Origin of the sequence: Thermococcus barophilus MP (genome assembly GCF_000151105.2) — an archaeon.
GTDB classification, from domain to species: domain Archaea; phylum Methanobacteriota_B; class Thermococci; order Thermococcales; family Thermococcaceae; genus Thermococcus_B; species Thermococcus_B barophilus.
Window position 1 is genome coordinate 889,698 of sequence record NC_014804.1, and the last position, 54,473, is coordinate 944,170.

Below are 54,473 nucleotides of genomic sequence, written 5' to 3' on the forward strand. Positions count from 1 at the left end.
GGAATGAGCCAGAAGAAACAGAAAGAAATTCTTGACCTCTTCTCTCAAGGGATATTCAACGTTCTGGTGGCCACAAGTGTTGGTGAAGAGGGTTTGGATGTTCCAGAAGTGGATTTGGTTGTGTTCTACGAACCAGTACCCTCAGCAATCAGGAGCATACAAAGAAGAGGAAGAACCGGAAGGCACAAGCCTGGCAGAGTTGTGATTTTAATGGCAAAAGGGACGAGGGACGAAGCATACTACTGGAGTTCAAGACACAAAGAAAAGCAAATGATTGCCGTCCTTAAGAAGGTGAGTGAGATGATTAAAAAAGAAAAACAAGCCTCCCTTTTGGGATTTGTCAAGCCTAAAAAGGAGGAAGAAAAAGAGGAGATTACTGCTGAAGAAGAGAAAGAACAGCGGAAAGCCGAAGTTTCAAAGGAGGAGGTTTATGGGAAACTTCCAGTTAGGCCAATTTTTGTGAAAAAGCCTAAAGGAATTGTTATCTATGTTGATTCCCGCGAGCTGAAGAGTCAAGTGCCTAAGTATCTTAAGGAACTTGGAGCTCACATTGAAGTCAAAACTCTGGATGTCGGTGATTACATAGTTAGTGAGGATGTAGCTGTTGAGAGAAAGTCAGCGAATGATTTCATTCAATCTATAATTGACGGTCGTCTCTTTGACCAAGTGAAAAGGTTAACAGAGGCATATGCGAGGCCTGTGATAATCATTGAGGGGCAGCTTTATGGGATTAGGAATGTTCATCCCAATGCAATTAGAGGGGCTTTAGCTGCCGTAACCATTGATTGGGGCGTGCCAATCCTATTTTCTACTGATGCTAAGGAGACAGCACAGTTCATCTACTTAATCGCAAAGAGAGAGCAAGAGGAGAGGAAAAAGGAAGTTGCTGTAAGGAGCGAGAAGAAGGCGTTGACTTTGGCAGATAGGCAGAGGCTAATAGTTGAAGGCTTGCCCTATGTCTCAGCAACTTTAGCAAAGCGTTTGCTTAGGCATTTTGGAAGCGTTGAAAGGGTTTTCACAGCAAAAGAAAACGAGCTCATGGAAGTCGAAGGCATTGGAGAGAAAATAGCAAGGGAGATTAGAAGAGTAATAACAGCCCCGTACTTGGAGGAGGAGTAGCGTTTGATCAAAATGTCTAAGTAGCTCCAAAAGAGATAGAACTTCAGTGCATTTCTCTTAGTGTAGCGGGCTTACGATGAATTTCACCCCAATTAGAAGTCCTTAATTGAGTCCACATTTTTAGATGCACAAAGGGCATCAGCTTTCAGAAACTCTACCTAAAAATGGTGCCAATAAGTAACTTCAAACAAAATAAATCCTACTGAAACTCGAATGCAATCTTAAAATATGTCACTTAGGCAGTTTGAATATTTCCGCCAGCGCTTCGTGGGAAGCGAAGCTTCCCGACGTGTTGGGACAAAGTCCCAACATGCGAAGCAAAGGGCTGAAAATGTGCCCCGGGGGAGCGGAGGGAACTCACAGCTCGCCTCCGTGCTCATTCCCCACGGTTGCCCGGGGCATTATAAGTTCCTCACATTCAAACTTAAGCTTTTTTCATAACCACTGGGAATATTCATAAGGGAGGGTAATAATCATGGCTTATGAAAAAGGTTATATATGGCTTTTTTCTTAAAATAAAGTGGTGATATGCATGAAAATCGTTGAATTAGACATCAGGTTACCATATGACAAAAGAGGGAAAGTTCTAAGCAGATTATGTGATCGGGTTAGGGGTAAGATTAAGGATATACATTTCTTCCCGCCCACGGCCTCTGGAATAAGTGAAATAAGGATGGAAGTTGAGACTGAAAACGTTCAAAAACTTCTTCAAGACTTAAAGAGGATCATAAAAGAAGGAAAAATAAGCTTCAAAGTCTTGGCTGAGGCTTAACGCTGAACTATTGCTCTAACCCCCGCCGCTGCAAACACTAAAAGCTCAAAGAGCTTGTATGTCTCTTCTACATTCTTTGCTTCAAACTCCACAGTTTTTCCATCAAGTCTCTTCACAGTGGGCAAAAGCTCAGCTGCATCTGCCATCTCACTTCCCAAGAAGCGAAGCTTAGCTTTCACTGGTTTTTCTGTTTTTAGCGGTTTAGCTTCTCCACGCTTAAACTTTTCAACAGCTCTATCAACTGCTTCCCTTATCTCCTTTTCAAGCCTCGCTAAGCTTGGGCTTTTGGCTGCGTATCTTGATAAAGCATTTTTAAACACAACGCCCTCAGCCCAGGGGGTAAATTCCTTAACGTCGCCCTCAATCAGCTTTGCATCTCCACCAACAAGAACAACTGGAATGTCCCATTCGCCCAAGAGGTAGCTGTTGAGCAAAAACTCACTCACTTTAACTCCGTTTATCTCGAAATAATCAACTGCCGCACCGCTGTAAGTGTGATCAAAGGTTGCATAAGGAGTTCCAGCTTTTGCATGATAACCTAAAAACATTGCAATGTCGCTTTCTTTAGCAAAAGCCACCATACTTAAGGGCCTTGGAAATCCTCTCACAAGTTCAACATATTCCGGCAGTTCTTCAACTAAGAGGTTGACCATAGGGCCGTGACTGTCCGCTATGATAATCTCATCAAAACCTTTTTCATGAAGTGCTTCTGCGGCAATCAACGTTGTTTTGGTTGCTATCTTTCTTGCTTCATTATATAATGCCCCTTTAACAAAGAGATGCTCTCTGCTGACGACAAAGGGCATACCCTCTAAATCTATGGAGATAAAGGCTTTCATTTTCATCACCAAGATAAATATCGAAACGGTAAAAGAAAAGTTTTGTGGTAAATAGACTCAGCCCTTAATCCCCTTGATTAAACTTTCAAGCCTCTTTCTTGCTTCTTCCAAAGAACCAGCCTTTTCAATAGCTGTCCCAGTAACAATAATATCCGCCCCGCTCTGAGCAACCTCTCTGGCGTCTTCATAAGTCCTTATCCCACCCCCAACGATGAGTGGAACATCAATAACGCTCTTGACAGCTCTGATCATGTCATTTGGAACATGCTCTGGTGCACCGCTCCCAGCCTCAAGATATACCAATCTCATCCCCAAATATTGACCAGCTAAAGCATAGGCTGCTGCTATCTTTGGCTTGTGTCTGGGAATTGGTTTTGCATCCCCAACCCAGCCAACAGTTTCACCAGGCTCTATGATGAGATATGCCATGGGAATCGGCTCAATTCTATATCTTTTTACGGTAAAGGCACCTAAAGCCTGAGCACCCGTAATAAAAAAGGGATTTCTTGAATTGAGAAGGCTCATAAAGAAAATTGCATCAGCATACTTTGTAATCCCACCATGTGAGCCAGGAAAGAGTATTACGGGCAGAGAAGAGCTTTCTTTTATTGCTTTGACCACTTCATCAAGAACCTCACCTTCAGCGCCAGTCGAGCCCCCTACCATCACTGCATCTACTCCAACTTCTTCACACATCTGAGCTATTTTTGAAGCTTCTTCTGGTGAGACATCATCCGGATCAAGCAAAACAAAATGCAGCTTTTCTTTTTCAAGCTTTTCGTGAATGTATGATTCAACCCTTCCAAACCTGAGCTTCATTTTTCTCCCTCCAATTCTCTAACTTCATTGGGGCTTTTAACACTTTTCCACTTCAGCCCCAATCTTTGGAGAATACTGGTTAAGATTTTATCCGGTTCATCTTTGAAATAATGGAGATTTGAATCTATTCTTAAATCACTTGCTCCAAATCCTTCAATGGGCTTTCCAAATTTAGAGACCTCCATTGAGAGTTCCTCTTCGATCTTTGCATCACTTGGAATTAAGTAAGCTCTCAGAAGCTTGGCTTCTTTAAGAAGAAAATCAACATGCCAGTGAAGCTTTTTATCTTTTCTAAAGTGTCGCTCAACTCTTTTCTCAAGGGAATTCATTGCAGAGCCTACATAAACATAATACCCTGCTTTAAGGGGGAACTCTTTTCTTTTGGTTCGTACAATCATGTCTCTTTCGACTTTAATGACTAAGAAATATGAACCTCTCATAATACCACCTTGCAAAGAAGGTTTTATAAACCAACCTCCAACCCATTATTAGGTGGAATTAATGGATAAGAAAAAGAAGAAACCTGTGGATGAATTTGCTTGGCAAGAATATGATAAGGAGGAGTTTAGAGAAAAATTCCCCGCCTTAGCTGAAGAGCTTGAAGAAAGGGAAGGTATTGTTATCGAAGGTTACCGCGTAGATGAATTTCAAGTTCTCGAAGAGGAGGAGCTTGAAGAGGAGAAGATAGACTTTTCAGGATATAATCCTACAGTAATTGATTTCTTAAGAAGGTGTGAAACCGATGAAGAAGCTTTAGAGATTATTAACTGGCTTGAGGAAAGAGGTGAGATAACTCATGAGATGGCCAAGGACTTGAGGATTACCCTTGTCAAGAAAGGTGTCAGAGCTTTCGGGCCAAAAAAAGAGTGGGGCTGGTACGAAAGACATGGGAAGCATTAAAAGAAAAGGAAAGTTAGATATTCCCTATTCGCTGTAGAACCATGCCTTCAATTCTTATTGGCTCTGTTCTTCTTGCATAGACAATTGCCTGCTCAAGTCTTGCTTCACTTTCTGCGTAAATCTTGAACAATGGATCACCTTCCCTTACTTTCTCTCCGACTTTAACATAAAGTTCAAGTCCAGCTCCCTTGTCCTCCGGTGCTCCAGCTGCCCTTGCAATTCCTGTTATAGCTTTGTTGTCGATAAATGTTATATATCCGCTTGTTGGTGCTGTGAATGTGTACGTTTTGTCCCCAATTGGGATTTCCTCTGGTTTAATATCTGGATTTCCTCCCTGTTCTTCAATGATTTCTCTCATCTTCTGATACGCTTTTCCACTCTCCAGAATCTCTCTTGCCATTTTCTTACCCATTCCAGCTGGTGCAACACCACCCATTTCTAAGAGAATTCCAGCCAGACCCGTTGCCTTCTCAACGAGGCTTCCAGGACCTTTTCCGGTCATAAGTGTCTGCAGTGCTTCCTTGGCTTCAAGGGCTGGGCCAACTGTGTGTCCAACTGGCTGTCCACCATAGGTTATTGCAACCTCAACATACTGTCCCAATCTCTTTCCAAGCTCAATGAAGTCTCTTGCTAATGACCTTGCTTCTTCCATTGTCTCAACTTTGACTCCCTTACCGGTTGGAATGTCAATTAAAATGTACTGAGAACCCATTGCATACTTCTTTGACATAATACTTGCAAGCATTAATCCTCTTGGATCAATGCTTAGGGCTCTCTCTGCTTTAATTGTTATGTCATCAGCTGGGGCTAAGTTCAATGCTCCTCCCCACACAAGGCAAGCTCCAATCTTTTCAACGATTCTCTTAATCTCATCCAAGCTGAGTGAGACGTTTGTAAGCACTTCAACAACATCAGCTGTTCCTGCCGCACTTGTGATAGCCCTTGATGATGTCTTTGGAATTGTTAATCCAGCGGCGGCAACAATTGGAACAACAAGAATGTTTGTCTTGTTTCCTGGGACTCCACCAATGCTGTGGACGTCCATAATCGGCTTTCTGTCTATGTCCAGCATATCACCTGTCTCCGCCATTGCAACGGTGAGCCATGCTATTTCATCCATATCAAGACCATTGACCTCAAGGGCAGTGACAAATGCGCTGATTTCAATTTCTCTGAGCTTTCTGTCAACAATATCTTTAATTATGCTCTCAATCTCAACTTTTCTCAGCTTTGCTCCATGCATCTTCTTCTTTATGTAGCGTATGCTTTCTGGAGTTCCCGCTGGGGCTATGTTGACAATTTCACCCTGAGAAAAGCTGTGCACTTGAAGAACATCCTTGCTCAGTCCAATTTCTCCTTCTTCAACCATGTTACTTATCACAACGTCTCCATACACTGTTTTCTTGCCGGTTTCTATTTTAACCAAATCTTCTGGATGCAATTTGACTCTCTTAGCGTCCTTCTCGTTGATAACAACCACAAACCTCCCAGTATACACATCGAGAATTTTTATCTTGGCTTTCATACTCCTCCCTCCAAAAGGCTGGCAATACTCCATATTGAAAAAAACACTACTTAAAGATTTTTAACTAACTTATGAAAAACTTTGAAGCTATTGAAAAGAATAGACACAAAAATCTGTAAAGGAACAAAGACATGCTCTAAGCAGTAATGCTCTTTGAAAAGTTTGGCAATGCAAATTTTGAGAGGTTTGATTCTGCTGAGAAGAGGGTAAATGCCCTTAGCACGTCATGTGCTACTTTTTTTAACTCTTCTGGAAGAACGGCATCCTTTCCATATGCATAATATATCACCTCATCGAGGGGGGCGCTTATAAGCCTGCCATTGAATAGATACACCTCTTTTTCTGTTATCTCTATCTGATATTCAGGATACACCAGTTTTACTTTCATAGCGCCCCACCTCCAATATGTAATAATATCAAAAGCATATTTTTAAAACTAACGCCGTAAAATTTTTAGTTACATAATTATAAAAATTTTAAAGGAAAAATAGAACTAAAATAGAAACATGGACTACAGATTTTTAATTTCCTCTTCAATTGACTCTTCGAGAGTCTTTTCCCATTCGGCAATATCAAAGTCCACAAGTTCGGATTCTAAGTCCTCTTTGAGATGGAGAACCCTTCTTTTCAGTGCATTCTTTGTTTCTTCATCATAAACCACATAGTAGGGGCTCCTTCTAACTGAGAGATAAAGAAGTGCCAGTACAATATTGAGCATCAAGAGAATAACAATGATCCCGTAAATTATTACGTTCATCTTCTCTTCCCCCCAAAGAGTGCTCTAAACACTCTCTTAATGGGGCTTTCGGGTTCAGGTGGCTGCCATCTGATTCCAGCGAGTTTTGCTGCCAACTGTTTAATGGCTATAGCTGCTGGTGAGGTGGGATTTTTAACAACTAATGGAACTCCATACGCCGATGCCCTCTTAACTTCTGGATCTTCCGGTATTATCGCCAGGACAGGTACTTCAAGAATTGCTTCTATTTCTTCCTTCGTGAGCTCAGTTTTTTCGTTGGTAACTCTATTGAGAACAGCTCCGAGTGGAAGTGTTCCAAGCTTCTCCGCAACAAGTTTTGTTTTGAGTGAATCGGTAATAGCAGAGATTTCCGGATTTGTAACGACTATCAATTCCTTACCAATAAGCAAAGCTGTAACTGACGTAATCTCCAATCCGGCTGGTGCATCAATGAGAATAAAATCTCCCATTTGAGATATCTCTCTAATTAATTCCCTCAGCCTTTCGGGCTTTGCTTTTTTAATTTTTTCCAGACTTAATCCTCCTGGGATGACCTTAACTCCTGCAGGTCCTTCATATATTGCATCTCTAAGATCGGCTTCTCTTGCCAGAACATCATGCAACGTTACTGGAATGTCTTCCATTCCAAGAATAAGACTCAGATTTGCCATTGTAATATCTGCATCTATCACTATAACCTCCTTTCCAAATTGTGCCAAAGCAACACCCAAGTTCGCAACCACTGTTGTTTTACCAGTTCCTCCTTTACCAGAAGCAAATACAATTGATCTTCCTTCCACGGTTACACCCCCAATCTTTGCCGTTGATACTAAATCCTTCCTACTTATATGTGCCATGTAATTAAATAGCTTTCCCTTTATTGTGGATGTTACAATGGAAACCCCTGGACTTCTTCTCAGAGAAATATGATTAGGTAGTGCACTGAAATCATTTATGCTGCTTCTAAGCTACATTATCCTTTCGCACCCCCCATATATTAAGATAACGGTTGAAAAACCTAATCCCAGAAAAGAGTTGTGAATTAATACAAAAAAATATCAAAAGAGAGACAAGAGAAAGACATTACATGATACAGTCATGCTTTTTCTTGCTCTTCAGCTTCTTTCTCAAGCTTCTTTCTGACAACTTCTGATGTATCGGCCAAACTCCTGAAGAGTTTGAGCATTTCCATAGGAAGTGTTAGAACTATGACATTGCTTTTATCGCTTGCGACATCGCTGATTGTCTGCAGTGTTCTCAATTGCAGTGCCATTGGATGTTCTGAAATTATCTCAGCGGCTTCTCTGAGCTTCTCTGCTGCCTGCCTCTCAGCTTCGGCAAGTGTTATCCTTGCTCTCCTTTCTCTCTCTGCTTCAGCCTGTCTTGCCATTGCCCTCTGCATTCCAGTCGGCAACTCAACATCTTTTATCTCAACTGTTGTCACTTTGATTCCCCACGGATCAGTTGCTTCGTCTATAATTCTCTGCAATTCTCTGTTCAGTTTTTCCCTCTCACTCAAAAGCTCGTCCAGATGTGCCTGACCGATTACACTCCTCAAGGTTGTCTGGGCAATTTGGGAGGTTGCCATGATGAAGTTCTTAACCTGTGTGACGGCTTTAATTGGATCAACTACCCTAAAGTAAACGACTGCATTAACCCTAACTGGAACGTTATCCTTAGTTATTGTCTCCTGCACTGGAACGTCTAAAACTTGAGTTCTTAAGTCCACTATGACTGCCTTTTCAAATATTGGGATTATGAAGAATAGACCAGGACCTCTTGCTCCAACGACCCGTCCCAAACGGAATATCACTGCTCTTTCGTATTCCTTGACTATCTTCAGTGCTGATCCCAAAAATACCAAAACAAACAACAAAACAATTGCTGTTACGATAAAGTTTCCACCAATAAAGCTTACCATTTTTCATTCACCACCTTTACTTTCTTCTTCAACATTTTTCTCTTTTTCTCTAACAACAATAAGCTTAAGCCCTTCCATTCCTACAACCCTGACTTTCTTGCCAATGTTTATTTCTTCCCCAGTTTTGCTGACCGCTTTCCAGAGTTCGCCCCTAATCTTTATCATTCCTTCAGGAACCAAGGGCTCAATGACCTCTCCCTCAAGGCCTATCATCTCCTCTTTTCCTGTCTGTGCTTTTCTTCTGTGTGCCCTTATCACTGCAGCCATTCCAAACGCGAAGAAGACTGCCAGCAGGATACCTATCGTTATTATCACCAGCCTGAGCTGACTGTAGACTTCTCTGCTTACTAAATAATCCACGCCACCACCTCCACTGAATAGGAATATGCTTCCGATAACAAACGATATAAAACCAGCAACCGTAAAGAGACCGAAGGTCGGAGTTAACGCCTCAGCTATGAAAAAGATGATTGCGAGGAATATTAGCAAAAGACCGGCGCTTCTATATCCAAAATATCCCAACCCGATTATGGCAAGAGCGATCATTATTGCCCCAGCAGTTTCTGGAACATGCCATCCTGGGCTTAAGAATCCCAGAATCAATGCCCATATCCCCAGGGTCAAGAGCACATATGCCACCACCGGATCAGTTATGTATGTAATTAGCTGATCCTTGAATGTTGGCCTTAGGTAAACTACCTGAGCATCTTTTAGACTAAGTGTCACGTATTTGCCGTTAACAGGTAGTTTGGTTTTCATCCCATCAGCTTTGTTAAGGAGGTCATTTAAGTCATATGCTATAACTTCAATCACATGATATTTCAGCGCTTCCTCAGGGGTCAGGCTTAAATCCTCAGTTATGAATTTTTCAGCGATTGTTGCATTTCTTCCGCTTGCCTCAGCGAGACTTTTAATGTACGCAACATAAAAGTTTGTTATCTTAGCTGGTGCCTCAATTATGCTCCCATTTTGAGAATAACCGAGAATTGGTCTGCATGCTCCGATACCTGTCCCCGGTGCCATTGCTATTAAATGGGATCCCAATGCTATGTAGGTTCCAGCAGAAGCAGCCATGGCTCCAGAGGGATAAACATATATTATTACCGGGACTTTTGCGGTTTGGATCCTCTGTATTATGTTCTGCATAGCATCTCCTCTGCCTCCGGGGGTATCAAGCTCGATGATTATGGCATTTGCATTAGCTCTTTCTGCCTCACTTATGTATCTATCAAATTGATCATACGTGTAAGAGGTTATTTGACCCTTAATTTGAGCCACATAAACAGTCTTAGCCTGGGCAAGTGCAGGTGTTAGGAGGATGAATAATGCCACGATCAGCAAGACTTTTCGCATTTATCACCACCTTGTATAAAATTTGTTTCTTCAACCTAATTAAAGTTTTCTCTCAGATTTTCGCACTAACGTTTAAATCTATATTGAAGACGATGGATCTCAAAAAACTAATAAGGAAGGAGCGAGATTTTTTACTGATGGATTATGAGAGAGGAAATCAAGAAGTTTAGGGTTGTTAGGGGGTATGAGAAGATTAAAATCGCATGGAAGGTTATACGAGGCACGGCAAAGTACTCGAATAAAGAACCATTTTGGGAATTCCTAAGGAAAGAGTTTGGAATAAAGGACAGAGAAATTAAAGAGATTATGCTGTTCTTGGAGGAAGTGGGTGAGTTAGAGATCAAACGTTCTCAAGATGGAAAACGCCTTTATGTATCTACCCTAAAGGATATAAAGGAAAATCCCGTCAAACTTGATCAATGGTTGAAATGATAGACCTCAAAAAAGTAACTCATGAGATGATAAAGAACAAAACTTGGAAATATGAGAGAGGAATATTCTGGCAGGCTTTAGATTATGGCATAGTTGGTTTTGATGGGGAAAACTTTTACCTGCCATATTATCTTTCATCCAAAGAAAAGAAGGACGCAAAAGAGAAAATTAAATTCATTCTTGGACTTAATACTGATTTAGAGAGATTTTATGGCGAGATTCAAGATTCAAAGTTTGCATTCCTTATTGAGGAATTTTACGGGTTAACAGTTCCAGCAGCTCCTTATAAGTATCAAGCTCTGGTCGAGACAATAGCCCAACAGCAAGTCAGCTTTGAATTTGCCATGAGAACTATTAGGAATTTAGTCGAGCTAGCTGGCAGGAAAATTGGAAGCTTGTATGTTTTTCCAAAGCCAGAAAATATAGCAAAGCTGAGTGTTGAAGAGATAAAGAAAGCGAAACTTGGATATAGAGCAGGGTACATTAAGGAACTTACTGAACTCCATTTAAAAGGAAAGCTTGATTTAAGCCTCGAACAGTTTACAGAACAAGAAGCAATAAAATATCTTACAAAATTCCGAGGGATTGGAAAGTGGAGCGCTGAGCTTTTTCTCCTATATGGGCTCAGAAAGAATGTTTATCCAGCTGGAGATTTGGGACTGAGGAGGGGCATTGCCAAAATCTTTGGGAAGAGGACTAAGGAAGTAAAAGAAAAAGACGTGAGAGAAATTATAGAGCCCTATGGAAAGTGGAAGAGCTTATTAGCATTCTACATCTTATGTTATGACAGGAAAACTGAAATGGAACGAAAAAGGTGAACTCAATGGAAATAATCCTTCCAAAAGAGAAGTTCAAAGAGCTTAAAAAGCTCGACGAGACGGGAATCATAAAATTAATCGAGGAAAATCTCGAAAAAGCTGAGGAAACCCTAAAAGCTGAACGAGAATCCTTCCTTAATGAAAAGAAAGCCAAGCTTGAGGAAAAGCTAAAAGAAATCGAAGAGCAACTTGAGGCTTTAGAGATGTTTTATGAAAAAGCTCTGAAAGATAAAGAGTTCATGCGTGAGATGAGTGAAAAATTAAGAAAAGAAAATGCAGCTTTGAGAAAAGAACTGGAGGAGAAAAAGCGTGCGCTTGAAAATAAAACCTGAAAGGGGATTTGGAAAAATTGAGGTTGAGATTAATGAAGACCTCTGGAAGAAAATAGAAGATCTCAGCGAAAGATACAAGGTTGGTGAGGATTACATCCTAAGGATAATCCTTACTGGGGAATTTAAAACCCCAAATGAAGACGTGCAGAACCTTGAGAAAAAAGTGCAAGAGCTTGAAAAAAAGGTATATGAACTTGAAAAGAAGTGGGCACCTCTCAGATATAAAGCCTATGGAGTTAGTGAAGACAACAAAATTTTGGCTATAGAGCTGAGCGGGCTTTTGGCTGAAAACACGCAACTTAAAAGGTTTTTAAGGAAAAAGGTTGAGCCAAATTTTGAGCTTAGAAAACTTATTGAATACTACATCCGATAAGATTATAGCGGATGATGAGTAAATTTAAGCGGAGCGATGAAGAACCCTATGAGCGCTGACGCTCTATTTTCTTCTATCGGGGAGTGTGATAGCTATGATGGGGTTAGCCGAGATTGAGAGAAAGGCATTTGATTTGATGGCTACTTCTATCCGGAAATACGAATTTATAGAGAGATGGAAATTTGAAGGAAAAACCATAAAGCTACCATTCCAGAGAGAAGCTGAGCCAAATACACTGGTGGTCTTTTCAAGAGAGATTGAAGTTCCCAACGATGGCCTTAAATGGTTCCTAAAAGTTTCTATGGAAGGAAATGCTTTAGTAAAACTTGACGGAACAGCATATGGAACAATAGATGATGTTCACACCTACATACCGATTCGTCCTGGAAAGCATAAGCTTGAGCTCATAGTTTCTCCACTGAGCATGTTTGGATACCACAAATGGCGTATTAAAATTGATTATGCAATGCTCGTTGGGATTATGTGGGAACCTTATGTCTTAGCTCAAAGACTTCTTGATTTAGTGAGCTTCATTGAAGTAATACAGGAAGAAGATTTGAAAGAAGCTTTAATGAAGGAACTCTCAGATATCCTTATTCGGGTTAAGAGCGTTCCAAATATTAAGCAGATAACCCTCCTAAGGATGCTCCTTCATGATGGAGGTTTAGGAATTAAAGAGCTCAAAATTGGGCGCTTTGATGTAAGGGATGTCAGACCTGATTACATGTTTCTCTCCGCGGTGTATGGAATTGGTGCTATGAAAGGAAAAATTGAAGATATTCCCAAGCCGAGAAGAGAACACTATCTAAAGGAAATTGATAGAATACTCGAAGAGCTTGAAGATGCACTTACCAGACTGAGAAGGATATTCCCAAAAATCGGCAAAGCTTATGCTTTCGCACATTCTCACATAGATGCTGCTTGGCTGTGGCCATATTCAGAGACAAAGCAGAAGATTCTGAGGACTTTTTCGACAATTGAGAGGCTCATGAGGAGATATGGAATAACATACATCCAAAGCTCAGCCCAGTACTATGAATGGCTTGAGGAACTTGACAAAGAACTCTTTGAGAAAGTTAAAAAGTATGTCAGAGAAGGAAAATGGATATTGGCTGGAGGAATGTGGGTTGAAAGTGATGTTCAGCTTATAGACGGTGAATCTCTCGTGAGGCAGTTCTTGTACGGCCAAAGATACTTTCTTGAAAAATTCGGGAGAATAGCAAAGATAGGGTGGCTTCCTGATACCTTCGGCTTCTCTGCTTCCCTGCCCCAAATAATGAAGAAGAGCGGGATTGAAGTTTTTGCTACGTATAAGCTCCTGTGGAATGAAAGGAATGAGTTTCCATATCATGCCTTCATATGGAAGGGAATTGATGGGACAGAAATCCCTGTTCACATTATGATGAGCTACAAGTCTTCAATGACTGCTAAAAGCCTCTACAAGCAGTGGAAGCGCTATAAAAACAAATATGAAGTTCCCTTCCTGCTTTATGCTTACGGATATGGTGACGGTGGTGGAGGAATTACTTGGGAAATGGTTGAGATGATGAAGCACATGAACAAAGTGCCCCACATCCCAAGGATAGTCAAAGGATATGAGGATGAATATGTAGCAGAGCTCAAATCATGCATTGATAATATGCCTACATGGGAAGGCGAACTTTACGTTGAGGTACACAGAGGGACATACACCACAAACCTTAAGATGAAGAAGTACATGGCTGATGCTGAATCAGTTTTGAGAAGTGCTGAAATCTGGAGCTCAATAGCTGAAATTCTTGGACTTGTTGAATACCCAAAAGAAGAGCTTGAAAAACTCTGGAAGAGGGTTCTGTTGCATCAGTTCCATGATGTTCTTCCTGGTTCCTCAATAAGGGAAGTTTATGATGAGGCTATTGCGGACTTAAAGAAGGTAATCAGGGAAGCAGAGGAAATAATTCACAGTGTATTGGAGAGAATTGCTGAGAGGGAAGGCAATGATTTAGTCTTTAATGACCTGCCTTGGGAGAGGAGAGAGGTAGTTGAGGTTAATGGAGAATACTACCTCCTTGAGGCTCCACCTCTGGGCTGGAAAGCCTTTGAGCCTATTGAAGCTAAGGAGGGGGTTAAGGTTAGAGAGGAAAGGGATAAAATAATACTCGAAAACGAGTGTCTAAGAGCGGTTATAAACAAGGATGGAGAGTTGATTTCTCTCTATGACAAAGAGAATAAGAGGGAGGCATTAAGAAGCACCAGCAACGTCTTGATGGCCCATATAGATACGCCAGGTATGTGGGATGCCTGGGATATAAATGAGGACTTCCTGATTCAGGGTGAGAAACTCAAAACACTCGAAAAAGCTAAGGTGGTTTACCAGAGTCCATTAATTGCGGTCATCAAAGTGGTCAAAGGCTATGGCAACTCAAGAGTAACTCAGTTCATAAAGCTCCGCAAGGAATCAAAATTATTGGAGTTTGAGACTAAAGTCGACTGGAGGGACAAGGAAATTCTGCTCAAGGCATGGTTCAACTTCAACACACACAACTGGAGCTCATTCTATGATATTCCCTATGGTGTAATAGAAAGACCAGCGGTAAGAAACACTCCTTGGGAGCAGGCCAAATTTGAGGTTCCAGCTTTGAGGTGGGCAGATGTCTGCGATGGTGATTATGGAGTCGCTATAATCTGCACGTCAAGGCATGGCTATACAAACTGGGACTCAAAGATTGGGCTCAGCCTGCTCAAGTCGCCAATTTACCCAAATCCATGGAGCGACTTAGGAGAGGGTGAATTTACATATTACATCTATCCTCACAAGGGAGATTGGTTTGAGGGGGAGGTCTACAAGAGGGCACTGGAAGTTTGGTCAAAGCTCAGGGTTGTCAAGGCAGAGAGAGTTAAAAGAAAAGCTAAGGAGTTCAGTTTTATGAGGACGGACGCAGTAGTTGGAGCGTTGAAGAAAGCAGAAGATGGAAATGGATACATCTTAAGGCTGTATAATCCATCAAAAGAAGAGTTCGAGGTTGAACTGCCAAGGGAAGGTATCGAAATGGACATGATTGAGCTCAAGGAACTTGGAAATGTTGGTAGAAAAGTTAAGCTGGAGCCCTTTGAGATCAAGACGATTAAGATTTCTTAGTCTTTTTTCTGCTCTTCCTTCTTGGGAGCAATCTAACAGGACTCCCGCAGTCAGGGCAGATGCCCCCTGGCGGCTCGCGTTTAAATTTCTTGTTGCATCCAATGCATACATATCCCCAGCGAATTACCTTCCTTATGCCTCTCTTGAGCGTTTTAAATCTTATTCCAAGAGTTTTAGCAATATTCTGGAGGTTATAGTCATCAGTAAAAAGGACAGCTTTTAGCTCATAAGCGAGGGCAAGAACTTCAATATCTGCTTCACTCAGCTCATCCAATTCTCCTGTCTCGAGGGCTTTCGTCTTAATAACCTCAATGCTCTCCTTTGAAGGCACCAAAACTTTTACCTTGCCAGCGCTGATCAAACTCTCCAAAAAAAGCTTTGACTCCGGGTCTTTAACTTCTTCAATCACCTTAGGGGTTGTGTATCCTTCGACATCGATTCCTTGGATGAATATTGCAGCATCAATGATGAGCATGATAAAAGTTCAACGTTAGGGTTAAAGCTTTATCTATCATAGGCTTTTAATGGGGTGCAGGTTTATGAAAATTACAAGAATAAAACCCCTCTACATTCCTGAGAATCAAGAAAAAGTAAAGGAAGTGTACTATCCCGTCTGGATATACGTTTTTTCTTATGTTGTAAAAAGACGGATATTTGGCGATATAAAGGGAAACATTATCGTTTTAGTGGATGGAATAAACCAGAAAGGTTATCTCGCAGATATATTTCCTGAAATTGAAGAAATCCATGTCATCGATAATAAAGCTAAAATTCTTGAGCCTCAAATAAGCGATGAAAAAAGTGAAGAAATTGCAAAGGACCGAGCTGAGGCACTCTTGTTCAGAAAATATGCATACTTAAAATTCACCTATCAGTTAACTCAGAAAGCCTTTACATATAAGCTGTTCTGGGCAAGAAAAGAGGAAAACAAATACTTTTTAATGGACAGTATAACTGGAGAGGAAATAGAAGTTCTGCCATATGAAGGACATGAAAGAAAATAAAGGAAAAAGAAAATCAGAAGAGCTCGTCAACGATTCCTGCCAAGGTCTTAAGCTCTGGAGTAGCTGCTCCTCCTTTTATTACAACTTTCTTGCCCGCTGCATACTCTACAATTTCTTGTATTTCCTTTGGTGGCTCTTTAGTAAGCAGGCTGACTACTATTATTGCAATCATTGAGAACACGAAACCTGGTATCATCTCGTACCATGGATGCCAGCTCAGGCCTGCCTGCTTCCATGCGATAACTGTAAGTGCACCAACAATCATACCAGCAATTGCTCCCTCCTTTGTGGCTCTCTTCCAATAAAGTCCTAAGATAACAACAGGGCCAAATGAACATGCTAAACCAGCCCATGCATAGAGAACAAGCTTGAATACTGTTTCTGTTGCCCCAAGTGCCAAATAGATTGACAGCAAGCTTACTACAAGGACAGATATTCTGCTTATCCAGACGAGCTTTTCTTGGTCAGCCTCTGGATTTATCATCTTGTTATAGATATCTCTCGCCAGTGCAGATGCTACAACTAATAGGTAGGAGTTCGCACTTGACATTATTGCCGCAGCCATTGCTGCTATGAGAATTCCTGCAAAGACTGGAGGCAACATTTCCTTTGTTAGTGCCATTAATGAAAGTTCGGGCTTTATATTTGGTATTAAGACTCTTGCAGCGACACCACCAAGAGTTACGCCATAGAGGGCTATTACTGCCCAAACAACTGCTGCAAGAAGAGAATATTTTAACATTTTTGAATCCTTAATTGCCATAAATCTCACATGAAGTTGAGGCTGCCCAAGATAACCAAGATAACCTATTGCAAGGAATCCAAGCAAAGTGACTGGAGCTACCCAGACGTTGGTGAGCTTGGGATCAATTGCATTCAGTTTGTTGTACATAATTGTAAATCCTCCAATTTTCGCTATTGCAAGTCCTGGAACAACAACAGCACCAATGAACATTAAAACTGCTTGGACAACATCGGTATATACTGCCGCTGCAAATCCACCAAGGAGAACATATATCAAAACTGTAAGTGCACCAATTATTGCTCCCCATTTGTATGGAATACCTGTTAAAAATTCGAGCGTCCTTCCCATGGCAACGGTTTGAGCTGCAGTGTAAGCCGTGAGGAATATGAAAATTATCGCCACTGATATGATTCTAACCGAATGGCTTCTGTCATAGTATCTTGCTTCAAGAAAATCTGGTATTGTTATAGCTCCAACTTTCTCAGTAAAGCGTCTAAGTCTTTTGCCCAGTATTGTGAAGTTAACTAATGGGCCACCTGCACTTGCCATTGGCACCCACACGCTACCGAAACCCAGAGAATATCCTTTCCCTGGCATTCCCTGGAACATGTATCCGCTCATTGCCGTTGCTTGATGTGTTAATGCGATTGTGAATGGTCCAAAGCGTCTTTTCCCAAGAAAATACCCTTCTATTGATTCACTTCCTATCCTGTATGTAAGGATTCCTATTGCAATCATTGCCACGAGATAAATCACAAAGGAGACTACCACAATGTCCATTATGATCCCTCCTCGTCTTTGCTAAAGAGGAAATATACTAAAGCCAAAGCCACGTACACTGCTGGAATTCCGAACCAGAGAAAAACAATTGATGCGGGCATGAAGGCACCTCCGTACCTTTTCATTTGTAAATGTATATACTTGGCAAATATATAGTTTTCGTCAAATTATTTTTAAAGGCGATTAGCTTAATTTCAGCTATTGTGATAAATGTTTTCATAATTTGGTAGTAAGCGTGAATGTTTTTTATCTGTATATTTAGAAACGTAAAACATGATGTGACGATAAAGCTGAAGTACATCACCTCGAAAAAAGCTTTTAAGTTTGTAAAGGTTAGAGTACTATGGTGATGCTTATGAAAGTTGACCTCAATTCTGACCTCGGCGAAAGCTTCGGGAGGTACAAACTCGGCATGGACGAGGAAGTTATGAAATACGTCACATCAGCCAACGTTGCATGCGGCTGGCACGCTGGAGATCCATTGGTAATGAGAAAAACCGTAAAGCTTGCAAAAGAAAACAATGTTGAGGTGGGTGCTCACCCGGGCTATCCAGACCTTATAGGCTTTGGTAGGAGATACATGAAGATAACAAGAGAGGAAGCGAGGAACTATATTCTCTACCAAATTGGAGCTTTGTATGCGTTTGTTAAAGCAGAAGGCTTAACTCTACAGCATGTTAAACCCCATGGAGCTCTTTATAATGCTCTGGTCAAAGATGAAGAGCTTGCAAGGGGAGTTCTTGAGGGAATAGCAGATTTTGACAAAAAGCTGATTTTTGTAGGATTATCACTCTCAAAACCCTTAGAGATTGCCGAGGAGATGGGGCTTAGAGTTGCTCACGAGGTCTTTGCTGACAGGGCATACAACCCTGATGGAACCTTGGTTCCAAGGAGCAGGGAAGGTGCGGTAATTCACGACAAGGAGCTTATAGCAGAGAGGGTAATTTCAATGGTCAAGGATGGGGGCGTTAAAGCAATCAACGGTGAGTGGGTTGAGCTTAAAGCCGATACAATTTGCGTCCATGGTGACAATCCAAAAGCCCTCGAGATTACAGCATACATCAGAAAGCGCTTAGAGGAAGAGGGAGTCAAGATTGTGCCGATGAGAAAGGTTATTTAAGCATCAACAATAATAGGAAATGGAGGGAAGAAGATGGGGATAATAGAGGCAGTTTATGAAAATGGAGTGTTTAGACCTCTAAAGAAAGTCAAAGCTCCAAAGAAGGTTAAACTGATGATAATCAAGGATTTTGAAAGGGATTTGGAGGAAGTATTTGGAATACTCAGCGAGGGTATTGATGTCAGAGAACTGAGAAAAGAGTGGGATAGAAATGCATCTTGTTGACACCGATATAATAATTGACATCCTTAGAGGCGTTAAGGGATCAAAGGAATTCCTATTGGACTTATCAAAAGAAGGGCTCTTTCTCTCAGTTATCAGTATGGCAGAAATATTCTCAGGGAAGGAGACAAGAGATCCAGTAAAACATGAAAAAATTCTCCGATTTTTGTCACATTTTGAAGTAGTGCCCCTAACCCAAGAAATTGCCATTCTGGGAGGAGCAATAAGAAGGGATTATCAAATTGGCCTGGCTGATGCGTTGATCGCTGCAACTGCAATTCACAATGGATTAACAATAGTAACTTACAATACAAAACATTTTGAAAAAGTTGAGGGTTTAAAAATTCTAAAACCAGACTACAGGTGATTCTATGCAGTTCAAACCAGCCGGAGATTCTGCTTTAGTTATTATTTTCGGGGATAGAATAGACGAGGGGATTAACAAAAAAGTCCATGCAGTTGCCAGTGCCATAGAAAAATCCTCTCCAGATTGGCTTATTGAAGTTGTTCCCACCTATACAAGCATCTATGTGTATTATGACCCGCTCAAGCTCAGCTATCAAGAAGCCCTCGATGCCATTAAGCCATTCCTCTCAGTGGAACCAAAAGAGGAAAAGCCAAGGATTGTAGAAATTCCTACAGCTTATGGTGGAGAGTTTGGGCCAGATATTGAGTTTGTGGCTCAATATAATGGCTTAACTATTGATGACGTCATCGAAATTCACTCAAAACCGCTCTACAGAGTTTATATGCTCGGATTTACGCCGGGATTTGCTTATCTTGGAGGAATGGACGAGAGAATTGCAACTCCTCGCCTAAAAAAGCCACGCTTGAAAGTGCCGGCAGGGAGCGTCGGCATAGCTGGAAAGCAGACGGGCATTTATCCCATAGAAAGCCCCGGCGGATGGCGTTTAATTGGAAGAACACCTCTGAGACTTTTCACTCCAGAGAAAGATCCACCAACTCTGTTACAGCCGGGTGATTACGTCAAGTTCGTACCGATAAGTGAGGAAGAGTTTTGGGAACTCCATGGGGGCGAGCAGAAATGATTGAGCTCGTTAATGTCCCCTCCCTCACTACAATACAAGACCTTGGAAGATACGGCTACCAGAAGTTTGGAATCCCCGTTAGCGGAGTCATGGACGAAGTGAGTGCGCGCTTGGCTAACTACCTCGTTGGGAATCATGACAACGCCTCTTTAATCGAATTTGTCTTAAAAGGTCCCACTATAAGATTCCACTCCTCAGCAGTTTTTGCAGTTGCTGGAGATGTTGATGTAAGGTTAAATGGAATTCCAATTGAACCTTGGCAGAGCCACTGGGCCAAGCGGGGAGACGTTCTTGAGATAGGACTCCTAAAGAGCGGTGTTTATGGATATATAGCATTCGCTGGTGGAATTTTATGTGATAAAATCCTTGGAAGCTGCTCAACTTATTTGAGGGCAAAGCTTGGAAAACCGCTCAAACAGGGAGATAAGCTCAAGCTTGGATATGCAATTCTGGCAGGGAAGGAAGGGAGAGTTCTGCCAGAACCATTAATCCCGCGCTACTCAAACGAAAGTGAAATTAGAGTGATTCTAGGCCCTCAGCTCGAGCATTTCACAGAAAAAGGCATTGAAACTTTTCTAAGCTCAACTTATGAAGTCACGCCAAATTCAGATAGAATGGGTTACCGCTTAGAAGGTCCAGAGATAGAACACTCCGAAAAAGGGGCAGACATAATCACCGATGCAATCCCCTTGGGAGCTATTCAGGTTCCAGCCAACGGAAAGCCAATAATCATGCTCGCCGACAGACAGACAACGGGAGGCTACGCAAAAATTGGGGTAGTTGCAAGAGTTGATGTGCCAAAAGTTGCCCAAACAAGAGCGGGAGGAAAGTTAAGATTCAAAGCAATAAATGTGGAAGAAGCCCAAGAGCTGTTTAGAAAGAGGGAATTTTTATTCAGAAGCATCAAACGCCTTCTTGATGGAGAAGTAAGGGGTTACAAGATAAAAGCGCTTGGAAAAGAGTTCATGGTTTTTGTGGAAAAAGAAAAATAGAAAAGGGAACTACTCTTTTTCCCTCATAACTTTGACCACTTTGTATTTTTTACCGTTGCACTCGATTTCACCAACAATTTCAAGGATTTTAACAGCATCACCCTCAAAAAGTCCTTCTGGTCTGATTACATCCTTCTTTTCTGGGTCATCGCATTCAACGAAGTTAATTCTAATCTTTGAACCAACTATTGCAAGCCTTGGCTCTATTGCCACCTCTATGGAAGGCTCAACGACCTCAACAACTCTGACTTTTCCTTCATGAAGGGGGCAGGAGTGCTCTATGTTCCTTACTCGCACCACTTTGTATCTCCTTCCCGGCTCCAAGTTCCCAACGCAGACCCTTGCGAGCCTACAGGTTTTGCATGGGTCAGCTGGGCCGTAATAAATGAATTCAACACCAGGTTTAGCCAACTTTTCACCAACTAACGTGATTACCATTCTGACACCTCCCATGTGAATGATGATAGTCAGATAACTCCAGTGATTTTAGCAGCTTTTTCAGCTGCTTCTCGCGTTAAACCATCCTTTCCCAAGATAGTGTATCTCTCAGGTCTGATTGTATGTGCAATGGTTAGAGCTTCAATAATATACTCCGGGTCAATTCCCAATTCATATGCATTTGTTGGAGCGTTGACCTTCTTTAAGGTTTCTCTAATTTTCTGCCACTTCAGTCCGTGGAGGTAAGCCATAATTATCGTTCCAACACCACACTGCTCGCCGTGCAGAGCCGGCTTAGGGGCAATTAAATCCAAGGCATGGCTGAAAAGATGCTCGGCTCCGCTTGCCGGTCTTGAAGAGCCGGCTATGCTCATAGCAACGCCACTTGAAATTAACCCTTTTATTACTTTCCTAACGCTTTCCTCATTACCAAGTCTTATGATGTCAGCGTTCTTTATCACCATTTTGGCACTCATTAAAGAAAGAGAAGCTGCATACTCGCTGTAATATTCTCCTTTGAGTTTATGTGCTAACTGCCAGTCTTTTACTGCCGTTAGGTTGGAGATCATGTCCCCAACCCCCGCCGCAAGATACCGGTACGGAGCGGTTTTGATGACTTTTACATCGGCAATAACAGCTATCGGCGGCTTTGCCTTTATCGAAGTCTTGGCATTGAGATCTTTAATTGAGGCATTTGCGCTTGCTATGCCGTCGTGAGAAGCAGTTGTGGGGAAGCTGATGAAAGAAATATCACTTTTGAATGAGGCAAGTTTGGCAACATCAATTATGCTCCCACCGCCGACAGCAACAATCCATTGAACATTCTCATTTTTTATCTTTTCAACTGTTTTCCCAACTTCTTTCATTGAAGCTTTTTTAATTGTTAAACTGTGAACATCAAAGCTCTCTTTTAAGTGATGCCTAACCTCCCTTCCAGCAATCTCTTTAGTTTTAGGCCCGTAAAGAATCAGCACTCTTTCACCTAATTTTAGCCTTTTAGCAACTTCCCCGACCTTATCTTTCAAATTTTCTCCAAGAAGAACCTCGCGAGGTAATTCCATTAAGTGCATGACTATCACCTTTGCTTATATTTCTCTCTCGAAGCTTAAAAATTAATTGGAAAGAAAAGCTTTAATTGGAAAGGGCAAATTCTTAGTGGTGATTAAATGGGAGTGAGTGAGATATTCCAAAAGTACTTTGTGAATCCGATAAAATACAACACTGGCTATAACGTCGTTAACACACTAACCTACGCGATCATTTTGGGAATAGCAGCCTTAGGAGTTTATAAAATCCTGAAACGGTTGGGGATAAAATACGACAATGCGTTTTTTAGAGCGTTAATCCCCTACATGATATTTGGAGCATTTACAAGGGCATTAACTGATGCTACCATATACCCGAGAACATATTTAACAGTGACCCCCGGAATATATGTGGTTACTTTTGCAATAACCTTCACCGCACTGCTTATTACACATAAGCTCTTTGAAGACTGGAGGAGGGTATTTCTCTACTTCGGCTGGGCACTGGTAGGCTTTGATTTTGTCATGTTGCTGACGCATTTAGATAAAGTCCACTTCACCTGGATTGTGCTGAAGTACTTCATTCCAGCCCTGATAATAGCAGAGAGCGTTATCTATCTAATGACCAAGAAAATTGAGCTCGTCAGAGAAAACAGCTATCTCTTCTATGCCCACTTTTATGATGCAACTACTACTTTTGTTGGAATCCAGTTTATGGGCTATTGGGAGCAACACGTCCTCCCAAGATTTCTGATGAATCTAACTGGAACAGCAGCAGTTATGTATCTCCTAAAGTTTGTAACCCTGATGGTAGCATTATATCTCATGAAAGAACTGCAAGAGACCGAAAGTGACAAAGAGCTTATGGATTTCATCAAAACGGTGATTTTTATTCTTGGATTTGCCCCGGGAACGAGAAATCTACTAAGAATGCTCATGGGGGTTTGAAAATGTATGAATGGAACGAGATAGCCTTGAATATTGCAAAAGAAGTTGAGAAGGAAATACTCCCCTTTTTTGGTAAGCCAGAAGGCGGAAAAGTTATTGGAGTTAGCCCCAGCGGAGATAAGACCAAGCTCATTGATAAGATTGCCGAGGATGTTGTTCTTAATGCCCTAAAACCCCTTGGTGTGAATATTGTTAGTGAAGAAGTAGGGAGTATTGACGTTGGAAGTGATTATACGGTTGTGGTTGATCCAGTTGATGGTTCGTTCAACTTCATCCACGGCATTCCAGTTTTCGGCTTCAGTTTTGCTGTGTTTAAAGGAAACAAACCAGAGTATGCAATGCTCTACGAATTCATTACAAAGAGCGTTTATGAGGGAATTTCTGGAGAGGGGGCTTATCTCAATGGCAGACCCATCCATGTCAGAGAACTCAACGAGAAATCAATAGCGATAAGCTTTTACACGAGAGGTAGAGGAGTAGAGCTGATAAACAAAGTTAAGCGCATTAGGGTGCTTGGGGCTATTGCAATAGAGCTTGCCTACTTGGCAAAAGGCTCTCTCGATGGGGTTTTAGACATTAGGGATTATGTAAGACCAACCGACATAGCAGCGAGTGCTTTGATAGCTAAAGAAGCTGGAGCAATAATAACTGATGACACCGGAAAAGAGCTGAAATTTGAATTAAGCGCCTCTGAGAAGCTGAACATCATAGCAGTTAACGATGAAAAGCTGCTCAAGCTGATACTGGAGAGTATTTAGCACAACGAAAGATTTAAAAATGCATCACAAGGAGGTATATGCGGGCGTGCCGGGGTAGCTTAGCCTGGTCAAAGCGCCCGGCTCATAGGGCGACTCCCCTTCGGGGGAGCCTGAGAAACCGGGAGATCCGGGGTTCGAAGCCCCGCCCCGGCACCATAACAAACTTTTGCCAAGCAATGTTGAGCAAAGCTCCAACACACTGGGAACTTTGTTCTCCGCTGAAGTTTGATCAAAGTTTACTGTCCTCTTCTAAGATGCTTCCCTTCAAGTGAATTCCGCTTTATTGTGGGCTTTTCAGTGTTTCACTAAAAAGCGTCCTACGAACGCGAGAAGGAGAGAAACCTACTTGAAAGCCTTGATTTTTGAAGAATCCAACTCTTTCAAACTATCCGTTCCTTGACTAATACACTTGTCACCCCCTAATATTTCCTACTCCATACACAAACGATAAATAAGGTAATGAGAAATTTTAACTATGCTTGAGGAAGTCAAACGAATAATTCTTGAAGAGAGCTCAAAACTTGGTATCACAGTTGAGAATGTTATATTATTTGGCTCAAGGGCGAGAGGGAATTATCGCAAAGATAGCGATTGGGACATTCTGATAATTGTTAAGGAGCCGCTTAGTAGGACAGAATATAGGGAGTTATGGAGAAGAATTTATGAAAAAGTTGAACTTCCAGCTGATATTCTCATTGTATCCAAAAAAGATTTTGAAAAGCTTAAAGGGTTAAAGGGATATGTGTATTATTACGCCTCTAAAGAGGGGGTAAAAATATGAAAACTGATGTAAAAGATTGGATCAGAAAAGCAGATGAAGATTTAAAGGCCTCTGAAATTTTACTTGAGCAGAATTTATATGCTCTCTCCTGCTTTCATGCTCAGCAGGCAGTTGAGAAGTATCTCAAAGCTTTTCTGCTTGAACATGATAGGGAAATCTCCAAGACTCATAACATAAAATTTCTGCTTAATCAGTGTTGTGAAATAGATAAGTCTTTCAGAGAGCTGTTCAAGTCTGGAGTTCACTATCTGACAGAATACGCCGTTGAGGTGAGATATCCTGGGATATATGAACCAGACAGAGAGGAAGCAAAAGATGCACTGAGACTTGCAAAAGTTGTCAAAGAGTTTGTTCTAAGGAAGCTGATGGAGGAGTGAGTTATGAAGTTCATATTCGGGGGGAAGAAGAAAGAGGAGAAAAAGAGTAGCATAGACCCAGAACTCAGAAGAATTGTCGGGCGTATCATGTCGTCACACGGAGAAGGCCTCTACCAGCTTCTGGTGAGGGCATCACCGGACGGGGACGTGGAAAAGATAAAGAAAATGCTCGCGCATAACGAGGCATACAACGCACCCGAAGTTACAACAAAATCCAAGTACAGGAAAATGTATGTAGAAACGAAGGACCTTCAGCACAAAATCGCCGCCGCACATTACCCGATACTCCACACATTCCTGGCGCTGGCGTATCATACCGGAAGCCACAGCCCACTGACAGCGAGCGTTGTAGGAGATATCTTAACTGCCGCCTATCAAACAAAGGCGGATTATTCTGAACTGAAGAAAAGAAAAGAAACACTCGCAAGAGCTATAGCAAAGAGGGCGAAGGAACGTGGCATAACAACAGATGAGGATAAGACGGCAAAGGTGGTGGAGACTGCGTTAGATAAAGCATTCAAGATTATAGACAAAATTGCCCCCGATCATAAAAAGGAGAACCTTGCGATCCTCACAAGGGCAATAAGTGCCAGTACCGACGACCCATTCGTTGTTCTCCGAAACGCAGGCATCGACATCGAACCGGAGCTCGAGGAGTTTAGACAGTTCCTGGCGGAGATCAGCGGGAAGAAGATAGAAGAGAAGCCGAAACTTCAAATCATCCCTCCGGAAGTTCTTGCAATAGTCAAAGGGCTTAAGTTTGCGGACTATTCTGACAGCGCCTTAAAGAGAGCTGAAGAAGAACTTCTGAGCAAAATTGACAGCCTTCTTGACAGCTATCCGAAAACCGCCCGACTCATAGGACACTACGCCGCACTCCTGAGGTTAATCCAGCGAAAAGATTTCGAAAAGCTTGAGGAACTTTTTGAGTAACACTTTTTAACTCTTTCTTTAATCTTAACCCATGCTTCTAACGAACCATGCAAAGCAGCGAATTATCAAAAGGCTGTCGAAGAGGAGGAAGCTTGAGAGGGTTTATTCTGCACTTTTGGATTTCCTCAAAAATGCAGAAAGGATTGAGGTTAATGAAAAAATCATCATCTTCACCGATAAAAGGAAATCCCTTGTATGTACAAAGCTTGATGCCGAGTTCTTGGGTTTTAATGAAATTATGAAGAAAGTTGGGGACATCAACGAGACCTATGAGTGCGTTTTCTGGGGAGAAGAGAAGTTTGCAAAAGTCACAATTCCTAAGAAGTTCTTGGAGCACATTCCCGAGGGCAAATACTACTTCTACATCAACAAGGAAAAGAAAGCCCTCTACATTGGAGATGAGCCTCCGCTGTTGGCAATAACTCTCAGACCAGCAAAAAGAAAGGAGAGAATTCCGGAAAGCGAAACCAATCATCAAGCTTCCACTGGAACAACATATATGTCTCCAAACGGCTCCTCCTGAATAAGCTCAACCTTCCCCATGTTTGCTAAAAACAGCAGATAGAGGAAAGTCCTTGCAACTATCTTTGGACTTGGATCAAACACAAGCTCCCAGAAGCTTATCTTCTCCTTCGTTTCCTCATAGAGCCTCTTAACAATCGCGTACAGTCTATTCACGTGCTTTTCGATGTCAACTCTGAAGTCATCAACAACAAAGATTTCCTCTTCAATCTCTACCTTCTTCTTTACCTTCGGCTTCCTCTTCTCTACATCTTCGAGAGCGTCCATGAGAGCCTCTATGAGATCATCTAAGGTATAGTAGCGCTCGACTCTTCTAAGGGGCGGCACATAAGGCTCAACATCAACCCTTATGCGCTCCTCCTTCTTCTCTTCCTCCTTCTCCTCATCCGCATAAAGTAAAGCCTCTGTCTTCATTCTCAAAAGGATTGACGCTGCAAGGATAGCTCTCGCTGAAAGCCTCAGGTCGAGTTCTTTCATCTCCCTTAAGCGCTCAATGTATTTTTCTGTCAGATCAACTATGTCAATATTCCAAGGATCCACTTTGCCCATTGTGACAAGCTGTAAAAGAATATCAACGGGAGTTATCTCCTCTTCATATCTGCGCTCCATTTTGGTCACCCTTGAGTTCGGATAATATTTCAATTAGCCTCTTTTTAATCTCTGGAATCCTTACGGTAACAGTTCTCCAGACAAGTTCATAATCAACACCAAAGTAGAAGTGAATCAATTTGTCTCTCATACCAGCCATCTGCTTCCATGGAACATCATCATATCTTTCCCTGATATGTGGTGAAATGTGTTTGGCAGCCTCTCCAATTATTTCAAGCTTCCTTAAAACTGCGCTCACAGTTTTATCATCTGCTACAAAGTCCTCAAAACTCATACCCTCAATGAACCGTTCAATGCTTTCCATTGCTTCAATTATATCCCTGAGGTATAGAGTGTAATCCCTCTTCATACCTCAATAGCCTCCCTAAATACGGATTGTCTCAGCTCTTTTCTAAGAGCATTTTTTGGCACAACATCAACTTTTATTCCCAATTTCTCCGTCAGAAATTCCTCCAGAGCTATGAGGTCAAATAGATCAGCATCTTCTGAGAATTCAACGAGAACATCCACATCGCTGGTCTCCCTTTGTTCTCCCCTAACATAGGAGCCAAAGACTGCTAAACTCTTGACCTTGTATTTACTTTTCAGTTCGGGTTTGAGCTCTTCAAGAACTTTTAATATACCTTCAAGCTTCATTTTGGTCACCTATTAAAGCCCTAAAGCATTTCTCTGCCTTGCCTTCTCAAGATACTCCATTGCCTTCTCCAAGCTCAAGCTGACGACCCTTGAAATTCCATCTCTCATCGAAACACCGATTATCTTTTCAGCATTTGCCATCATAACATCTCTGAGAGTTATAACTATAAACTGGCTGTGCTGGGATGCCTCTTTTATCAGATCGGCAACTCTCTTGACATTTGCGTCATCAAGGTGTGCATCAATCTCGTCGAAGAGGTAGAACGGAGCTGGCTTATATCTCTGGATTGCAAAGACGAATGCCAAAGCCGTCAAAGCTTTCTCTCCACCGCTCATTGCTTCGATTCTCTTTACCTCCTTTCCAGCAGCTTTGCTTCAATTTCAGACCTCCACTGAATGGATCATCTGGATTTTCAAGGATTAATCTTGCAGAACCTCCTGGAGAAAGCTTGGCAAACAGCTCCGAGAAGTTCCTGGCTATTGCATTAAGCGTCGTCATGAAGACATTCTTCTTCTGGGCTTCAATCTCATCTATGAACTCTAATATGCTCTCCTTCTCTGCCTCAAGTCTTTCTCTCTTTGACTTAAGCTCCATGTATCTTCTTTCGACAATCTCAAAGTCTTCGATGGCTTTCATGTTAACTGGCTCAAGCTCCTTGATTTCCTCTTCCATCTGTTCGATCTCTTCCCTCAGCTTTTCAAGGTCAAGCGGGATTTCCTTTACGAGCTTTGTATCATGGTGCTTAAGCTCTCTATTCTTCTCTTGGAGCTGGGTATTGTATTGGGCAATCTTAATCTTAAGCGTATTTGCCTCAATCCTAAGCTCCTGCAGTCTGTTATTGAGCTTGTCTTTCTCTTCTCTGAGCTGGATTATCTCCTTTTTCAACTCCTCTCTCTTATCCCTCAATGCTTTAAGTTCCTCTCTGACTGCACTCTCTTGCTCTTCTAACTTCTTCAGCTCTTCTTGAAGCTTTGCTATATCCTCTTCGTTCTTCGCTATGCTCTGCTTGAATGCATTAATCCTGTTCACAAGCCCTTCAATTTCTTCCTCAAGATCCGCCTTTCTTGGAAGTAATTCTTCGTTAATTCTCACATCAAGGCTTTCGAGCTTTGATTCAACTTTGCTCAACTCTTCTCTGAGCTTGCTTATTTCATGTTCAACTTCCCTAATCTTTTGGTTAAGCTCTCTCGCCTCTGGATTATCTAAAGCTTTCTTTAACTTGTCTTTTTTCTTCTCCAAGCGCTCAATTTTTCCTTTGAGCTTTGCGAGCTCGCCTTTTGTATCATAGATTTTCTTTTCAAGAGCTTTAATCAGCTCTTCGCTCTCTTTAATCTCTTCACTTAGAAGTTTGTCTTCTTTCAGTAATCTGTCCATTTCCGTTTGGAGAACATCTAAATCCTTGCTGACGTTGCTCTTTTTCATCCTGAGCTCAAACAGCTCTCTTTCAAGCCCTCTGTACTCAACCTTTAGTGCATTAATTTCAGACTCAAGTTTCTCTTTTTCCCTTTCAAGAGCTTCTACCTTCTTTTTTAACTCTTCAGTGTTTACAGCCAACCTTGCCCTGGGCTTGTAGTAACCGCCAACTATGGCACCGCTCCTCTCAAGGAGCTCTCCACCAAGTGTCACCATCCTAACTTTTCCTATTCCCACACCCCTTGCTTCGTCCATATCATTGACTATCAGAGTATCACCAAGGGCAAAAGCAACTGCATTACGGAACTTGGGATCGTACTCCACAACATCCATCGCTGGAATTCCAAGAGGAGCTTCCTTAAGGGAACGGGGCTTTATCTTGTTTAAAGGCAAGAAGGTCAATCTTCCAAGTCTATTCTCTTTTAGGAACTTGATTGCTTTCTCAGCTACCCTATCATCTTCAACAATGACATTGTCTGCATGAGAACCAAGGGCGACATCAATGGCAACAAAATAATTATCATCTTTGATCCTGATTAATTCAGCCAAAGATCCGTAAACTCCTGGGATATTTGCTTTCTTCAGTGCTTCAAGTGCTCTATTTTTGCTGACTTCCTTTTGAGCCTCCGCTCTAATTAACTCTTGCTTAACTTTCTCCAGCTCTGGAATGGATTTTTGGAGTTTCTGCTGTTTTTCTTCAAGTTCCTTTTCGACTTTTCTGAGTTGTGATTCTCTCTTTTGCATCTTGCCTTCTATTTCACCAAGCTCAGCTTTTTTCTCATCAATCCTTGTCTTAAGATCTGCTATTTTGTTTTTCAGGGTCAATCTCTTTGCATTATTTTGAACAATTTTGCTTTTCAGCCTCTCTATTTCCTCCTCAAACTTCTTTATGTCACTTTCCTTCATGTAAAAGTCGCGCTTTGCATTTTCAAGCTCTTCTGTAACCTTATCAAACTCCTGCTTTGCTATAGTGAAGTTCTTGTCGATTTCTCCGAGTTTTACAATTAATTCATTTCTTTCTTTCTCTTTCTCTTCTATCTCCTTAAGCAACTTTTCCTTTCTCTTGCTCCATCTCTGTATTGCAGACTTGCTCTTTTCGATTTCTTCTGAAATCTTCTTGAGTTCCTCTTTACTTTTAATGAGTCTTCTCTGGCTTTCTTCAATTTCCTTCTTGGCAAGCTCAATATTTTTCTTAGCCATTTCTATCTTTGATTTTACATCACTTATTTTTCTTGTAAGCTCTAAGATGCCGTCTTCACTCTTCTCCTCCAGCTCTCTTTCTATTTTAGCCAGCAGGTTCTCTTTTTCAAGTATCCCCTTTACAATTTCCTTTAATTTATCCTCAACCTCTTTAGCTTCCTTCTCTATCTGTTTGTCTCTTTCTTCACTTTCCTTAATGAGCTTTTCAAGCCTTTTGATTTCCCCTACAAGGAGGGTAACTTTGGCCTTTTCTAACTTCTCTTTCAAGTCCAAGTACCGTAGTGCATCGTTTCTTTCTTTCTCCAGCTTGTCCAATTGCTTTTTCACTTCGTGTATAAGCAAATCTACCCTTGCAAGATTTTCTTCAGCCTGTTTAAGTTCTTCCATGGCTTTCTTTTTCTTTGCGTCATATTCTGCAATTCCAGAAATCTCGTCAATTATCATTCTCCTCTCTACAGGACTCATCTTGATGAACTTTGTGATGTCACCCTGAAGAACTAAGTTATAGCCTTCTGGAGAGATCATTGCGGCACTCAGAATGTCAAGAATGTCGCTTCTGCTTGTCCTTTTGCCGTTAAGCCAGTATGTGCTCCTCCCATCAGGGTACACTCTCCTCTTTATAACAACTTCATCCTCATCCACTGGGAAACCCCTGTCTTCATTGTTAAAGTAAATCGTCACTTCAGCATATTTGGCAGGAGGCTCCTTTTTTGTTCCTGCAAAGATCAGGTCGCTTATTCTTGTAGCACGCATCGCTTTAGCGGAAAGTCCTCCAAGAACAAAGAGAATAGCATCACCGATATTGCTTTTACCACTGCCATTGGCACCCACGATTGCTGTAAATCCTTTAGAAAAGGGCACAACAACTTTCCTGCTGCCATATGATTTGAATCCTTTCATCTCGAGTTTCTCAATATATGGCATCTTATACACCTAAGGGGAAAGATTGGATATGAGGTTATATATAAGTTACTGAGATGCAAGAAAAATCAAAAAGCACTATCCTTCCACGATGCGTTTAAGAAGAGCAACGGTTTTATCATCAAGCCCCTCACTAATACTAACAATAAATCCTGAGTTATTCAAAAGTGCTATGTCTCTAAGCTTCCCTGTAAATCTTAACGTTGCTTCAAGACCTTGCTCCATCATCAGATATTCAAACGCGTCCAAGACTATTATTGGTGATTCTTTCTTTATTATTTCCCAAACTTTTTGTTCAATAACATATAGATCTGTGGGAGAAACAGCGTTGGGATGGTCTATCTTGCTTATCCAGATATAAAAAGTTGCATTGTCATTTACAGTTGGAGGTGTCCTGGTAATCAAAATCTTCTTTTTATGAGAAAATTTCTTTAAGAGATTCCGCATTTTGGAATAGTGAACAACTTGGAAAGGAAGCTCTTCCCCCTCAAACTTTACGTTAGCAGACATCATATCTTTAAGCATTTTAAACATCACTCATCCCCCAAGATGTGGGTCCCAGGATATTCACTGATTTTAGTCTTAGGAATCCCATACTTATTAGAACAGTGTATACCGAAAATGTAAACACTTTACTGATATCTGATTTTGACTTTAAATTTATAAAGTTTTGCCTTATTTTTTATGTGAAAATATGACCAAAAATATAGGAAGAGGTACAGAAATCGGTTATAACCCGTTGTTAATTATTCCGTTCTTTCACATAATTCCAACAAAACCCCATTGACACTTTTTGGATGGACAAACGCTATTTTTGCACCACCAGCACCAATTCTTGGCTTCTCGTCAATCAGCCTAAATCCCTGCTCTTTAAGCTTCTCCAAGTGTTCTTCAATGTTTTCAACGCCAAGAGCAATGTGATGGATTCCCTCTCCCCTCTTAGCAATGAACTTCGATATTGGTGAATCTTCGCTTGTCCCTTCTAAGAGTTCAATTCTGCTTTCGCCGACTTTAAACACAGCAACTCTGACTTTCTGCTCCGGCACCTCTTCAATCTCAGCAACCTTTAATCCAAGACTTTCCCAGAGCTTAATTGCTTCGTCTAAATTTTTAACGGCAATTCCTACATGATCAATTTTCTTTATCATATCTTCACCCCCAGAGTTTCTTCCAAAACAACTTCGGCAGCAGAGTAAGGATCAATTTCCCTTTTCACGATTTTATCAATAAGTTTTGAAAGTTCTTTATCCTTCAGCTTTTCACTAATTTTCCTCGCAACAGAATCAGAAACAATTGTTTTTACTTCCTCTTCTGCCCTAAACTTCTTTTTCTTCTTAATTTCTCCGCTTTCTTCAAGAAACTTCCTGTGTCGTTTTATTGCTTCCCATAGGTCTTTTATGCCCTTCATGGTGACAGCCACAGTCTCAACAATCGGCGGCCTCCAACCCCTCCTTTCCCACTTCTCCTTTTCAAGGTCAAGCAGTAGGTTGAGCTCAAAGAAAGTTGCATCTGCACCTTCTTTATCAGCTTTGTTTATGACGAATATATCTGCAATCTCCATTAAACCCGCTTTGATTGCCTGGATATCATCTCCCAATCCAGGAACTGTGACGAGGACTACAGTGTCGGCTGTTTTGACGATATCAACTTCAATCTGTCCAACACCAACAGTCTCAACAAAAATAACGTCGCATCCATAGGCGTCAAGTACTTTAATGGCATCATTCGTTGCCTTAGCCAAACCTCCGAGTGATCCACGAGTAGCCATACTCCTTATGAAAACTCCTGGGTCAGTGGAATGCCTCTGCATTCTAATCCTATCACCAAGCAATGCTCCACCAGTAAATGGTGAGGTTGGATCAATGGCTATGACTCCAACTATTAAGCCCTCATTACGAGCCTGTTTTATAAGTTTGTCAAGAAGGGTTGACTTTCCAGAGCCTGGTGGACCTGTAATTCCAATAATGTAAGCTTTTCCAGTATACTTGTAAATTTTTTTGACAATTTCTCTGGCTTTCTCTTCATCATTTTCAACCAAAGTAATTAACCTTGCAGTTGCCTTCTTATCCCCCTTGAGCATTCTCTCAATTAGGTTGTCAATCATTGGCATCACTTGGTTTAATTATCCAGCCTTGAAATATAAAGTTTATTAACTCCCTCTGAACTTCTTAAGTTTTGGAACGTTCTCATCAATAAAATTGACTATCTCATTAATTGGACTTCCCGGGCCAAAAACTTTTGCAACCCCCATTTTTTCAAGTTCTTGGGCATCATCTGGAGGAATAATGCCCCCAGCAATCACAAGAATGTCTTCATTTGGCTTAAGCCCCTTCTCTTCAAGTAGCCTGAGTATCTTCGGAATTAGAACCATGTGAGCTCCAGAAAGGATGCTGATTCCAAGAACATCAACGTCTTCTTGGATAACACTCTCAACAATCTGTTCAGGCGTTTGCCTAATCCCGGTATAAATGACCTCAAAACCCGCATCTCTCAAAGCTCTTGCAATAACTTTAGCACCTCTATCATGACCATCCAAACCGGGTTTAGCTATGAGAACCCTAACTTTCGAGCGCTCAACCATTCTCCACCACCAAGTTTCCTAAAGCACAGATAGTATTTAAATATTGTCAAAACTAAAGGTTTAACTTTACATTGGATATTTTATCCAGAACTTTGAAAAGTTTAAGGTTTACAAAACTTAAATTATTTATGCCCAAAACAGAGCAATAAACAAAATACACGAATTTCATTTCTAACGTAAAGCTCTACAAATATTCACCAAATTCTGACTCCTAAACCAAAAAACATTTAATTGAGCAGAGTGCTAAAGTATGAAGGTTTTTAGGATGATAGATATCCATACACACACCCAATATTCTGATGGCATTGGTATGATTGGAGATAATGTTGCTGAGGCAGAGAAAAAGGGACTTAAGTTAGTCGGCATAAGTGATCATGTCCACTATTTTACTCCCAAAAGACTCAATACATACATCTCGGAAATTCGACAGATAAAGAAAGATAGTGAAATTACTGTTCTGGCTGGAATTGAGGCTAACATTCTCGCAACAGGCGTTGATATAACCACAGAAATGGCAAAAAAACTTGATTATGTTATTGCTTCTGCTCATGTATGGCTTGATCCTGGCGGGATCGATGCGTATCTTGATTTAATTAAAATAGCAATTCAAGACGAGAATGTGGACATAATTGGACATTTTGGTAATGTTTTTCCCTACATCGGATACCCAAGCTATGAGGAGTACTTAGAAATTGTTGAGCTTGCTGAAGAGTACGGCAAAGCCTTCGAAATCAGCTCCCGCTATAGAGTTCCAGAGCTGGATTTCATTAAGCTGTGCATCAGAAGGGGAATTAAGCTGACATTTGCAAGTGATGCCCATATTCCCAGTGATGTTGGGGCTATTAGGTGGAGCGAAAAGGTCTTCAAAAAAGCTGGTGGAACAAGGGAAGATTTACTCTTCTCAGAATTGCTTTAAGGGGAACCCTAACTTTTTAAGCTCGAGCACAACCTTAATTGGCAAGCCGACAACGTTGTAAAAGTCCCCATAAATCCACTCTATAAAAATGGCGGCTTTTCCTTGAATAGCATAGGCTCCAGCTTTGTCTAAAGGCTCTCCTGTGCTTACATACCACTCAATTTCTTCCTCACTGAGATCCCTAAACTTAACTTTTGTAACTTCAAAGCCTGTAATCTCTTTTCCTTCGTGAATTATGCAGTAACCAGTGATAACTTCATGAGTCTTCCCACTTAATAGCTTGAGCATTTTCTCCGCTTCTTTTTCATTTTTGGGCTTTCCAAGGACTTTGTTTTCAAGGACAACTATTGTATCAGCTCCAACAACAGTACCTCCCACTCTGTTGTACACTTCCCATGCTTTCTTTCTTGCAACTTCAATTGCCTTCTCTCGTGGGTTTTCCTCAATAACGTTTTCATCAGCGTTGCTCGGCACTACCTTAAAGTTCTCAAAGAATCTCTCCAAAATTTCCCTTCGTCTTGGGCTTTGAGATGCTAATATGAACATCGAAAGGGACTTAAGAACTTAGGATAAAAACCTTTCGGGCGATGATGACAATTTCGCTAGCTGAAGGTGATGACTACCCTCGCAACTGAGCTTTTTCAGCTTCTCTTAATTTCTTTCAATCCCTTCTTTATCTCCTCAAAATCTCTTTCAATCTTGGAAACTCGACCAAAGAATTTCTCAATCGTCTTGAGAACTAAATATATCAACGCCAACCAAAATGTTATATTTCCGATAAAGAAGAGATCGCCCCTATTATCAAGCCAACAGCCATTAAGATTAGAGAACTGATAGCCAAAGACCAGAAAATTTTATCCTTCCACATATTACCACCAGAAATAAAAACAAGAGAAATTTTAAAAAGTTTTCCAAATGTTAAAAAGATTAAAATTCAAAGGGAAGCCCAGATTTCAATTCCTGCTTCCAGCAGACGTTTAAGCTCTCTTCCAATTGGTGTATTTTTGCTCACCTTAACTATGCCCTTCTTTGATGGCGTTGCTGTGAACACATACTGCTCCCCACCGAAGAACTTCAAAGGCCTCTTTGCGTAATCTGGTGAAACTCTCAGGACAATTTGCTTCTTCTTTTCTTCTACCTCAACCGGTATCCTCTCTTTTGGCATCTCCTTCATCTTCTCGTCAAAGCTCCTCACATCAATGCTTATACCCAGCCTCTTCTCAATTTCTGTAATCCTCTTGCCCTTCTTTCCAATTATTGCAGGAATATCGAACTCATCTGCATAGATCACAGCTTTGTGCGGGCTCACAAGCTCAACCTCAGTATAAACATCGGGCAAGAATTTCTTTATTTCCTGCTTTAACCTCTTCTCAGCCAGCTTCATTGCAGGTGGCTTTTCCTTCTTTTTCACTGGAACAACACTTATCTCCTCGCCGTATGTGTAGATCTCATATTCAAGTTCTCCTGTATCAAAGTCTCTAACTTCAATTACCGGTCTCGCCAGGTCCTCTTCGGTCATCCCAGTTGGCACCTTAACCTTATACTCAAGGGTAAGAACCTTATCAACCCTTCCCGCTTTAATGAAGATCACCGTGTCCACTATCTGGGGAATCATGCCCAATTCAACCCTTCCAATGAAACGCTGGATTGCATCTATGGGCTTAGTTGCGTGAACTACACCGATCATGCCAACACCGGCTAATCTTAAATCCGCGTAAATTTTGAAGTCACTTGTCTTTCTCATTTCGTCGAATATCGTGTAATCAGGTCTAACTAAAAGCAGAACATCGCCAGTTTTCTCCATCCTGCCACCAAGCGCTGTGTATTGGGTAATCTCCTCGCTTACTTGCAAGTCTCTCGGCTTTTCCATCGTCTTCACTATCTTGCCCATTGAAGCATAGTACTCAGCCAATGCCTGAGCAAATGTTGTTTTTCCCTCTCCAGGAGCTCCTGCAATCAAAATTCCCTCCGCCTTATCAGTTAGCCTCTCCAAGAGCTTTTCGCTCAGCTCATAATCCTCAATGCTGAGCTTAGTGATTGGCCTCACAGCTGTAATTTCAATTCTGTCGGCAAATGGGGGCTTCGCTATTACAATACGATAGTTTCTGAGCTGAACAACTGTCGCTCCTGGTTCATCAAGTTCAATAAAAGACTCTGGATCCCTTTTTGCCCTCTCAACTATATCATCAGCTATTTCCTCAAGCTCCTCGTCCGTTAAGGGTTCATCCCTAATTGGAACTAAGTGCCATTCCCCGGGCTTTCCCTTCTTGGCTAATGGCTTCACCCCAGCCTTAAGGTGAACGCTCATGGTGTGTTCATCAAAGAAGTCTTCCAAACGGTGTTTTACCTCCTTTCTTCCTGTGAGATACACAACTTCAATTCCCTTGGCTATTGCTATATCCCTTTGAACCTGATCGCCGGTAATGAGAACTGCATTGAGCTCTCTCGCAACTTCCCTCACCATATGGTCTATTTCTCCGGCTTTTGCCCTTCTGATTTGCCAAAGCTCTGGTCTCTCACCATAGAATTCAAGCAAAATTTTATCTCCATCTGCCATTTTTCTTAACTTTTTAAGCTCTTCTAATCCCACATGTCCTATTGCTTTGCCCTCATTAGCTTGATGCTCAATCTCAGCTACAACTGCCTCTGGAATAACCACCTTAACCTTCTCACCCAGAGTCTCTAAGTATTGAGTCAGTCTCCCATCAACAATCACACTTGTGTCTGCTACAAACACTTTCATAATCTCACCCCACAGCCCGTAATTAAATTGATTTATAATCTTTGTCATTCTCTACGGCTAAAACTTCATAAAGGTTTAGGAACACAAGAAATTAAGGTGGGAAAATTGGGAAGGTTGATCTCAATAACCTCCGGTAAAGGAGGAACAGGAAAAACTACCACAACTGCTAACCTCGCAATTGCCCTTGGGAAGCATGGTTATAAAGTGTGTGCGATCGATGCAGATTTAACGATGGCAAATTTGAGTTTAATTATGGGTTTGGACAACGTTAACATCACAATCCATGATGTACTCGCTGGAGAGGCAAAAATAGATGACGCAATATATACTACCGAGTATGAGAATGTCCATGTTATACCTGCGGCAGTTGACTGGGAGCACGTAATAAAGGCAGACCCAAGAAACCTTCCAAGCATTATTAAACCTCTGAAAAGCAGGTTTGACTTTATTCTAATCGACTGCCCAGCAGGTCTCCAAATGGATGCCATGAGTGCAATGCTCAGTGGGGAAGAAGCTGTAATTGTAACAAATCCAGAGATCTCATGTATAACTGATTCAATGAAAGTTGGTATTGTTCTTAAAAAGGCGGGGCTTGCCATTTTGGGATTCGTGCTAAACAGATATGGGAGAAGTGAAAATGATATACCTCCAGAAGCAGCTGAGGAAGTTATGGAAATTCCGCTCTTAGCAGTAATTCCAGAGGATCCGGCAATTAGGGAAGCCACACTGGAAGGAGTCCCAGTTGTGGCATATAAACCTAAATCAGAAGGGGCAAAAGCATTTATGGAGCTTGCAGAGAAGATTACGCGTATAGCAGGCTACAAAGCAAGGGTGATGTATTAATGATTTTAACCTTTGTAGGAACTGCAGGAAGTGGCAAGACGACAATAACACACACATTTGGAAAATACTTAGAAAAAGAAGGATACACAGTTGGTTATGTAAATTTGGACACAGGAGTTAAAAAACTGCCTTACAAACCAAACATAGATGTCAGGGAAACCGTAACTGTCGAGGAGATAATGAAAGAAGGTTATGGGCCCAACGGAGCTATTGTGGAAAGCTATGATAGATTAATGCCACATATTGAAAGATACATCACTAAAATTCTGGAGCTTGAGCGGGGAAAAGATTACGTTCTCATTGATACCCCTGGCCAAATTGAAACATTCCTTTTCCATGAATTTGGGGTTAGACTTATGGAAAATCTTCCAGCTCCCCTTGTTGTATACCTATTTAGCCCCGAAGTTCTAAGAAAGCCCCACGATTATTGTTTTGTCCGTTTTTTTGCCCTTATGATTGATTTAAGGCTTGGCTCAACTACAGTTCCAGCTTTGAATAAAGTGGATTTGGTTGATAATTTGGAGAGGCATAAGCAATATCTTGAGGACATGGAGTACCTAACATCCCGTCTAAAGCTTGATTCCTCAACACAGGGGCTGTTGGCATACAAACTATGCACATTTTTGCCGGAAGTATCTCCACCTGTTCGAATCCTTTATCTGTCGGCAAAAACAGGAGAAGGATTTGATGATCTGGAGACCATTGCATATGAACACTACTGCACCTGTGGGGATTTGACTTAGTTCAATCTTGCTCCAGAGTTCCACACGCTTTTTCAGAGCATGCCTTGATTTACTGAAAACGTTTGCAAATAGAAAGGAAAAAGTCTTTTCTATTTTTGGCTATATCTTACCATTCCAGAGGTGAAGAAAATGTGCCTAATAGCAGGAGGTGTGGGAAAGAGTCTTAAAGAACGGATTGTCAAGATGATCTTTGCTGGCAAGCACAGGGGAGAAGACTCTTTTGGTGTGTGGACTGATGAAGGAGTTTTAAAAAGTCGGAATTTCTCCAAAGTTTATGAAATCCCGAACGGTAATATAGCACTTCTCCAGTGCAGATTAGCAATGACCGGCTCAAAAGAATTCACTCAACCGTTTTACAACGAGTTTGTTCTCGTCCACAATGGAGAGATTTACAATCATACTCAAATCAGGGAATATCTGGAAAATAAAGGGATCTCATTTGAAAGCAACGTTGACAGTGAGGTCATTTTGAGACTTTTAGAATTTTTAATTCATGAAAAGGACATGTCCTATGTGACTGCGGTTAAAAAAAGTATGAAAATACTAAACGGTGATTACGCAGTTGCTTTTTCTGATGGAAGAGAAATTTATCTTTTCAGAGACCCTATTGGAATCAGACCCTTATATTATTCACCAAACGGCTTCTTTGCCTCTGAGAAGAAGGTCTTATGGAGTATTGATGAAAACGCTATTCCAGTAAATCCAGGTGAAGTTGTTAAGATTTCAAAAGGGAAGGTTGAGAGATTTAAGGTCTTTAATATCCTTGAGCTGAGAGATAGTTTCTTTCCCTACGAGAGAGCAAAGAAATCACTAATTAAAAGTCTGGAATACTCTGTAAAAATAAGGGTAGGAAAAAAGACTGGCGTGTTGTTTTCTGGGGGGTTGGACAGCTCGCTCTTAGCTTTGCTTTCATCAAAGTATTCCAACGTTACCCTTTACGCTGCGGGAGCAGAAGGGAGTCAAGATTTAGAGTGGGCACGAAAAGTGGGTGATATGCTGGGATTGAAGCTGAAGGAATATGTTTTTGACATTAGTGACGTTGAAGAAGTTATTCCAAAGGTGGTCTTTGCTATTGAAGAACCTAACCCCATGAATTTAGCAATAGGAATTCCTCTCTATTTTGCAACAAAACTGGCAAAAGAGGACAACCGCAAACTCCTGCTTAGTGGGCAGGGGGCTGATGAGCTCTTTGGAGGATACTTTAAGTATCTGGAAAATCCAGGACTCATGGAAAAGGATCTGATTGAACTTGGAGAAAAAAACCTGGCAAGGGATGACAAAATAGCAATGCTTAATAGCGTAGAAGGAAGGTTTCCATTTCTGGATCTAAATGTTGTCAGAACAGCGTTGAGAACCCCCATTGGATTCAAAATAAAGAACGGGATCAGAAAAGCAATTTTAAGAGAAGTGGCATTTGAATTAGGATTGCCAAAAGAAGTTGCATACAGAGAAAAGAAAGCCTGCCAATATGGAACAAATTCGCAGAAAATACTACAGAAAATTGCAAAAAATAAGGGGATGAAGACCAAAGAATTCGTACACAGAGTATTCAATGAAGTATTTAAACACTGATAAACGATCCTAAACTCTCTTTAACATCTACAGATATACGGAGCCACCAGCTAACACTTTGGTAAACAATTTCAGAGTTAAAGCTACGATTTCATGAAAAAAGCTTAAATATTAGACCTCCGTACAAATTAACGAAGGTGTAAAGTGATGATGAGAAAAAAAGTCTTAACAACATCCTTAGTCATGATCTTCATGCTTTCACTAATCCCAATATCACACGCTGCGGATGTTAACATAGTGATACTTGTGAGTGATAATGAGGCAGATTCAACTTTAGCCGATAGTGTCGCAAACATTATTAATGCTTACGCAGTTATTAAAGTCCCTTGGGGAATCTACAACCCAAACTATTCTGCTGAAGTATTAAAATATGCCCCCGATAAGGTTATAATAATTGGAGGACCCACAGCAGTTCCAATTGATTATGAAAAAGATCTTGAAGAGATGGACATCCCCTTCGAGAGATGGTACGGAAAGAACAGATATGAAACCAATCTGGTGGTGGTTCAAAAGCTTAAGGAGGAATTCCCCGAAGAATTTTCCCAAATAGAGACAGTCTACATTGTACATGGTAGGGACGTCCTTAGCATGCTTATGCAGAGGTGGCTTGATGCATTACCCAATGTGGCTAAGTACAAGTCAATTTGGGTATTTACAGGAGATGGGTACGAGAATTTAAGCCTTCAAGTTCTTGATGATATACTCGAAGCATCGCAGGGACGCCCATGGGTTGAGGTGATAGTAACTTCAAGATGGATTCAGCTGGAGCATAAAAAAGTTCCAAAACCTCTATTCAATATTAACACAGATGAAATTGCCAATTTTCTAAGGAAGAAAGGATATGAAGTAACTGTTGGTAATTACACGCGCGGAACGTATTTTACTATCAAGTATGCAGGCACAATAGGTCAGGTTGTCTTAGAAACTCTGAAACTTGTGGACAACAAAACGCAAGTAGCAGAAAACTTCCTTGATGGTCTCGATATACCTGAAGCGAAGAAGAGACTCAACATGGCAAAAGAACAGATCACAAAAGCCTGGAAGCTTTACAGTCTGGGCAACTATCAGGAGGCTTATCTTCTTGCAGTTGCAGCAAACAGAAATGCTGACTTCGTAATAAGTATGTCCGCTAAAGAGTGGAACAAAATTGCCCAGATGTCTCTGAACTATGCACTTAATAGGGAGGTTTTAAGGCTCGAGGCGAGAATCAACGCATTAAAAGTCCTCGGCATTAATACCGAGAGCGTGGAGGAAGTTTTAGCAGAGATAAAATTAGCGATAAAATCCAAAAACTACTCAAAAGCCCTCAAACTTATCAAAGAAGCAAAGGAAGAGCTTAGAGAAATGTTTATCAATGAAAAGAGACACCCTCTCCCGGTACCCCCAGATCACAGAGAAGAAAGAGGGGGACATGCTAAAAATCCAAGACCATAATTTGGCATTTAACTAAAACTTTTTAATTTCTTGTTCTTTTATCTGAGCAGAGGATGGAAAGATGAGAATTCTCATGGTTGGGCATTACCCTCCACACACAGGTGGAATTGCGAGACACCTTGATAAGTTAGTTAGGGAGCTTAGAAAGAGGCACGAAGTACATGTTCTTACATATGGCCCCATAATCCCCAGAAAATTTGAATCGGAATTTGTCCATCAGGTTAAACCTCCAAACATTTTTGGGGTAAGAGGTATAAGCTTTACTTTCTTGGCATCTAAAAAAATTCGGGAGCTTCACAAAAAATACAGATTTGATATCATACATGCCCACTATATAGGAACAACCACATATGCTGCAATATTAGCCAAGAAACATGTTAAAGTTCCAGTAGTTATTACAGCACACGGCAGTGATCTTGATTTCATGTCCAGACTGCCTTTAGGCACATATTATGTGAAAAAAAGCCTGAGTGAAGCAGATAGAATTATAGCTGTTAGCCATTACTTGGCTAAAAAGGCACTCTCTCTTGGTGCAAAAAAGGTTTATGTTGTTCCAAACGGAGTCGGGAAACTTCAATATGACGGGAGGGAGAGGAAGTTCATAACCTTTATTGGAGCACTGAGGCACTATAAAAGTCCAGAAACAGTGCTTAAACTTGCCGAAGCTTTCCCCAACGAGCAGTTCTTAATTGTTGGGGATGGTCCTCTTAAAAAGGTTTTAGAAGAAAAAGCTCCTTCTAATGTCAAATTTTTGGGCTATAGAAGGGATATAGAAAATATTCTTTCGAAAACCAAAATCTTAATCTTGCCTTCCAAACGAGAAGGTTTTGGACTGGTAATAGTTGAAGCAAACGCCTCAGAAGTTCCAGTAATTGGAAGAAAGGTAGGAGGTATTCCAGAGCTAATCCGAGAGGGCAAAAATGGGGTTACATTTGAAAAATTTGAAGAGTTGATTGAAAAGTTTCAAGGGATGCTGACTCCAAAAAAACAGCGTAAAATGGGAGATTTTGGAAAAAAGATCTCTGAAAAGTATACATGGAAAGCCATTACAAGACAAATTGAAGCAATTTACGAATCTACACTACACTTTCCTTGAGCTCCCTAATCCTGCTAACAGCTTTGTAAAACTCGTTAATATCGATCTCGTAAACCAATGTCCTACCCTGATATTTTGTTAAAAACCTAACACTTCCATTCTCATCATCAACTGAGTATTCAACTAAGAGTCTCAGCTTGTCACAGACATCGATGAATTCCTCCAAAGACTTCACTCTTACTTCGTCCCCTTCCAACTCCTGCATCTTAACCTCAAGAAAAGGCGTGTTGGGGAATAACCTTTTTAGCTCTCTCATCGAGTATTTAAATGCATAATCTGACCTGCTCACCATGGGAAACACCGAGAGTAATTAATATCATAAGATTAAATAAAGATGTTGGAAGTGAGGGTTATGACGATTGTAATAAATATGAGAGACAGAGTTGATAATAGAAAAATCAAAATTGCCGCAAAGTTCATTAGAGAGGGTAAACTTGTTGCATTTCCAACTGAGACAGTGTATGGACTTGGAGCCGATGCATTAAACGAGAAAGCAGTTAGGAGAATTTTTGAGGCAAAAGGCAGGCCTGCTGATAATCCTCTAATTGTGCACATAGCTCGGTTTGAGCAGCTATATGAGTTGGCAAGAAACGTTCCCAGAGAAGCCGAAATTCTGGCAGAGCACTTCTGGCCGGGGCCTTTAACTATAGTGCTGCCGAAAAAAGACAATGTCCCTAAAACTACAACAGGTGGGCTTGATACTGTGGCAATAAGAATGCCCGCTCATGAAATTGCCCTAAACCTAATTAAAGCGAGTGGAAGACCAATAGCAGCCCCTTCGGCCAATATAAGTGGTAAACCCAGTCCCACCTTAGCAGAACATGTAGTGGATGACTTTTATGGGAGGATAGAGTGCATAATTGACGGGGGAGAAGTAAAAATTGGAGTCGAGTCTACGGTTTTAGATCTAACAACAAAGCCACCCACTCTTCTGAGACCGGGAGGCTTGCCCTTAGAGGAGATAGAAAGGATCATTGGAAGAATAAAAATCCATCCGGCTGTAAAAGGTAAAACTGTAGATATTGCAAAAGCTCCAGGAATGAAGTACAAGCACTATGCTCCAAATGCCCAAGTGATTGTAATTGAAGGGAACAGGGAAAAAGTTAAAGAGAAAATCAAGGAGCTTTTGAAGGAATACAAAAAAAGAGGGATAAAAGTCGGTATTATGGCTACTGGAGATTTTTATGAGGCTGATGCATATGTAAATCTGGGAAATAGTGAAGAGGAAGTAGCAAAAAATCTCTTCAGAGCCCTGAGGGAACTTGATAAATCTGGAGTTGATGTAATCCTTGCAGAAGGAATAGAAGAGAAAGGTCTCGGATTAGCAGTAATGAACCGTCTCAGAAAAGCTGCCGGATACAAAATAGTTAGAGCATAACCCTTTTATCTAATGAGAGATAATGCTTAAATAATGCAAAGAATATAAAATTAAGGCTTGAAGGGAATTGCAATCATGAAGAGGTGAGAATCTTGCCATTTAACCCATTCACTTCAAGTCCAGAGGACTTAGAAGGTATTGGTTACAAGCGCATTACAGATGGAAAAATCAAGGAGGGGCTAAAATATCTCATTAAAGCCGCAAAGGGATATGAAGAAATTGGAAAACTCATGGATGCGGCAAGACTTTATAAGTATATTGGAGTTTCCCTTCTGAACAAAACCAAAACCCCACAAAAAGCACGACCGTTTCTTCTCAAAAGCGCTTATATGTACCTGCACCTGATTGAAGAAGAAATTGAAAAAATAGAGATAAACCTCATAAAACTTGAGGATTTCTGCTTAAATGTGCTTGAAATCTTTACTCTCCTGAATGACGAGAAGAACCTGAAAAAATACACCAGAGAATTTGCAGTGATGTATGAGGACCTCGCCAATGCATACCTTGATACTGATGATATAGAATCTGCAATCGCCGCGTATGAAACATCGTATAGATATTACAAGCTTATTGGGGATTTAGATGGGGTTCGTATAGCTGCAGAGAGACTTATAGATCTGTATGGAAAGTTAGCCGAGCAGTATCTCGAAAATGGTTATTATAATGAAGCGGGGGACACATTTTTCAGGCTGGGATACTTTGTTAAGGATCTCTTTGATTACGATTCCCATTTTATAGAGATCCTTGACACCGCTGGAAAAAACTACGAGAGAGCAAGCAAGGAAGCATATGCTGAAGGAGACCTCGATCAAACCACGGAAAGATTGCTTAAAGCAGAATACGCCTATCTCTTAGCAAGAAACTTCAATAGAGCAAAGCTGATAGGGCTGAATGTTAGCAGAATGCTGTATCAGCTTGTAAACAGTTACAGAAGCAAAGGGAAATTTGAAAAAGTTGGGGATAAATTGTTGCAACTTGCAGAAGCATTAATTGGTGTGGGAAAAATTGAAAATGGACTGGAGGTATATAAAACCGCCCTTGAAGAGTCCAAGGGCAAGATAAACTATAGAGTCAGAATTAGAACTGCGCTGCTTCGGTATCTTGCAGCTAAGAAAAAGGATGTTACAATACTTGAACGGATAGAGCAGATAGAATTCTATTCAAAACGTGCGGATTATATAAAAGCCTTAGAAATTGCAGAGAAGATAATTAGTGAATATCCTGAGCTAAAAGAAATTAAAAACAAATTATACCATGCAGAAGGTATAGTCACTGGTTGATCCCCGCCCTTCTGTACCCCCTCCTTCTTGTGTCTCCCAAAAAGAAAACCTCTTCAACAAGTCCCTTCTGCTTTAAAATTCTCAATGCGTAGCGAACGGTTCTTTCCGAAAGAGACGTCAGACGGGCAATTTCCTTAGAAGAGAGCGGTTTTTCACTTAAGCTCTCAAAAACTCGTATTGCTGAGGTAGGTAAAGCAAACTACATCCCCCCTCATTGTCACCACCACTAAAAAGTTTAGAAGAGGGGTTATAAAGTTTCCGATTAAGGCAAAGATTCACTCCCTTGGCTTAAGTGCAACCCTTGGGAGGGGAATGTGATATGGAATCTTCATGTCTTTTGCAGCGATCATTAAAAAGGGGCTGATCTCATTTGTTATGAAGTTGACAACTTCAGCAAATACCTCCGGTCTAACTTTTTTCTCCTTCTCCCAAAGATCAAGGATCCCATCAATCTGCTCTTTCTGAGGAGGCAGGTAGAACACCATTCCCTCAACCACAGCACTTGCGACCTCGGGACGATAATTTATTCTATATTCAAAAAGAATCTCAATTCCGTTTACCTTCCCCGTAGGCATTCTCAGCTCCCCAAGTCTGACTTCTTTAATCTGTGGGGAAAGGTTAACTTCAACCCTACCGATTACTCCTCCTTTTTTCTCAATCTGTATTTTGGTAATGTTTATTCCCAACACTGGCATCTTTTTCACCACTCCAACTTCAACTGATGCTTATAAAACCTTATTGGTTCCCCCAGCTAAAAGTTAAAAGTCCACATGAATAGTCTAAATCATGCCGAGAGAAAAAGTTGTTCGCGTCTGGGATGAGCGGGAGATAGTGTATTCTCCGAAGAGATGGCGCTATTTGTGGGAAAAGCGAGAGAAAGCGCTGCAGATCATGGAGCGCTTAGCTCAGTTTGATCCCCACGTTTATGGAAGCGTTGCAAGGGGAGACGTTAGGAAGGATAGCGATATAGATATTGTTATTCCTTACAAAGTGCCAAGCTATCTAATTGAGCTTGCCCTTGAAGGGATATCAATTCAAGCAAGAAGAATTGTTATGGCAACTCCATGGCACCTCATAAAGGGACATATTGAAATTGATGAGGAAACAACCGTGACATTCTTTTTGACAAATCCCACAGATAAAGAGCTTGAATTCTACAAATGGGGCGGAATGGTCGATATCTGGGGAGTAAAAACCAAGCAGAGAGTTCCGGGGGTTAATAAAAAGCTGATCCTGATTATTCCGACAGAAAAGGGACATATTGAGAGGGAAGTTGTTGGGAGGGAAAGTGAAGTTGCAAAGATTATCGGTGTAAGTGTGGAGCTTGTCAAAGAGAGGGTGCACATCCTAACAAGAAGAGACGCAATTGGGAGGACAGGAGTTTACCTCAACGAAGAAGTTCCGGACTGGATGAGCTTTGAAGAAGCTTTAAAGATGATAGCTGACAGAGACCCAAACATCAGGAGAAAAGTTAGGGAGAGCGGAGGAATTTAAAGCAATGCAACAGCCCTAACAGGACTTCCGGAACCGTTTTCAATCTTAAGTGGAAATGCAATGAAAGTAAAGTTTTTCCCAATCAGCTTTTCAAGGTTTGCCAAATTTTCAAAAATTGGAATCTCAGCAGAGAGGAGCACTCTGTGAACCTCCTCGTTGCCAATGCTCATTCCATCAGTTCCAACAGCCTTAATCCCAGCATTGACTAAAAACTCAGCAAGCTCTACACTTAGCTCTCTCCCTCCCGAATAAAACAGCACAATTTTTCCTTCTAAGTCTGTTTTGGGAACTTCTTTAATAATTACTTCACCCTGACCATTAGAGACATCAACGACGATAGCTCTTCCAAAGAACTTCTCTAAAGGAAGTCCATCCACAGCTTTTCCACCTTTTATGAAGTGTGCTGGAGCGTCAACATGAGTCCCGCTGTGCTCTCCAAAGCAGAGAAGATTCATGTAGTATCCCTCCTTTTCAAGGCTTGTCCACTCTTTAATTTTGATCTCCGGATCACCTGGAAAAACTTCAAGCTCTTCGCTCAAAGTTTTTGTTAGATCAACAATCATTGCCCCCACCAATTGATTTTTAACACCTGAGCCTTAAAAGTAAACAGGTGATAACATGGACTGCACGAAAGATTATTGCGTTAAGGATATTAACTTGGCTCCAGAAGGAGAGAAGAAAATTGATTGGGTTTCTCGATTTATGCCCGTCCTCCAGAGCATAAGAAAGGATTTCGAGAAAGAAAAGCCGTTTAAAGGCATCAGGATCGCTGCCTGCCTGCATTTGGAGATGAAAACTGCTTTCCTCCTTCTCACGCTGAAAGCAGGAGGAGCAGAAGTTTCGGCAACTGCAAGCAATCCCCTAAGTACTCAAGATGATGTCGTGGCAGCTTTAGCAAGAGCGGGAGTAAAGGTTTATGCATGGAAAGGAGAGAACACGGAGGCGTATTACGAGAACATGCACAAAGCCCTTGACATAAAGCCCAACATTCTCATAGACGACGGAGCGGACATGATCAGCGTTGTTCACAGAGAGAGGCAGGAGCTCATTGACGATATTTGGGGAGCCAGCGAGGAAACGACAACTGGAGTTATCCGCTTAAGGGCGATGGAAAAAGATGGGGTGCTTAAATTCCCGATCATAGCTGTCAATGATTCATATACAAAGTATTTATTCGACAATCGCTATGGGACTGGTCAGTCCACATGGGACGGCATAATAAGAACTACAAACCTCCTTGTAGCGGGCAAAAACGTCGTTGTCGTCGGTTATGGCTGGTGCGGGAGGGGAATAGCAATAAGAGCAAGAGGATTAGGTGCTACAGTTATAGTGGTTGAAGTTGATCCAATTAGGGCATTGGAAGCAAGGATGGATGGCTTTTTGGTCATGCCTATGAGCAAAGCTGCTGAGATTGGAGACATATTCATAACGGCAACCGGTGATATAAACTGCATCCGCAAGGAGCATTTTGAAGTTATGAAGGACGGAGTAATCTTAGCCAATGCGGGGCATTTTGATGTTGAGATTTCAAAGCCTGACCTTGAGGCATTAGCTGTTGGGATCAGCAAACCAAGGCCCAACATAACTGAATACAAGCTCAAAGATGGGAGAAGATTGTATTTGCTTGCAGAAGGAAGGCTTGTTAATTTAGCGGCAGCAGATGGACATCCAGCTGAGATAATGGACATGAGCTTTGCCCTGCAAGCTATGGCGGCTAAATACATCAAAGATAATCATGAGAAGCTCGAAAATAAGGTCTACGTCCTTCCAAGGGAGATTGATGAAATGGTAGCGAGGATTAAGCTCAAAGCCATGGGCATTGAGATTGAACAGCTGACAGAAGAACAAAAGAAATACTTAGAAAGCTGGGAGCACGGAACTTAGTTAAGTTTTGTTCTTATTCTTTTTATCGCCTAAAGACCCAAAATGTTTCCAATAATGCAAATGACAACTGCACTAAAAACCATACCAACTGCTATCCCAACAGTTCTGAGCTTGGGATATTTTAGCTCAAAGAGCCTTTGAAATCCGGAAATGGACAGATCAAACAGCAAAAACACAAAAAACCACCATAAAAATAAATGAGGCAAACTTAAAGACAGGATATTTTTGAATAGCAGTGTGAGAGTCCCTGCTGCAAGGAGGTAACTTCCTATACGCTTTAAATATTCCATCTTAAGCACCTCCCTAATTATGGAGTCCTTTATCTTCAGGGTTAGTCTAAAACAGAGTTGTATTATTTTTAATGATGCCTCTTTTTTCTTCCATATAAACAAAGGGGATAACAAGAATTCCAACTATTCCAGCTATCAGAAAGTCTCTGCTGTATTGGCCGTATCCAAGAATCTTTGTAAGTATGCTCCAAATAAACTCAATAGATACTGCAAATAACACAGCAATAGTAACTTTGAGCTTCTTTTTTTGAGCATAATAGAGAATTGCCAAAGGTGCTAAAAAGAATGCTGAGGCAAGTAAAATTCCTCGAATTAATTCGAACGATAATTCCAAAAATGTGGATGGTTTATGAACAATAATATCACTATACCCTATTGTCAGCATGAGGAAGAAGGAAAATACAAAAAGCTTTCTCACGTCTACCTTTCTCATATTGTTCACCTCATGAGCCATGATAAACACAAGTTGTGTCCCACTCTAAACAATTGCTATCAACAAAACCACAACTTTTAGCTTTGAACTGTTCAAAGTATCCGCTCCAACAAACTACCATATAAGTTTTGCAACCAAAAATTATAAAAATTTCGTGAACCAAAAGTTTAAAACTTTACAAAATTCCAAAAAGAAACAAGTATAAAACAAAAACAACTCAAAGAAGTAATACAAAAAGTGAACCCGGACTTATGTTAATCCCTCATCAATTTTTTCGTTAAAACGATAGCAACAAGCACTCCAATTAAAATAAATCCAACGCCACATGTTTTCTTTTTTGTTTTATTTTCCACAATGCCAAAGGCATAGATTTTTGATTTATTCCACGCCTTTCTCTTATTGTCCCAGATGCTGGTACCAACAATAATCTGGTTGTTATTCGAATCAACTGATAAAAAGTATTCATCGGCTTTTTCAAACTTCCAAAGTATTGTTTCATTTTCATCTACCAAATATATACCCCCACCACCATTTTCAGTATCCACTGCCACTCCAACTAAATACCTCTTAAATATTGAAACATCAAAAACACCTATCTTAGTTGTGTTGCCGAGATGTTCCTCCCAGAGAATATTTCCATTATTGGAAAGCAGAGAGAAATCACCATTAGCAGTTCCTACAAGTATCTTCCCACCAAATGTTTCTAAATCCCATATTGAACCACGAAGCTGGATCTTCCAGATTAATGTTCCATTTGGTGATAGATAAACAACTGTTCCGTTGTAATCTCCAGCTACAACATATGTTTTATCAAAATCAACTGCAAAAACAGGCATTTTTGTTAGATATGCTCCCAAAATCTCACCATTTAAGGATAGAATATACACATACCCACTAAATCCACCAACAGCTATAAGTTGATTATCCTTAGAGATAGACACTCCAGCAAGTTTGTCTTCCAAATAACGTTTCCATTTTAGACCTTCTCGAGAAAACACATACAGATTTCCATCATAGCTGGAAGCCGCAACAATGCTCCCATCTTCTGATATTGCCACTCTCTTAACTTTTGTCATAGCATTAAATTTCCAAAGCAAATTGCCATTTTTATCAAAGAGCATAATCGTTCCATCTCTGCATCCTGTTGCGATGTAGCTATTGTTGGAAATTGCCGTATAACAATAACCAAAATCTCCGGTGTAGTTCCACATTTGTCTGCCATTTAAAGAGAGCACTACGATTCCTCCTTCAGTCCAAGTCCCGTTTATAGTTTGCCCGATACCTACAGAAATAAGCTCGTCGTTGGAAGAAATGTCGATGACACGAAAATCATTGATATTATACGCCCACAAATGCTCAATCTTCTCTGCATTTACCATAGGGACTATACAAAACAAAAATAACATCAATGTAAATGCAGGTACTTTACTCATGTCTTTTCCCGTATTTCCTTTGTAACAAAGATTTAAAAAATTGTTTGGTTAATTTCAAACCATGAGCATCAAACCTAACTGGCAATCTGCTTTGAACAAATTCCTCAAGGATTGGAAAGACAAAGACTTTGTCGAAGCGGCTTTACTCACCGGTAATCATGCTGTTGGAGTGCAGACCAAATATTCTGATGTAGATGTTTACATCGTGCTTTCTGATAAAGTTGACTGGCGTAAGAGAGGAATTGTCATAGATGGCGTTTTGATTGAATACCTTGCAAACCCGGTCAGCTGACTTCAATTCCCTCAACAAGTTTTCTCCGGATTTCATAAATTCTGTTCCTGAAGTGTTCTGAGTATTCTTTAAGCCTGGCTATTTCAGAAAGCTCAAGACCTTCTTTGTACTCTCTCGCAGCTCTCTCCAAATTCCCCCCTTTGGCGCTTTCTTCCGCATTTTGGATCTTTCTATTGAGAAAGTCCAAGAGCTGATTTCTGAGGTTCACCGTTGCCAATCTGAGTGCTATATCAACGAAAAGCTGGGAGCGTAGCCGCTGATTTTTAATGGTTTTTGCCTCTTCTATTGCCTTTTCAAACAACACTTGATATCCATCCCTTCCCCTGTTGAAGAGCTCCAAGCCGATTACAGAAAATGCCCTCCCCCTATAATAGCCATCCCGGATATGTCCAACGACTTGCAATGCCCTTTCAAATTCACCTTTCTCCGCCAACGCTATGCTCATTTCGCTTAAAGCTAAATCTTTATGGATTTGATCTTTAAGGCTTTCAACGATTTTTAACGCCTCCTCATAGTGACCAGCTTTTATGAGTGCACTAACGCTCAACGCTCGAAGCTTAAGTTTCTTTTTTCTGTCGTCAATCAGCATCATGAGGTTTAGAGCTTTGGTCAGATTTCCGGCGCTTATAAGCCTCAAAATAACTGATTCAAGAACCTGAATCTGAGCTTCTTTTACCCTCAACTTCTCTATAAGATTTAAACTTTCATCAACTTTTCCAGCTTCTGCAAGCTTTGAAATTATTTCTCCAAACGTCATCTCTCTCATGACGAAGTTCTCTATCTCTGAAGCACTTTTTAATGCCTGAGAGAATACCGACAGATATAGTTGAATACCAGCTTCTGCGAGGGCTTTCCCTATCTCGCTAAATGCTATTGCCCTATAATAGGGATCTGAAATTTTCTTTGCAACTTTAATTGCCCCTTCAATGTCTTCACTCTTAAGCAAATCCCTCAGAAAGTACATTACTGCTGCAACTTTGTCTTCTTTGAGTTCTATTTTAAAGATCAAAGTTAATATCTCTTCAACGAGCTTAAGGACAAGTGTTTCATCAAATGTGACAACCTCCACAGCTATATCAGATAGTGCCATCGCCTTTTCTTTAGGGTTGGCAAGCTTCTTTGTTTCATTTATCGCCATTTGAAGGAGCCCTTTGTAGAGACCCACATCTGCATCTTTAACCGCAGTAGCTAAGCTCAGGAGCGATTGAATTCTCGTTAAATCATCCCCAATTGCTTCAACAGTGTCGAATCCTAAAGATAACAACTGTTGATCTCCGTGAGAAATCCTTAAAAGAGTGCTTATTATTTTCATTTTCTCACTGTTGTTATCAATGAATGGTAGCAACTCCAAGATTTCATTAATTTTCTCCTCCATCCCAACTCACGAATTTATCTACCCCTTGGAGTTTATAACGTTCTCGGCTTGAGCCTATCCATATTAAACTTGTCTGCCTAAGTAACATTTTTATTCCTCTTTCCCCCCACTTTTTATCTGGTGTTTTCGATGATATACAAGGCCAAATTTGGAACTCCTGAAAGGGGATGGATTGTTCTTGTTCACGGTCTTGGGGAACACAGCGGCAGATATGAGAAGCTGATAAACATGCTTGTGGATGAGGGATTTGCCGTCTATACCTTCGACTGGCCCGGACATGGGAAAAGCGAAGGGAAGAGAGGACACGCAACAGTTGAACAGGCTATGAAAATAATTGACGAAATTATCGAGGAAATCGGAGAGAAGCCATTTCTCTTTGGACACAGCTTAGGTGGATTAACGGTCATCAGATATGCACAAACACGACCAGATAGGATTAAAGGGATCATAGCTTCTTCACCAGCCTTGGAAAAAAGCCCCAAGACTCCGAGCTTTATGGTACTCTTAGCAAAGGTACTGGGAAGCATTGTTCCCACTCTAACTTTAAGCAACGGAATTGATCCAAATCTATTGTCTCGAAACAAAGAGGCTGTTAGAAAATATGTTGAAGACAAACTCGTGCATGACAAAATTTCAGCAGCTTTGGGGAAGAGTATTTTTGAAAATATGGAAAAAGCACACGAAGATGCTGAGAAGGTCAAAGTCCCCATACTAATCCTAATAGGCACGGAAGATGTCATAACACCACCAGAAGGGGCGAGAAAGCTGTTTGAAAACTTGACAGTTGAAGATAAAATGCTCAAAGAGTTCAAAGGGGCATACCATGAGATTTTTGAAGATCCGGAGTGGGGAGATGAGTTTTATATGACAATAATTGAATGGTTGAGAATCCACTCTTAAGATAAAGAAAATATATTTTAGTCTGGGGATCGAAATGAAAACAATTCTTATCAAACCTAAAGGTGGGAAAATTATTTCAGCAATTTTCGTAGTGTTCTTTATACTCTTCTTACTTCCAGTAGTCTTCGTTTACACCCATACTTCAGGAGGCAAAACTTTTCTGTTACTATTTATGGCATTTGCCGCATTGCTCTTTGTAGCAGGAGTTTATTTTCAGCATGCCATTCTAAAACAAGCAAAAAAAGCGGAAAGCCT

General features: G+C 41.0%; 64 protein-coding genes, 1 tRNA gene and 1 pseudogene (2 of these 66 cut by a window edge). 34 read left to right on the forward strand and 32 right to left on the reverse strand.

The features are described 5' to 3' along the window. Positions 1-1,119: the final stretch of a DEAD/DEAH box helicase gene (locus TERMP_RS05075; RefSeq protein WP_013467291.1), read on the forward strand. 1,194 nt of this gene lie to the left of the window's left edge; the window shows 1,119 of its 2,313 coding nt (coding positions 1,195-2,313); the start codon falls outside the window, past its left edge; the stop codon is at positions 1,117-1,119. Positions 1,120-1,651: 532 nt separating this feature from the next. Next, the gene (locus TERMP_RS05080) at positions 1,652-1,891 is read left to right on the forward strand and encodes a hypothetical protein (RefSeq protein ID WP_013467292.1); all 240 of its coding nucleotides are present in this window, start codon (positions 1,652-1,654) and stop codon (positions 1,889-1,891) included. Here the strand turns inward: TERMP_RS05080 and TERMP_RS05085 are convergent. From TERMP_RS05085 to TERMP_RS05095, 3 genes are read right to left on the reverse strand one after another with little or no spacing between them, the layout of a single operon-like run. Beyond that, a complete protein-coding gene (locus TERMP_RS05085; protein WP_013467293.1) occupies positions 1,888-2,730 on the reverse strand; it encodes a M55 family metallopeptidase in 843 nt (280 codons plus the stop codon). The genes TERMP_RS05080 and TERMP_RS05085 overlap by 4 nt on opposite strands. A gap of 57 nt (positions 2,731-2,787) precedes the next feature. Next, on the reverse strand, positions 2,788-3,549 hold the full coding sequence (locus TERMP_RS05090) for a geranylgeranylglyceryl/heptaprenylglyceryl phosphate synthase (RefSeq protein ID WP_013467294.1): 762 nt from the start codon (positions 3,547-3,549) through the stop codon (positions 2,788-2,790). Continuing rightward, positions 3,546-3,989, reverse strand: coding sequence for a GIY-YIG nuclease family protein (locus tag TERMP_RS05095; protein ID WP_013467295.1), 444 nt, complete (start codon positions 3,987-3,989; stop codon positions 3,546-3,548). Before TERMP_RS05095 ends, TERMP_RS05090 begins: the two co-directional genes overlap by 4 nt. Positions 3,990-4,050: 61 nt before the next feature. Here TERMP_RS05095 and TERMP_RS05100 point away from each other — a divergent pair, with 61 nt between their 5' ends. Further along, on the forward strand, positions 4,051-4,449 hold the full coding sequence (locus tag TERMP_RS05100) for a DUF2095 family protein (RefSeq protein ID WP_013467296.1): 399 nt from the start codon (positions 4,051-4,053) through the stop codon (positions 4,447-4,449). Positions 4,450-4,462: 13 nt separating this feature from the next. On the opposite strand, the gene TERMP_RS05105 is transcribed toward TERMP_RS05100, so the two are convergent. The 6 genes from TERMP_RS05105 to TERMP_RS05130 all read right to left on the reverse strand — a co-directional run bounded on the left by TERMP_RS05105 (position 4,463) and on the right by TERMP_RS05130 (position 9,984). Beyond that, the gene (locus TERMP_RS05105; RefSeq protein WP_048159765.1) at positions 4,463-5,974 is read right to left on the reverse strand and encodes an AMP phosphorylase; all 1,512 of its coding nucleotides are present in this window, start codon (positions 5,972-5,974) and stop codon (positions 4,463-4,465) included. Positions 5,975-6,110: 136 nt separating this feature from the next. After that, the gene (locus TERMP_RS05110; protein WP_013467298.1) at positions 6,111-6,362 is read right to left on the reverse strand and encodes a hypothetical protein; all 252 of its coding nucleotides are present in this window, start codon (positions 6,360-6,362) and stop codon (positions 6,111-6,113) included. Between the two features lie 123 nt (positions 6,363-6,485). Then, a complete protein-coding gene (locus TERMP_RS05115) occupies positions 6,486-6,731 on the reverse strand; it encodes a hypothetical protein (RefSeq protein ID WP_013467299.1) in 246 nt (81 codons plus the stop codon). Next, on the reverse strand, positions 6,728-7,510 hold the full coding sequence (gene minD / locus TERMP_RS05120) for a septum site-determining protein MinD (RefSeq protein ID WP_013467300.1): 783 nt from the start codon (positions 7,508-7,510) through the stop codon (positions 6,728-6,730). Before minD (TERMP_RS05120) ends, TERMP_RS05115 begins: the two co-directional genes overlap by 4 nt. 296 nt (positions 7,511-7,806) lie before the next feature. Then, a complete protein-coding gene (locus TERMP_RS05125; RefSeq protein WP_013467301.1) occupies positions 7,807-8,631 on the reverse strand; it encodes a slipin family protein in 825 nt (274 codons plus the stop codon). Between the two features lie 3 nt (positions 8,632-8,634). Further along, the gene (locus TERMP_RS05130) at positions 8,635-9,984 is read right to left on the reverse strand and encodes an NfeD family protein (protein WP_013467302.1); all 1,350 of its coding nucleotides are present in this window, start codon (positions 9,982-9,984) and stop codon (positions 8,635-8,637) included. Positions 9,985-10,128: 144 nt separating this feature from the next. On the opposite strand from TERMP_RS05130, the gene TERMP_RS05140 reads away from it, so the two are divergent. The 5 genes from TERMP_RS05140 (at position 10,129) to TERMP_RS05160 (ending at position 15,057) form a co-directional block, all read left to right on the forward strand. Continuing rightward, positions 10,129-10,416: a hypothetical protein gene (locus TERMP_RS05140; RefSeq protein WP_013467303.1), complete on the forward strand. Its 288-nt coding sequence runs from the start codon at positions 10,129-10,131 to the stop codon at positions 10,414-10,416. After that, positions 10,413-11,234, forward strand: a complete 822-nt coding sequence (locus TERMP_RS05145) for a DNA-3-methyladenine glycosylase family protein (RefSeq protein ID WP_013467304.1) — start codon at positions 10,413-10,415, stop codon at positions 11,232-11,234. The genes TERMP_RS05140 and TERMP_RS05145 overlap by 4 nt, the downstream gene beginning before the upstream one ends. 5 nt (positions 11,235-11,239) lie before the next feature. Beyond that, a complete protein-coding gene (locus TERMP_RS05150) occupies positions 11,240-11,566 on the forward strand; it encodes a hypothetical protein (RefSeq protein ID WP_013467305.1) in 327 nt (108 codons plus the stop codon). Further along, positions 11,544-11,939 (forward strand): hypothetical protein, encoded by a 396-nt coding sequence (locus tag TERMP_RS05155; RefSeq protein ID WP_013467306.1) that lies wholly within the window; start codon positions 11,544-11,546, stop codon positions 11,937-11,939. The genes TERMP_RS05150 and TERMP_RS05155 overlap by 23 nt, the downstream gene beginning before the upstream one ends. 94 nt (positions 11,940-12,033) lie before the next feature. Next, positions 12,034-15,057, forward strand: a complete 3,024-nt coding sequence (locus TERMP_RS05160) for an alpha-mannosidase (RefSeq protein ID WP_013467307.1) — start codon at positions 12,034-12,036, stop codon at positions 15,055-15,057. Here TERMP_RS05160 and TERMP_RS05165 read toward each other — a convergent pair. Further along, positions 15,044-15,532, reverse strand: a complete 489-nt coding sequence (locus TERMP_RS05165; protein ID WP_013467308.1) for a type II toxin-antitoxin system VapC family toxin — start codon at positions 15,530-15,532, stop codon at positions 15,044-15,046. The genes TERMP_RS05160 and TERMP_RS05165 overlap by 14 nt on opposite strands. 64 nt (positions 15,533-15,596) lie before the next feature. Between TERMP_RS05165 and TERMP_RS05170 the strand changes: the two genes are divergently transcribed. Further along, positions 15,597-16,061 (forward strand): hypothetical protein, encoded by a 465-nt coding sequence (locus tag TERMP_RS05170; protein ID WP_013467309.1) that lies wholly within the window; start codon positions 15,597-15,599, stop codon positions 16,059-16,061. A 13-nt stretch (positions 16,062-16,074) separates the two neighbouring features. Here the strand turns inward: TERMP_RS05170 and TERMP_RS05175 are convergent, their stop codons facing one another. Then, the gene (locus TERMP_RS05175) at positions 16,075-17,586 is read right to left on the reverse strand and encodes a sodium/proline symporter (RefSeq protein ID WP_013467310.1); all 1,512 of its coding nucleotides are present in this window, start codon (positions 17,584-17,586) and stop codon (positions 16,075-16,077) included. Beyond that, entirely contained in the window at positions 17,586-17,711 is a 126-nt protein-coding gene (locus tag TERMP_RS11730) for a hypothetical protein (protein ID WP_013467311.1), read from the reverse strand. Before TERMP_RS11730 ends, TERMP_RS05175 begins: the two co-directional genes overlap by 1 nt. A gap of 230 nt (positions 17,712-17,941) precedes the next feature. On the opposite strand from TERMP_RS11730, the gene TERMP_RS05180 reads away from it, so the two are divergent. From TERMP_RS05180 to TERMP_RS05200, 5 genes are read left to right on the forward strand one after another with little or no spacing between them, the layout of a single operon-like run. Continuing rightward, positions 17,942-18,706, forward strand: coding sequence for a LamB/YcsF family protein (locus tag TERMP_RS05180; protein WP_048159767.1), 765 nt, complete (start codon positions 17,942-17,944; stop codon positions 18,704-18,706). Between the two features lie 33 nt (positions 18,707-18,739). Further along, a complete protein-coding gene (locus TERMP_RS05185; RefSeq protein WP_013467313.1) occupies positions 18,740-18,931 on the forward strand; it encodes an antitoxin AF2212-like protein in 192 nt (63 codons plus the stop codon). Beyond that, positions 18,918-19,295 (forward strand): type II toxin-antitoxin system VapC family toxin, encoded by a 378-nt coding sequence (locus tag TERMP_RS05190; protein ID WP_013467314.1) that lies wholly within the window; start codon positions 18,918-18,920, stop codon positions 19,293-19,295. Before TERMP_RS05185 ends, TERMP_RS05190 begins: the two co-directional genes overlap by 14 nt. A gap of 4 nt (positions 19,296-19,299) precedes the next feature. Then, the gene (gene pxpB / locus TERMP_RS05195; protein WP_013467315.1) at positions 19,300-19,977 is read left to right on the forward strand and encodes a 5-oxoprolinase subunit PxpB; all 678 of its coding nucleotides are present in this window, start codon (positions 19,300-19,302) and stop codon (positions 19,975-19,977) included. Then, on the forward strand, positions 19,974-20,969 hold the full coding sequence (locus TERMP_RS05200) for a 5-oxoprolinase subunit C family protein (RefSeq protein WP_013467316.1): 996 nt from the start codon (positions 19,974-19,976) through the stop codon (positions 20,967-20,969). Before pxpB ends, TERMP_RS05200 begins: the two co-directional genes overlap by 4 nt. 9 nt (positions 20,970-20,978) lie before the next feature. On the opposite strand, the gene TERMP_RS05205 is transcribed toward TERMP_RS05200, so the two are convergent. Then, complete coding sequence (locus tag TERMP_RS05205; RefSeq protein WP_013467317.1) at positions 20,979-21,407, reverse strand: UPF0179 family protein; 429 nt, start codon at positions 21,405-21,407, stop codon at positions 20,979-20,981. Between the two features lie 29 nt (positions 21,408-21,436). After that, on the reverse strand, positions 21,437-22,477 hold the full coding sequence (locus TERMP_RS05210; protein ID WP_013467318.1) for an NAD(P)-dependent glycerol-1-phosphate dehydrogenase: 1,041 nt from the start codon (positions 22,475-22,477) through the stop codon (positions 21,437-21,439). 96 nt (positions 22,478-22,573) lie between these two features. Here TERMP_RS05210 and TERMP_RS05215 point away from each other — a divergent pair, with 96 nt between their 5' ends. From TERMP_RS05215 to TERMP_RS05245, 7 genes are all read left to right on the forward strand, one after another. Beyond that, the gene (locus TERMP_RS05215; protein WP_013467319.1) at positions 22,574-23,380 is read left to right on the forward strand and encodes a DUF63 family protein; all 807 of its coding nucleotides are present in this window, start codon (positions 22,574-22,576) and stop codon (positions 23,378-23,380) included. Positions 23,381-23,382: 2 nt separating this feature from the next. Next, positions 23,383-24,138, forward strand: a complete 756-nt coding sequence (locus tag TERMP_RS05220) for a bifunctional fructose-bisphosphatase/inositol-phosphate phosphatase (RefSeq protein ID WP_013467320.1) — start codon at positions 23,383-23,385, stop codon at positions 24,136-24,138. 48 nt (positions 24,139-24,186) lie between these two features. Continuing rightward, positions 24,187-24,294, forward strand: a tRNA-Met gene (locus TERMP_RS05225). Positions 24,295-24,613: 319 nt separating this feature from the next. Then, positions 24,614-24,919: a nucleotidyltransferase domain-containing protein gene (locus TERMP_RS05230; protein ID WP_013467321.1), complete on the forward strand. Its 306-nt coding sequence runs from the start codon at positions 24,614-24,616 to the stop codon at positions 24,917-24,919. Then, on the forward strand, positions 24,916-25,296 hold the full coding sequence (locus TERMP_RS05235) for a HEPN domain-containing protein (RefSeq protein WP_013467322.1): 381 nt from the start codon (positions 24,916-24,918) through the stop codon (positions 25,294-25,296). Before TERMP_RS05230 ends, TERMP_RS05235 begins: the two co-directional genes overlap by 4 nt. 3 nt (positions 25,297-25,299) lie before the next feature. Then, positions 25,300-26,229, forward strand: a complete 930-nt coding sequence (locus tag TERMP_RS05240) for a hypothetical protein (RefSeq protein WP_013467323.1) — start codon at positions 25,300-25,302, stop codon at positions 26,227-26,229. A gap of 31 nt (positions 26,230-26,260) precedes the next feature. Beyond that, positions 26,261-26,752, forward strand: a complete 492-nt coding sequence (locus TERMP_RS05245) for a hypothetical protein (protein ID WP_013467324.1) — start codon at positions 26,261-26,263, stop codon at positions 26,750-26,752. Here the strand turns inward: TERMP_RS05245 and TERMP_RS05250 are convergent. From TERMP_RS05250 to TERMP_RS05285, 8 genes and pseudogenes are all read right to left on the reverse strand, one after another. Continuing rightward, entirely contained in the window at positions 26,704-27,360 is a 657-nt protein-coding gene (locus TERMP_RS05250; protein ID WP_013467325.1) for a segregation and condensation protein A, read from the reverse strand. The genes TERMP_RS05245 and TERMP_RS05250 overlap by 49 nt on opposite strands. Then, complete coding sequence (locus TERMP_RS05255) at positions 27,344-27,709, reverse strand: HepT-like ribonuclease domain-containing protein (protein ID WP_013467326.1); 366 nt, start codon at positions 27,707-27,709, stop codon at positions 27,344-27,346. The genes TERMP_RS05250 and TERMP_RS05255 overlap by 17 nt, the downstream gene beginning before the upstream one ends. Then, positions 27,706-27,996 (reverse strand): nucleotidyltransferase family protein, encoded by a 291-nt coding sequence (locus TERMP_RS05260; RefSeq protein ID WP_013467327.1) that lies wholly within the window; start codon positions 27,994-27,996, stop codon positions 27,706-27,708. The genes TERMP_RS05255 and TERMP_RS05260 overlap by 4 nt, the downstream gene beginning before the upstream one ends. A gap of 12 nt (positions 27,997-28,008) precedes the next feature. Next, positions 28,009-31,534: pseudogene (gene smc / locus TERMP_RS05265) on the reverse strand (chromosome segregation protein SMC). 75 nt (positions 31,535-31,609) lie between these two features. Further along, a complete protein-coding gene (locus TERMP_RS05270; protein ID WP_013467330.1) occupies positions 31,610-32,065 on the reverse strand; it encodes a DUF835 domain-containing protein in 456 nt (151 codons plus the stop codon). A gap of 212 nt (positions 32,066-32,277) precedes the next feature. Then, the gene (gene mce / locus TERMP_RS05275) at positions 32,278-32,679 is read right to left on the reverse strand and encodes a methylmalonyl-CoA epimerase (protein WP_013467331.1); all 402 of its coding nucleotides are present in this window, start codon (positions 32,677-32,679) and stop codon (positions 32,278-32,280) included. After that, entirely contained in the window at positions 32,676-33,635 is a 960-nt protein-coding gene (gene meaB, locus TERMP_RS05280) for a methylmalonyl Co-A mutase-associated GTPase MeaB (RefSeq protein WP_013467332.1), read from the reverse strand. Before meaB ends, mce begins: the two co-directional genes overlap by 4 nt. Before the next feature lie 45 nt (positions 33,636-33,680). Continuing rightward, the gene (locus tag TERMP_RS05285) at positions 33,681-34,112 is read right to left on the reverse strand and encodes a cobalamin-dependent protein (protein ID WP_013467333.1); all 432 of its coding nucleotides are present in this window, start codon (positions 34,110-34,112) and stop codon (positions 33,681-33,683) included. A 250-nt stretch (positions 34,113-34,362) separates the two neighbouring features. On the opposite strand from TERMP_RS05285, the gene TERMP_RS05290 reads away from it, so the two are divergent. Continuing rightward, positions 34,363-35,028 (forward strand): PHP domain-containing protein, encoded by a 666-nt coding sequence (locus TERMP_RS05290; protein WP_013467334.1) that lies wholly within the window; start codon positions 34,363-34,365, stop codon positions 35,026-35,028. On the opposite strand, the gene TERMP_RS05295 is transcribed toward TERMP_RS05290, so the two are convergent. Continuing rightward, complete coding sequence (locus TERMP_RS05295) at positions 35,014-35,574, reverse strand: Maf-like protein (protein ID WP_013467335.1); 561 nt, start codon at positions 35,572-35,574, stop codon at positions 35,014-35,016. The genes TERMP_RS05290 and TERMP_RS05295 overlap by 15 nt on opposite strands. A 388-nt stretch (positions 35,575-35,962) precedes the next feature. Continuing rightward, positions 35,963-37,771 (reverse strand): PINc/VapC family ATPase, encoded by a 1,809-nt coding sequence (locus tag TERMP_RS05300; protein WP_013467337.1) that lies wholly within the window; start codon positions 37,769-37,771, stop codon positions 35,963-35,965. A 105-nt stretch (positions 37,772-37,876) separates the two neighbouring features. On the opposite strand from TERMP_RS05300, the gene minD (TERMP_RS05305) reads away from it, so the two are divergent. From minD (TERMP_RS05305) to TERMP_RS05325, 5 genes are all read left to right on the forward strand, one after another. Next, entirely contained in the window at positions 37,877-38,614 is a 738-nt protein-coding gene (minD, locus tag TERMP_RS05305; protein WP_013467338.1) for a cell division ATPase MinD, read from the forward strand. Then, positions 38,614-39,357: an ATP/GTP-binding protein gene (locus TERMP_RS05310; RefSeq protein WP_013467339.1), complete on the forward strand. Its 744-nt coding sequence runs from the start codon at positions 38,614-38,616 to the stop codon at positions 39,355-39,357. The genes minD (TERMP_RS05305) and TERMP_RS05310 overlap by 1 nt, the downstream gene beginning before the upstream one ends. A 129-nt stretch (positions 39,358-39,486) precedes the next feature. After that, a complete protein-coding gene (gene asnB, locus TERMP_RS05315; protein ID WP_013467340.1) occupies positions 39,487-40,929 on the forward strand; it encodes an asparagine synthase (glutamine-hydrolyzing) in 1,443 nt (480 codons plus the stop codon). Between the two features lie 147 nt (positions 40,930-41,076). Next, positions 41,077-42,363 carry a cell wall-binding repeat-containing protein gene (locus TERMP_RS11275; RefSeq protein WP_013467341.1) on the forward strand — a complete coding sequence of 429 codons (1,287 nt, stop codon included), beginning with the start codon at positions 41,077-41,079 and terminating at the stop codon, positions 42,361-42,363. A gap of 61 nt (positions 42,364-42,424) precedes the next feature. After that, positions 42,425-43,459, forward strand: a complete 1,035-nt coding sequence (locus tag TERMP_RS05325) for a glycosyltransferase family 4 protein (protein ID WP_013467342.1) — start codon at positions 42,425-42,427, stop codon at positions 43,457-43,459. Here the strand turns inward: TERMP_RS05325 and TERMP_RS05330 are convergent. Further along, the gene (locus TERMP_RS05330; RefSeq protein WP_013467343.1) at positions 43,440-43,751 is read right to left on the reverse strand and encodes a hypothetical protein; all 312 of its coding nucleotides are present in this window, start codon (positions 43,749-43,751) and stop codon (positions 43,440-43,442) included. The genes TERMP_RS05325 and TERMP_RS05330 overlap by 20 nt on opposite strands. A 60-nt stretch (positions 43,752-43,811) precedes the next feature. Here TERMP_RS05330 and TERMP_RS05335 point away from each other — a divergent pair, with 60 nt between their 5' ends. Beyond that, the gene (locus TERMP_RS05335; RefSeq protein WP_013467344.1) at positions 43,812-44,837 is read left to right on the forward strand and encodes an L-threonylcarbamoyladenylate synthase; all 1,026 of its coding nucleotides are present in this window, start codon (positions 43,812-43,814) and stop codon (positions 44,835-44,837) included. Between the two features lie 83 nt (positions 44,838-44,920). Then, complete coding sequence (locus TERMP_RS05340) at positions 44,921-46,117, forward strand: hypothetical protein (RefSeq protein ID WP_373419380.1); 1,197 nt, start codon at positions 44,921-44,923, stop codon at positions 46,115-46,117. Here the strand turns inward: TERMP_RS05340 and TERMP_RS11385 are convergent. Both TERMP_RS11385 and TERMP_RS05345 read right to left on the reverse strand, forming a co-directional pair. After that, positions 46,107-46,295 carry a helix-turn-helix domain-containing protein gene (locus TERMP_RS11385; RefSeq protein ID WP_081452204.1) on the reverse strand — a complete coding sequence of 63 codons (189 nt, stop codon included), beginning with the start codon at positions 46,293-46,295 and terminating at the stop codon, positions 46,107-46,109. The genes TERMP_RS05340 and TERMP_RS11385 overlap by 11 nt on opposite strands. A 97-nt stretch (positions 46,296-46,392) precedes the next feature. Continuing rightward, a complete protein-coding gene (locus TERMP_RS05345) occupies positions 46,393-46,812 on the reverse strand; it encodes a hypothetical protein (protein ID WP_013467346.1) in 420 nt (139 codons plus the stop codon). 91 nt (positions 46,813-46,903) lie between these two features. Between TERMP_RS05345 and TERMP_RS05350 the strand changes: the two genes are divergently transcribed. Beyond that, the gene (locus tag TERMP_RS05350; protein ID WP_013467347.1) at positions 46,904-47,611 is read left to right on the forward strand and encodes a nucleotidyltransferase domain-containing protein; all 708 of its coding nucleotides are present in this window, start codon (positions 46,904-46,906) and stop codon (positions 47,609-47,611) included. On the opposite strand, the gene TERMP_RS05355 is transcribed toward TERMP_RS05350, so the two are convergent. Beyond that, on the reverse strand, positions 47,608-48,174 hold the full coding sequence (locus TERMP_RS05355) for a cyclase family protein (protein WP_013467348.1): 567 nt from the start codon (positions 48,172-48,174) through the stop codon (positions 47,608-47,610). The two genes, TERMP_RS05350 and TERMP_RS05355, sit on opposite strands and share 4 nt — an antisense overlap. A gap of 55 nt (positions 48,175-48,229) precedes the next feature. Here TERMP_RS05355 and TERMP_RS05360 point away from each other — a divergent pair, with 55 nt between their 5' ends. Beyond that, a complete protein-coding gene (locus tag TERMP_RS05360; RefSeq protein WP_013467349.1) occupies positions 48,230-49,495 on the forward strand; it encodes an adenosylhomocysteinase in 1,266 nt (421 codons plus the stop codon). Between the two features lie 29 nt (positions 49,496-49,524). Here the strand turns inward: TERMP_RS05360 and TERMP_RS11460 are convergent, their stop codons facing one another. The 3 genes from TERMP_RS11460 to TERMP_RS05370 form a co-directional block, all read right to left on the reverse strand. Further along, complete coding sequence (locus TERMP_RS11460) at positions 49,525-49,785, reverse strand: hypothetical protein (RefSeq protein ID WP_013467350.1); 261 nt, start codon at positions 49,783-49,785, stop codon at positions 49,525-49,527. Positions 49,786-49,831: 46 nt separating this feature from the next. Next, a complete protein-coding gene (locus TERMP_RS05365) occupies positions 49,832-50,218 on the reverse strand; it encodes a hypothetical protein (protein WP_013467351.1) in 387 nt (128 codons plus the stop codon). A 254-nt stretch (positions 50,219-50,472) separates the two neighbouring features. Further along, the gene (locus TERMP_RS05370; RefSeq protein ID WP_148221070.1) at positions 50,473-51,651 is read right to left on the reverse strand and encodes a WD40 repeat domain-containing protein; all 1,179 of its coding nucleotides are present in this window, start codon (positions 51,649-51,651) and stop codon (positions 50,473-50,475) included. A 61-nt stretch (positions 51,652-51,712) separates the two neighbouring features. Between TERMP_RS05370 and TERMP_RS05375 the strand changes: the two genes are divergently transcribed. After that, a complete protein-coding gene (locus TERMP_RS05375; RefSeq protein WP_013467353.1) occupies positions 51,713-51,943 on the forward strand; it encodes a nucleotidyltransferase domain-containing protein in 231 nt (76 codons plus the stop codon). Here the strand turns inward: TERMP_RS05375 and TERMP_RS05380 are convergent. Beyond that, positions 51,936-53,318: a peptidase gene (locus tag TERMP_RS05380; protein ID WP_013467354.1), complete on the reverse strand. Its 1,383-nt coding sequence runs from the start codon at positions 53,316-53,318 to the stop codon at positions 51,936-51,938. The genes TERMP_RS05375 and TERMP_RS05380 overlap by 8 nt on opposite strands. A 129-nt stretch (positions 53,319-53,447) precedes the next feature. Between TERMP_RS05380 and TERMP_RS05385 the strand changes: the two genes are divergently transcribed. Together TERMP_RS05385 and TERMP_RS05390 are read left to right on the forward strand one after the other, a co-directional pair. Next, positions 53,448-54,218 (forward strand): alpha/beta hydrolase, encoded by a 771-nt coding sequence (locus TERMP_RS05385; protein WP_013467355.1) that lies wholly within the window; start codon positions 53,448-53,450, stop codon positions 54,216-54,218. 34 nt (positions 54,219-54,252) lie between these two features. Beyond that, positions 54,253-54,473, forward strand: partial view of a hypothetical protein gene (locus TERMP_RS05390; protein WP_013467356.1) — the 5' end (the start) only. The gene runs 712 nt beyond the window's last position; 221 of the gene's 933 nt are visible here — the first part of the coding sequence; the start codon lies at positions 54,253-54,255; its stop codon lies beyond the right edge, outside the window.

Bases quoted from the DNA above. Each gene is read 5' to 3' on its own strand.
- TERMP_RS05310 (WP_013467339.1), top strand. From the start codon at position 38,614: ATGATTTTAACCTTTGTAGGAACTGCAGGAAGTGGCAAGACGACAATA.
- TERMP_RS05145 (WP_013467304.1), top strand. From the start codon at position 10,413: ATGATAGACCTCAAAAAAGTAACTCATGAGATGATAAAGAACAAAACT.
- TERMP_RS05285 (WP_013467333.1), bottom strand. From the start codon at position 34,112: ATGGTTGAGCGCTCGAAAGTTAGGGTTCTCATAGCTAAACCCGGTTTG.
- TERMP_RS05100 (WP_013467296.1), top strand. From the start codon at position 4,051: ATGGATAAGAAAAAGAAGAAACCTGTGGATGAATTTGCTTGGCAAGAA.
- TERMP_RS05200 (WP_013467316.1), top strand. From the start codon at position 19,974: ATGATTGAGCTCGTTAATGTCCCCTCCCTCACTACAATACAAGACCTT.
- TERMP_RS05290 (WP_013467334.1), top strand. From the start codon at position 34,363: ATGAAGGTTTTTAGGATGATAGATATCCATACACACACCCAATATTCT.
- TERMP_RS05260 (WP_013467327.1), bottom strand. From the start codon at position 27,996: ATGAAGCTTGAAGGTATATTAAAAGTTCTTGAAGAGCTCAAACCCGAA.
- TERMP_RS05150 (WP_013467305.1), top strand. From the start codon at position 11,240: ATGGAAATAATCCTTCCAAAAGAGAAGTTCAAAGAGCTTAAAAAGCTC.
- pxpB (WP_013467315.1), top strand. From the start codon at position 19,300: ATGCAGTTCAAACCAGCCGGAGATTCTGCTTTAGTTATTATTTTCGGG.
- mce (WP_013467331.1), bottom strand. From the start codon at position 32,679: ATGATAAAGAAAATTGATCATGTAGGAATTGCCGTTAAAAATTTAGAC.
- TERMP_RS05250 (WP_013467325.1), bottom strand. From the start codon at position 27,360: ATGGAGCGCAGATATGAAGAGGAGATAACTCCCGTTGATATTCTTTTA.
- TERMP_RS05240 (WP_013467323.1), top strand. From the start codon at position 25,300: ATGAAGTTCATATTCGGGGGGAAGAAGAAAGAGGAGAAAAAGAGTAGC.
- TERMP_RS05325 (WP_013467342.1), top strand. From the start codon at position 42,425: ATGAGAATTCTCATGGTTGGGCATTACCCTCCACACACAGGTGGAATT.
- TERMP_RS05190 (WP_013467314.1), top strand. From the start codon at position 18,918: ATGCATCTTGTTGACACCGATATAATAATTGACATCCTTAGAGGCGTT.
- TERMP_RS05205 (WP_013467317.1), bottom strand. From the start codon at position 21,407: ATGGTAATCACGTTAGTTGGTGAAAAGTTGGCTAAACCTGGTGTTGAA.
- TERMP_RS05335 (WP_013467344.1), top strand. From the start codon at position 43,812: ATGACGATTGTAATAAATATGAGAGACAGAGTTGATAATAGAAAAATC.
- TERMP_RS05090 (WP_013467294.1), bottom strand. From the start codon at position 3,549: ATGAAGCTCAGGTTTGGAAGGGTTGAATCATACATTCACGAAAAGCTT.
- TERMP_RS05255 (WP_013467326.1), bottom strand. From the start codon at position 27,709: ATGAAGAGGGATTACACTCTATACCTCAGGGATATAATTGAAGCAATG.
- TERMP_RS05125 (WP_013467301.1), bottom strand. From the start codon at position 8,631: ATGGTAAGCTTTATTGGTGGAAACTTTATCGTAACAGCAATTGTTTTG.
- TERMP_RS05110 (WP_013467298.1), bottom strand. From the start codon at position 6,362: ATGAAAGTAAAACTGGTGTATCCTGAATATCAGATAGAGATAACAGAA.
- TERMP_RS05385 (WP_013467355.1), top strand. From the start codon at position 53,448: ATGATATACAAGGCCAAATTTGGAACTCCTGAAAGGGGATGGATTGTT.
- TERMP_RS05360 (WP_013467349.1), top strand. From the start codon at position 48,230: ATGGACTGCACGAAAGATTATTGCGTTAAGGATATTAACTTGGCTCCA.
- TERMP_RS05180 (WP_048159767.1), top strand. From the start codon at position 17,942: ATGAAAGTTGACCTCAATTCTGACCTCGGCGAAAGCTTCGGGAGGTAC.
- TERMP_RS05210 (WP_013467318.1), bottom strand. From the start codon at position 22,477: ATGCACTTAATGGAATTACCTCGCGAGGTTCTTCTTGGAGAAAATTTG.
- TERMP_RS05270 (WP_013467330.1), bottom strand. From the start codon at position 32,065: ATGTTTAAAATGCTTAAAGATATGATGTCTGCTAACGTAAAGTTTGAG.
- TERMP_RS05130 (WP_013467302.1), bottom strand. From the start codon at position 9,984: ATGCGAAAAGTCTTGCTGATCGTGGCATTATTCATCCTCCTAACACCT.
- TERMP_RS05095 (WP_013467295.1), bottom strand. From the start codon at position 3,989: ATGAGAGGTTCATATTTCTTAGTCATTAAAGTCGAAAGAGACATGATT.
- asnB (WP_013467340.1), top strand. From the start codon at position 39,487: ATGTGCCTAATAGCAGGAGGTGTGGGAAAGAGTCTTAAAGAACGGATT.
- TERMP_RS05365 (WP_013467351.1), bottom strand. From the start codon at position 50,218: ATGAGAAAGGTAGACGTGAGAAAGCTTTTTGTATTTTCCTTCTTCCTC.
- TERMP_RS05380 (WP_013467354.1), bottom strand. From the start codon at position 53,318: ATGGAGGAGAAAATTAATGAAATCTTGGAGTTGCTACCATTCATTGAT.
- TERMP_RS11730 (WP_013467311.1), bottom strand. From the start codon at position 17,711: ATGAAAAGGTACGGAGGTGCCTTCATGCCCGCATCAATTGTTTTTCTC.
- TERMP_RS11460 (WP_013467350.1), bottom strand. From the start codon at position 49,785: ATGGAATATTTAAAGCGTATAGGAAGTTACCTCCTTGCAGCAGGGACT.
- TERMP_RS05355 (WP_013467348.1), bottom strand. From the start codon at position 48,174: ATGATTGTTGATCTAACAAAAACTTTGAGCGAAGAGCTTGAAGTTTTT.
- TERMP_RS05165 (WP_013467308.1), bottom strand. From the start codon at position 15,532: ATGCTCATCATTGATGCTGCAATATTCATCCAAGGAATCGATGTCGAA.
- TERMP_RS05300 (WP_013467337.1), bottom strand. From the start codon at position 37,771: ATGAAAGTGTTTGTAGCAGACACAAGTGTGATTGTTGATGGGAGACTG.
- TERMP_RS05245 (WP_013467324.1), top strand. From the start codon at position 26,261: ATGCTTCTAACGAACCATGCAAAGCAGCGAATTATCAAAAGGCTGTCG.
- TERMP_RS05375 (WP_013467353.1), top strand. From the start codon at position 51,713: ATGAGCATCAAACCTAACTGGCAATCTGCTTTGAACAAATTCCTCAAG.
- TERMP_RS05185 (WP_013467313.1), top strand. From the start codon at position 18,740: ATGGGGATAATAGAGGCAGTTTATGAAAATGGAGTGTTTAGACCTCTA.
- TERMP_RS05105 (WP_048159765.1), bottom strand. From the start codon at position 5,974: ATGAAAGCCAAGATAAAAATTCTCGATGTGTATACTGGGAGGTTTGTG.
- TERMP_RS05175 (WP_013467310.1), bottom strand. From the start codon at position 17,586: ATGGACATTGTGGTAGTCTCCTTTGTGATTTATCTCGTGGCAATGATT.
- TERMP_RS05235 (WP_013467322.1), top strand. From the start codon at position 24,916: ATGAAAACTGATGTAAAAGATTGGATCAGAAAAGCAGATGAAGATTTA.
- TERMP_RS05115 (WP_013467299.1), bottom strand. From the start codon at position 6,731: ATGAACGTAATAATTTACGGGATCATTGTTATTCTCTTGATGCTCAAT.
- TERMP_RS05330 (WP_013467343.1), bottom strand. From the start codon at position 43,751: ATGGTGAGCAGGTCAGATTATGCATTTAAATACTCGATGAGAGAGCTA.
- TERMP_RS05080 (WP_013467292.1), top strand. From the start codon at position 1,652: ATGAAAATCGTTGAATTAGACATCAGGTTACCATATGACAAAAGAGGG.
- TERMP_RS05215 (WP_013467319.1), top strand. From the start codon at position 22,574: ATGGGAGTGAGTGAGATATTCCAAAAGTACTTTGTGAATCCGATAAAA.
- TERMP_RS05295 (WP_013467335.1), bottom strand. From the start codon at position 35,574: ATGTTCATATTAGCATCTCAAAGCCCAAGACGAAGGGAAATTTTGGAG.
- TERMP_RS05350 (WP_013467347.1), top strand. From the start codon at position 46,904: ATGCCGAGAGAAAAAGTTGTTCGCGTCTGGGATGAGCGGGAGATAGTG.
- TERMP_RS05220 (WP_013467320.1), top strand. From the start codon at position 23,383: ATGTATGAATGGAACGAGATAGCCTTGAATATTGCAAAAGAAGTTGAG.
- TERMP_RS05345 (WP_013467346.1), bottom strand. From the start codon at position 46,812: ATGCCAGTGTTGGGAATAAACATTACCAAAATACAGATTGAGAAAAAA.
- TERMP_RS05370 (WP_148221070.1), bottom strand. From the start codon at position 51,651: ATGAGTAAAGTACCTGCATTTACATTGATGTTATTTTTGTTTTGTATA.
- TERMP_RS05085 (WP_013467293.1), bottom strand. From the start codon at position 2,730: ATGAAAGCCTTTATCTCCATAGATTTAGAGGGTATGCCCTTTGTCGTC.
- TERMP_RS05230 (WP_013467321.1), top strand. From the start codon at position 24,614: ATGCTTGAGGAAGTCAAACGAATAATTCTTGAAGAGAGCTCAAAACTT.
- TERMP_RS05170 (WP_013467309.1), top strand. From the start codon at position 15,597: ATGAAAATTACAAGAATAAAACCCCTCTACATTCCTGAGAATCAAGAA.
- TERMP_RS05140 (WP_013467303.1), top strand. From the start codon at position 10,129: ATGAGAGAGGAAATCAAGAAGTTTAGGGTTGTTAGGGGGTATGAGAAG.
- TERMP_RS05160 (WP_013467307.1), top strand. From the start codon at position 12,034: ATGATGGGGTTAGCCGAGATTGAGAGAAAGGCATTTGATTTGATGGCT.
- TERMP_RS11275 (WP_013467341.1), top strand. From the start codon at position 41,077: ATGATGAGAAAAAAAGTCTTAACAACATCCTTAGTCATGATCTTCATG.
- meaB (WP_013467332.1), bottom strand. From the start codon at position 33,635: ATGATTGACAACCTAATTGAGAGAATGCTCAAGGGGGATAAGAAGGCA.